This is a genomic window from Peribacillus sp. NPDC096540, assembly GCF_050278525.1.
Classification (GTDB): Bacteria; Bacillota; Bacilli; order Bacillales; family DSM-1321; genus Peribacillus.
Genome location: NZ_JBNNTG010000003.1, coordinates 115,220 through 172,651, shown reverse-complemented (window position 1 = coordinate 172,651; position 57,432 = coordinate 115,220). Strand labels below are relative to the sequence as shown.

The following is a 57,432-nucleotide window of genomic DNA, read 5'->3' as shown; positions in this document are numbered from 1 at the left end:
GACAAGCTTACGTGGTGCCCCATTTTCCTTTTGTTCAGCTAGAACGGCTTTCCCGAAAAAGTCGGCTTCCTTATCCACTTTAACCGCAAAACCAATCCCGGCTTCAATTGGGGTAATATCCGGTGAAAGCTCCTGTCCATAAAGCGGAAGTTTAGCTTCAAAGCGGAGTGTGTCACGTGCCCCTAAACCTATCGGCTGTATCCCTTCTTCTTTTCCTGCATCAAGAATAGCTCTCCAAAGGGCCGGGCCATTTTCACTGCGGCTATATATTTCAAAACCATCTTCACCCGTATATCCTGTACGTGAAACGATCGTGGAAAGCCCATTTATCAGGACATTTTCCTTGAATTTAAAAAAGCCAATTTCACTCAAAAGTGTATCATTAGATAGTTTTTGTAATATTTTCTCTGCAAGAGGTCCCTGCAATGCCAACTGTGTATAATCGCTTGATACATTCGAAAGTTGGACATCCTCTGAACAATTAGCTTGAAGCCAGTTAAAATCTTTTTCTGTATTGGCGGCATTGACCACGAGCAGATAGTCATCTTCTGCTCTTTTATAAATGATAAGATCGTCAACCGTACCGCCGTTTTCATAACACATAGCCGTATAAATTGCACCACCCTGTTTTAGCTTTGATACATCATTGGTCATCATTTTTTGTAAAAAGGAAAGACTCCCTGGTCCCTTTACATCAACCTCACCCATATGGGAGACATCAAATAAGCCAGCTTTTGTACGAACTGCTTCATGTTCGTCCTTGATACCCGAAAATTGAACAGGAAGTTCCCAGCCGCCAAAATCGATTGTTTTTCCTCCGCATTCACGATAAACCTCAAATAGTGGCGTTCTTTTTAAATTGGTCAAAAAATGACCCCCCTTATATTTTTTAAATGTACTTTGCTTTCTTTTCTAAAATCTTCTTTCCATTCAATCAGATCTTCTTATACTTCTCATCCTGTTCATAATGAGGAAAAAAGGGCACAAAAAAGGACAGAGAAAGCCCTATAGAGCTTTTTCTCTGTCCTGAAACCTGAAAGTTTACCTATATAATAGGTTTTCCCCTTTGGTGGCCGTCCTGCAACGAGCGGCGCTCTCCAGAGTTGCGTCCAATAAGAGTTCTTTTGCCTGAGAGATTCACTGCTAAGTTTGCTCCTTCGGCGCTACATTCGTAGTCTCTCCCCTTATCTTCACCCGCATATAAATGTGTCTCCACCAATTAGGAAAGTAAATAATTCCTACTGATAGTTAGTAAAACCTCTGTGCATTTACAAAATGCGTTCTCTACCAACTCTCCTTAAAACTTCGGGGAACTTAATGAATGATCTCTAGTCTGTTAATCTGGGATAAAGTAGGAGCCGGTTGCCCATACTATTAAAAACGCTACATTCAGAAAAATGGACGCTTCTTTTAAGCGTTTGGGAAATTGGAATTTTCTAAATATACTTACATCCTACCTTAAGAAACTTTTCTCTGCAATATCTTTTTACAGAGAAATATTTTTCTTACTACACATATAAAATGTTCGGGTTTCAACCCTAAATAAGAAAATTATGATTTTAGAAGGAGTAGTTTCAATGAAAATTAATATATCCTTCAGTTCTGATTGGAATGACGGGTTTCTACAAAAGATGGAAAATGACGGTCCATGGGGAAATTGGGAGCTTTATAAATTGGCTGTTCAAATGGAAGAAAACCTCATTATTCCTGATTTTGAAGGTTTACAGGCACCCAAGCATCTTCCACAGCTCACCCCGCTTCCCCACCAATTGGAAGCAGCAAAGCAGGTAGTTGAAAAGATGAATGGAAAAGCCATTTTAGCTGATGAAGTAGGTCTCGGTAAAACAATCGAAGCTGGCTTGATTCTAAAAGAATACATGATCCGAGGTCTTGTTAAAAAAGTATTAATCCTTGTACCCGCTTCACTTGTAAGTCAATGGTCTTTTGAATTGAATACCAAGTTTCATATTCCGGCTGTTGTTCAAAGAAAAAGTTATGTGTGGGAATCATGCGATGTTGTTATATCATCCATTGATACAGCGAAACGCGCTCCGCATCGAGATATCATTTTTAATCAGGAATATGACTTTATCATTATTGATGAAGCTCATAAACTTAAAAATAATAAAACGAAGAACTATGAATTTGTCCAAAATCTGAAAAAGAAATTTTGTTTACTGCTGACAGCTACGCCAATTCAAAATAAAGTCGAAGAAATTTTCCATCTAGTTTCGTTATTAAAACCGGGGCACCTGGGAAATGCAACACTCTTTTCTGAGAAATATAAAGGCAAAGGCCGTAATATTATTGAGGATGAGCATCTAAAGGAACTCGTCAATACTGTAATGATTCGGAACCGACGGGCTGATACTGGAATTGAATGGACCAAAAGGCAGGTGGAAACAATCATCATTGAATTTTCTCCAACTGAACAAGCCTTGTACGACGCTGTTTCCAAATTTAAGCCTGTTTCAGATAGGGCGAAGGGAAGTTCTTTTTCAGCACTCACGCTCCAAAGAGAAGCATGCAGCAGCAGAGAAGCCGTTTTTTATACATTGAAAAACATGAAAGCCAAATATGAACAGCCTTCCCCTGACTTCTTAGCAAAGCTGGATGAGCTGTTTGAGAAGGTAAATGAAACGGTACAAAACTCCAAGGCTGAAAAAGCTTTAGAACTCATCAAGAAAATTGATGACAAAGTGATTATTTTTACGGAATACAGAGCTACTCAGCTATATTTACAGTGGTATTTACAACAGAATGGAATTTCCTCGGTTCCTTTCCGCGGCGGATTTAAGCGTGGAAAAAAAGACTGGATGAGAGAATTATTCCAAAAGCAGATTCAGGTTTTAATTGCTACCGAAGCTGGTGGGGAAGGAATAAACCTTCAATTTTGCCACCACTTGATTAATTTTGACCTGCCATGGAATCCAATGAGACTTGAACAAAGAATTGGACGGATTCACCGACTTGGTCAGGAAGAAGATGTCATGATTTATAACTTTGCAACGAAAAATACAGTTGAAGAACATATTTTGAAATTATTATATGAAAAAATCCATTTGTTTGAAAAAGTAATTGGTGAATTGGATGATATTTTAACGAAGCTGGATATTAGCAACATCGAAGAATATTTAATTGACGTGGTCGGTGAGTCAAGAACAGAGGGTGAAATGAAAATTAAGATGGATAATTTTTCATCCATGATTCAATTCGCTCAAGCTATGAAGGAAGGTGAGATTCATGCAGCAACAGGAAATTCATAATTTTTTAATAACTTTCTTTGAAGCTAATGATTGTGAAGTACTAGAAAATACCCCATCCCATATTACTGTTCAACTGACGATTGAAATGGATAAAGAGTTAATGAACCGTCCCTTTTATTGGCATTATCTCGAAAAAACGGGCGGGATTCCAAACCCAGCACAGATTACTTTCATTACCGATCCTGAACAGGCTCCACCCAATATGAAAGGAGAACGAATTCACTTTGGTTCGCCCCGTCTCCGTCAAATTATCGAATCAACAAAAAGGCTGGCTGGATATACTAGACTTTTCGAGGATACACTTCCATCAAATGGCGGGCATAATCCATTGTTTCCCTGGCTAACACTAAATGTGAAAATATCTTATCAATGTGATCGAAAAAAAGATATCTTTATGTCTGTCGGATTGAATTTAATCTCCGGAGAGATCATGGAAGGATTTCACAATCGTGTTTTACCGGTTAAGGTCACACCGAAGATACCGGATTACTCCTTCACCCTCTCACCGTTAATCATGCCAAAAAGTGGGTTAGCAAGACTTGATACATATATCCGAACCAGTTTCGAGAACGATGACCATTCTTGGGCGGAAGAAGCCATAGAGCGCTGGCAGAATGACTTAAATTTATTGGAGCATTTTTATAAGGATATGGATGAAAAAAGCGAAAGTTATTTCACTGAAAAACAGGCATTACAGGCCCAATATGAACCAAATATTCTAATATCAATCATCAATGGCGGTTTATTTTACTTATCAGATAGAGCGTTAGGATAAATGGATTTTTTTCAAAAATGACTTCTCTACTACAAATGCCTAGCTATATTTGCCTGACTAAACAAAAAAACAGATGTCCCAAAGCTTAGGACATCTGTTTTATTTTTTGATTTTTTTTCTTACAAACATCGACAAAGCGAAAGGGACAATACCAAACCAGTGGGACACACCATGACTTTTATCCTCTTTCCGATGACGGCGTTTTTCTTTCCGTTCTTTCTTGGTCAAATTAAAATATTCGACAAGCTGCTGTGTAAGATATTTGATATAAGCATTTGTAGACATACAATATCACCCTTTAATAAAGCATGCCCCGTTTATGCTTCTTTTATTCTTTCAAGTTTACCCGAGATGGTTACTATTTGGATCTGCTTGTTGTATCATGGTAAGCTCTGACTTTTCATATAGGCAACCCTATCATTGAAAAAATCATTCCGTTCGATATCCTCATACTCAGTTAGCCAAAAACGGTTTTCATCCTTCCTGAATCCCTTCTCCACTTGTTACTGACATAGTTATCACAATGGAGTATTTTCAATCTACTAATTCCATATCACTGAATCCGCACCTCAGGTTGACTTCATCCGTGTTACACTGACTGTTTTTCTATCCATTCTATAACTCTACCTAATTCTTTGTCATATTGAATAATGATTCTACCAACTCGGTTATTTTTAGTCGAGGAAGCAAATTCGATAAAGGCATAACGTGCATCTTGTTTCGTTAATATATAATGGACATCACCATTGGGATATGAGATATCCCCCTGAAGGTTCTTCGGTATCTCTTCACCCCACTCAGCTGTCACCTCATTAACGGCTAGATGCACTAGATGATCGGCTACAAGCGTTTCTTCCACTTCTTTATAAAATTTTTTATCGATGATAAATTGATCGATCATTAATATCGTGAACATGATAAAAACACTCGCTACAATCATGACCATCGGGAAAACGACCCCTTTTTGATTATTCATCATCTTTCGACTCACTTTTAAAGAAAGGATGAAACCTACGAATAACAGTATTTCCCGCGTTATCCGTTATATTTAACACAATGACGTTACCATCCTTCTCAACCTGGAATTTTGAAATGTTCTGCAGGATGACCTCATGACCTTTTCCATTCACTCGCCTGCGGAGCTTATCCTCATATTGTTCAATAAAAGATAACTGGTCACCTGAAAGTAAATATAATTTATTATCTATTACATCCTGACTTTTAGCACCCCTGACCTCCTGTTGCATTTGCATCGTAAAGATTTCCCACTCTTTAGGATGCAATTTGTCTTTTGATTCTAACTGGGTGTGAATAATTGAAAAAAGTTGTAAGATGAAAATAGATGTGGTCATTAATATCATTAAAGAAAAAAGCATTTCAATTATTGTAAAGCCATCATTTTTTCGCAGCATCACAAATGGATTCTGATTTACCGACTGCATTTTCATATCGTACACATCCTTCAATCATACCTGGAAAATCCCTCTGGTCCTTCCATGTTAGTTCATACAATCTTTTCTGGAAATGGATTTCCTGGTCGACAGCATTTACCTCCCCATCCATGAAAGCGGTCAATCTTTCATATAACAAATAGTGGGCTTCTGTTCTTAAGACAACATTTTTCCGATTGGTCATTATCTCCTCCAGTATCGGCAGAATCGAAATGACCAAGAATATACATAAAGAAAAAGCGGCTATCATTTCTAAGTAGACATAACCTCTACTGTTTCTCAATCCTAAACCTCCCTTTACCGATATTAAGGACTAACTTGTACTTCCCTTTTGTCGTATCAATCATCATCGTCCCTGCTTTTGAAGCATTTCCATACTGATTAAAATGAAACGAAAGTCCTAATGTTCCACTTAAGAACTGTATATCCTTTGGTATGCTCCTCTCAAGCACAACCCCCTCCTTATAGGATGTTACCGTGTAAATCCTATTCGTATTATCCATATGAAGGTAAATCAGACTTTCATGGCTGATGGCATACTGCTGCGCATAGAAAATGTCCTCTTTCAGTTGAGAAATGAATATCCTATTTTCCATTCCTTTAATGAAGCTTGGATATAAATTTAGACCGATGCCACTTAGCAGTACAAAAATAACGAGGACGACGAGGGTTTCTGACAGTGTATAACCTCCACAGGAAGGCCGCACAATCAATTTGCTGCTACTCAATTACCGTAACCTTTCCCTTGTTATCCAGACTAATACCATCCCCATTCGGGCATGATTTTTGTTTAAGGTACCCTTGACTTTCCAATTCATCAATATTCGCAGGAAGTTTGCCATTATCTATTTCATAGGCTTGAACCTGTGCTTGAGCCATCTTAACAAACGCTTCACATCCTTTAGAGTGAATCGTCGATTGATGCTTTGTTATATTTGGGATTGTAATAATTAAAAGAATGGATATTACGAGCAAAACAATAAGCATTTCAATTAATGTAAAACCTCTTTCATTCAACATTTTCTTCATATCATTCTGCTGCCAAAAACATGAAAATAGATGAGGAATTTCATACACTTATTCTATTCCCAAAATTATTCCAGCGCAGATTCACCTCCAGAATTTATTAAGAATATTCTATATCCCTTCGAGCAGAGAAAACATTGGCAGTAAGACTGCTAAATAAATGGAAACAATCAACAGGCCGATCAATGAAAACATAAGAGGCTGAATGATTTTCAAAATTGAATTCATTCTTTCTTCAATTTTCTCTAGCAAAAAACGACTGTAATGAAGTAACTCTGAATCAAGCCTGCCGTACTTTTGACCATTTGCGGCTATTAATGATAAATTTCTATCAAAGTAAGGCAGTTCCTGAAAAATCATTTCTAGCGATCTGCCTTCAATTAAATCATCTTTGATAATTGAGCAAAGCTTCTGGTAAAAAGGCTGTTGCTGATTTATGGAGAATAATTTGATGCTCTCGTTAATGGAAAGCCCTCCAGAGAGTAAGCCACTGAATTGGCTTGTAAAAAAATACGTTTCATATAACTTAATGAATGTACCTACGAGCGGAATGTTTATTAATATTCTTCGCTGCCTTAAGGGACATAACTTGTTAAACCAAAATTGTTTGAGTAAAAAAAAGAAAAGAAGCAATGCGAGTAAGATAAAGGGGACGACAGGAAGAATAACTGAAGAGGCTACCAGTAATTTCAGGATGATATTCTGTTCAACATTCATCGTAAAAAAGATTGTCTGGAATTTTGGAAGGAGGACACTCTGCAGGATATAAAACACGATGTTCACAAAAAAGAATAAGAAAATTGGATACACCATCAACTTTTTCACCTTATCCAAATCTTCTGTTCTTTTCTTCCAGTATCTACCTCCTTCTATCAACGCCCGATTGAGGTCACCGCATTGTTCTCCATAAAATATATAGCTTACAAGCTGTGGATGAAAATTAAGATGGGTTAACACTTGATGCAGCGGATGTCCGTTCCTTAAATCCTGAATAGCTCTAGTAAAATCCTCAGCTTTCTTCTTTGATTCCTGAAACTCCAGAAAATGTATCGCCTCGGCTAAGGGATAGCCATGACTTAATAATTCCCCCAGCTTCGAGATAAAGACAGCTTGTTCTTTTATCCTCCATTTACTTTTTGCCTTCATCGTATACCAGCCGTTCAAATTCATGTGAATCCACATAGCCCATTGCCACCGCTTTTCCTATCTCATCCTTTAATTGGCGGTAGGAGACCGTCCCCTTCCCTTTTTCCTCTCTCGTCAGCTTCAATACTTCTGCCAAGCTTTTTCCATAAAGTAGTTCATACACACTTGCCCTTTTATTACGAGCAATCATTTGGCAACCAGATGTACAAACCTCTTTACATTGCAGACATGTTAGTTCAACCAGCCGTTGAGCCGTCACACCAATCAAACTCTGTTCTATCTCAAGCAAGCTGATTCCAAATTCGAGCAACCTAGAGATAGCTCCTTGTGCATCCCTTGTATGCATGGTTGTGAGAATTAAATGACCCGTTAATGCAGCGCGAACTGCAATTTTTGCTGTTTCGGAATCCCTGATTTCACCGACCATAATCACGTCGGGATCATGCCTAAGCACAGCTTTTAGACCAACAGAATACGTAATTCCTGCCTTTTCAATTAATTTGAACTTGTAGAACCTTTTCTGACACATTTTCAATGGGATCTTCAAGTGTAATGATGTTCCGGTTAATCATTTCTTTTGAATGATGAAGCAGGGAGTATAATGTCGTGGTTTTCCCACTACCAGTCGGACCGGTAAATATGAGCATGCCATGGGAATGTTTCAGAAGAGCAACCAGTTTTTGAACGGTGTTTGGAAATAGGGATAACTGTTCTAGAGGAAGGATATTCTGCTGGGGAATCAGGCGGATGACCAAACTTTCGAGATGTGCAGTTGGTAATGTGGAAAGGCGAAGTCCAACCACTTTTTTTGCTAAATTGACGGTAATTGAACCACTCTGAGGTCTTCTTTTCTCACCTATATCCATTGCGGCAAGGAACTTTAAATGGGAGATCAGTCGTTCCGTTTCAAAGAATGACAATGTTTCCTGAGGAACGAGCTTATTGTCAATCCTAAATTGAATGAGAGGGCCCTCTCTGCGTGGTAAAACGTGAATATCCGATGCCGATAATTGAATGGCACGGGAAAGGATTTTTTCTGCTTTCTTTTCAATCGATATCAAATCTTTCATCACCTCCTATGTTTCTTGTAGTAGTGTTTCGACATTGCACGACAAATTCCTCCTTTAAAATAAAAAAATCCTCGAAAGATTATTCGAGAATAAACTCATTTTCAAATCATACTTTTATGAAACAAAATTTCTTAGCGCATCTTCATTATGTCCAACCACAAGCTTTTCTCCATCAATGAGGATGGGTCTTCTTAATAATTCAGGTTCTTTTGTTAATAATTGGATGATATCAGAAAGCAGCATTTCGTCAATATTAACATGTAAGCCTTTATAGGCTTCACTTCTTGTTGCTAAGACCTCATCAAGTCCTTCCGTTGTCAATTCAAGGATTCTTTTTAACTCTCCTTCTGTAGGAGTTTCTTTGCATAAATGACGTTCATCGAATGATACTTGATTGGTTTTTTACCATTTTTTTGTTTTTCGGCAAGATGTATAGCTTGGGTACGAAAAGAAAGTTAACCGTTTTAACCGTCCCATTCTTATCACTCTCCGTTCACATTTTGTTCTAAAAAAACTCTATAAAATAATTGTATAATATTCGTTTAAGTTTTGTATATTCATTTGCACTATATATCAGTTTGAAATGTGAACTTTTTTTAAACTTAAAGGAGATTGCTGTTTCTGTTATTCCATTTTTTTCTGCCTGTATTATAATGGAACAATGGTTAAACTATGGAACAGCAGGAGGATATAATGGAACAAACGCTAAAAATTACAAACGTGTTAGCAGATCCCACCCGATATTATATATATCAATATATCGTTAACAACCATCAAGATGTATCTGTACAGCAAATCGCCGATTCTTTTAAAATTCATCCAAATGTAGCACGTTTGCATTTATCAAAACTTGAAGATGTGGACATGCTTACCTCGGATGCACGTAAGACAGGGAAAGGCGGACGCCCTAGCAGGCTTTATCGATTATCCGATAAAGTCATTCAACTTCATTTTCCATATAGGGACTATCAGCTTCTTTCAAGAATTGCCATTAAGACGATGATGACATTAGGAGAACAAGGAAAAAAGGCTCTTTATGAAACAGGGAAGGTATTTGGGGAGGAATTAATTAATCAGCAACTAACCCTAAGCTCAACGTCGATTGACGATCTGACTTTTGATGAAAAAGTCAGCATGCTTAAAAATGCGGCTACCATTGCAGGGTTCTCACCTGAAATACAGGCAAGCGAGGAAGAAAACAACATTCTCTTTAGAATCTTCAATTGTCCTTTTAAAGAAGTTACCAATGTCGAGCCTAGTACAATCTGTGCAATGCACAACTCATTCTTAAAAGGTATGTTTGAAGCATTGTTTGACAATGTTAAGATTGTGGAATTAGAAAATATGATGGAAAATTGCGTAACATGTTATTATCAGGCGTCGGTTCTCACATAGAAACAAAAGGCATCCTTTACATTACCTTACAATTTCATTTATAATTATTTTGAATGCACACGACTAGACAAAAGGAGGGATTCGGATGGAACGCATGTTCAGAGTTTGTGGTTTTTGGACAGGAATTATGGCAATATTCTTTTATCTTGGCCATATGCATCAAACTTCTTTACTTTTCTTTGCACAAACCGGCTTTTTTGTACTCTTAAGTTATTTGAAATTATCTGAGCGCATGTATATTTATGTTTTCGGCGCCTATCTTACCGTTTTCTTTGCAGGATTTTCCTACTGGAGCGTATTTATGATGACGCCAGGAACTGCACATTAAGGAACAGAGCAATATACATAACCCATGAATCTTGATTCATGGGTTTCTACATGTCCTTATTCAGGAAATAGTCTTACTTCCTCGGCTAAATGCTTCGATTGCAGCAGCACTCTAAAATACTCACTATGCCCACCGGGAACAATTAATCCCCGTATTGCTCGATTCCGCTTAGCTGTTTTTGAGAAAGGATCCGTCTCTTGGTGGTCTTTCAGTTCCTCAAGAATCCCTGTTTTGAGTAAAAATTCATTTTGCTGAAATAGTCCTTCCATAGAAAAATTCACATTTTTTCCGCTTTCGATTAATGTGTCAAAATGAATATGGGATGTCAAATCCATCTCACCAGGATACTCAAGTACTTGTTTCATCATTTTATGCTGATAATACCCTCTTAAGCTTCCCTGAAGATGCGCTGGTTCCTTCCACTCCTGTTCCGTATAGCCATAATCAATTGTAAGGAGAACACCTGATTTAATATGTGAAACGATTTTCTCATATTCGTGTATCATTTTAAGTGGTACTTCATAGCGCTGTTTTTCATTTAATATGATATTCTGTTTTGTTAAGTATGTAAGAATATCATGATTTTTCAAAGGCTTCTTTATTTCTACTAAGTGTCCATCCTCTACAGTGATAAATACCTCTACTAGAGCTCCCTTATACATTTCAATGACATGTACAGGCAACGCATCAAAAAGTTCATTAGAGAAGACGATTCCATTTACATTCTGCAAATTTTCTAAACTATCCATAATAACAACCTGTTTAAACACCCCTACACGCTCTTGCTGAACCTTTCTGTGGTAGGGGCTATTGTCTACCAGGATATAAGTTAATGTGCTCCACAACACAGGCTCTGTTACTTTTATAAAGGCGAGGATATCATAGGCAAGCTTCCCATCCCCTGCACCGATTTCGATTATTCTCGGAGGCAATCCGCATTCTTTTATCAAATAGATAAACCACCTGGCTAGTGCCCTCCCAAATGCATCCCCTACATTACCAGAAGTATAAAAATCTCCATTTGTACCGATTTTCTTCTTTTCACGCACATAATAACCTATATTAGGTGTATATAAGACAGCTTCCATAAAATCATGATAGGAAATTCTATTTTGGGGACTGTTTCCAATCATTTCTTTCAGGAGATTTTTCATTTTAACACCTCTTCTTTCATCCCCTACCACAATATTGCAAAATACATCCTGTGCCAACTTCATAGTTTTGCACATTTTTTAACTGTAACTTTTTCTGAAGGTATGTAAAAAACTATTCTTTACTCATGCACAAAATATTTTTTGTTTAAATTACTTCTTTGTGCAATAAACGTGTAGTTTGATCTGCTCCAAAAAAAAGCAAACTCAGAACATATCTTTTGATACGATTGCTATAAAAGCCTTCCCCGTATCTATTAGTGCGATTTCGTCAAAATCAAATCGAGGATGGTGATGAGGAAAATGGGTGTTGTCATTCTCATTTCTTGCACCGATTTTAAAATATGTACCTGGTTTCTCTAGTAAGAAATAAGAAAAGTCCTCTGCTCCCATGGAAGGGGAAAACTCAACTACAGCTTCTTCAGAAAAGGTATTCACAAAATGTTTCGAACCATCTCTGTTTCCTCCCTATGGTTGTATAAAGCAGGATAACCATTCAGATAGTCAATTTTATAGGCTGCATGATTTGCCTCGGTAATCCCTTTCACTATCGAGCGAATTTCTTCTTCGATTTGGAATCTTACTTCTTGATTGAATGTACGTACGGTCCCTTGGAGTTTGGCCGTATTCGCGATGATATTAAAGGCCGAGCCTGCATGAAAAACTCCTATAGTTACAACCGCAGATTGTAAAGGGCTTATTCTTCTGCTCACGATTTTTTGCAATGCTTGGACAATCTCACTTCCAATCACGATCGAATCAATGGCTTCCTGAGGTCTAGCCCCGTGACCACCCTTTCCTTCAATGGTGATTTCAAATGCGTCCACTGCAGCCATTTTGTACCCGCTGCCCACCGCTATTTTCCCTACAGGTATATCTGTGGCTAAATGCGCCCCATAAACGGCATCCACGCCCTCTAAAGCCCCATCTCCCAGCATATCCTTCGAACGGAAACCTCGCAATTTATTGCAGAGAAACTAATTAGTTTTGGATTAGAAGTTAGGAAAAATGTTGGTGGTAATGGTGTGATATGCATATTATCCGGAGAGAAACCAGGTAAAACCATTGCATTGCGAGCGGATTTTGATGCATTGCCGATTCAGGATGAAAAAGAGACGCCCTATAAGTCTTCTTGAAAAGATAATTCAGGATACTGATGCAAATGCCTTCGCCAATTTACAATGTCAGTAAAACCACTTTCTAAATCTAACAAGGCCTTCTCCAATATACCTCTGTCATCACTCTCCATAATCCCAGCCTCCTTTCATGTTTTTAAAACCTAGAAAAGCAACGCGATTTATTTTAATATTCAGTATAATTGCGAAAGTAATATTTTTCAATAAATTTACATTTTTAAATTGAACAATAAATAAAGGTGCCAAACCTGGCACCTACAAAAGTTTTCATCTCAAAAAGGGGTTTGTATTCTTTTCATCTAAGATCGTCGTAACTGGCCCATGACCCGGAAAAACAATCGTATCATCAGAAAGAGTTAGCAGTTTTGTATCAATGCTTTTTAAAAGCACTGATTCGCTTCCGCCTATTAAATCGGTTCTGCCAACACTTCCCTGGAACAATACATCCCCGGAAAAGAGCAACCGCTCTTCCTTCGCATAATAAGACACGCTGCCAGGTGAGTGCCCAGGGGTTTCGAATACTTCAAAAGTGAACCCACCAATAGTAAGTTCCTGCTCATTTACGAGAATATGGTCGGCTGGCTTCATCCGCATTGGGTTTTCCGGGAACCACTTCTGTGAGCCATTTAATGCAGGATCAAGCAGCCACTTTGCTTCCTTTTCATGAATATACGCAGGTATCTCATAATAGTCGCGGATTGCATCAAGTGCTCCGATATGGTCAAAATGAGCATGTGTTAATAAAATTGCTAGCGGCTTTAACTTTTTAGTCTGTATGTACTGAATAATTTTCTGCGGCTCCTCACCCGGATCGAAAATAATGCAGTTCTGTCCATCGGAAACTACATAGCAATTCGTTTGCAGCGGGCCTAAAGGAATTTGAGTCCATTTCATTTTCATCAACTCCATTATGATTTTCTACCCTTATCTTACACCAATTTAAGCTACTATTGTTAATCCAGTTTACTCACGCCATAGAAGTGTCACCTTTTAAACCTCGACAAACAATTGAAAAAATATTAAAATATTAACAAATGCAATCTTTTCTACATATTTTTGGTAGTTACTTTATTCTCTGGGTATATTATTAGAGATTAGGTTTTCATTACTTAAAAGGGGGTTTTGATATGATATTAATGGTTGTTTTCGGACTTGTGGCTATCCTAGGTGCAGCAGCTGTGGTTACCTCATTAAAACACAGAAACTTCTTAGGATTCATTTTTGCAGCGGGCAGTGCAGTCGTGTTTGGCTGGTTCACTGTTATGACTGTCATCAACAGCGGTTTTCCTGTTGCACATTAAAGAAAAAAGCTCGCCATGCGGCGGGCTTTTGTTTTAGGTCATTAACTTTCTTTAAATAATCTTTGTATTTGATGGGTTTTCATATCAATGATTTTCTCAAATTGATATCCATATAAGCAGAGACTGCCATCAAGCGAACAGCTTAATGGTTCATTTTCCATGTCCTTCATCAATTCTTCTTGTGTGCCTTTTTCCCAATTTAATTTTGTTAAGGTAAACCTGCCTTCATATTGGTCAACATCTTTTGATTCATTAGGAATAAAAGTTATAAATTCCTTATTTTTTTCGATGAAATCATAGGATGGAATCACCCAATCTGAAAAGCTTTTCAATAGCGGTACGGAAAAAGAGTGGATCGGTTTGTTTGTCTGATCATAAAAAGCATATGTACCACGATCTCGTTTTTCTGTCTCCACTTGAATCGTCATTAGCGCCTGTTTCATTTTTTTAAAGTGAATAACATCGAGCATTAGGCTTTCTTCTCCATCATCATTCAGCGCTTTTCTTTCTAAAGGAGCCGTCAAAGCGGGTTCTTCCCTATTCCAATCAAGAAACATCAGTTCTTTTTCACTTGACCACTGAGCAAAGGGCTGCGGAAAGTCGAGCGTTTCCATTGTTTGCTCTTCTGGATTTAACACATAGCTGCTGTATGTCCAGTCTTCATAAAAACTAGATAAAAACAACATGCCATCTTGATATGAATTCCACTCATAAGCTAATTCATAAGCTGGTATTGCTACAGAATACAGTGGATTTCCTGTTTGATCCAGTATTGCTATTGATGCTTTACCTGAAGACGTGAAAGAAGATACCAAAATATGCGTACCAGCCGGACTGATTGATACTTCAGAAAGCGCAAAAGACGGCTGATAAAAAATGGAAGTATCATTCGTTTCCAAATTCCATACCATCAACTGTGATAAATCATTACCATCCTGCTTCACAGAATATAAAATGGATTTAGAATCAAGCCATCCATAAATAGCTTCGATCTTTTCTGTTTCTGAAGCTGGGATCTTTAATGTGCTTAATGAAGTTTCCTGGTTAGATTGGGAGTGTTCTTTTTCCGTATCATTTACGGGTTTACTAAGGTCCTTGGAAGGCTCACAAGCCGAGATAAGAAGGATAGTGGAGATAAATAATGGGACGAGACACAACATCTTACAGATAGACAGCTGCTTACATAGAGCTGCTTTGAATACTTTAATCTCCACACACCTCCCACTTCAAAACTAAAACGCCTGGCATATGTGAGCGAGACATTAGAAAGAGTAAAGATTTCCAATCGAAACCCTTACGACTTTCATTATAAAGTAAAAAAGAGAAAATGTGGCGAATAATTATCTTATATTTTCGTGGAAGTATATTCCTTCGAAAATCGTCATCACATATACAGTCCTGCCATTAAAATCTTAACTGAATCTTCATATATGGAAGGCATATGTGATAGTGGAAGTGGATTAATTCCCTTACCCAACTCAATTGTGAATCCTACCCGCTTGAACTCCTGAATAAACCAATCCTTATACCCTGCATGGCTGTCAACATATTGGACAGCACGATATCCGCTCCTCTCCTCAAACTCTTTTGCTATATTTGCTGCCTGCTCTGGTTCATGTCCTTCATATCCCCAATAAAACTCTTTACCCTGTGTGTGAAGCGCTATAACTCTTTCAAAATTTCGTCTTTCAGCCAACTCCTTCATGGCGACTGCTTCTGGTTCAGATAAACAGGTCTCTCCTGGAAAATCCCTTGGTGCAGGTGCTTTGGGACCCTTCCTCTGCTTTTCAATCTCCCAATTAGCTGGATATTGATTATTCAGGTCTACTCCACGGATATTAGCTTTCCAGGCATAAAATGCAGGGTTATCATTATTTATTTTCAGTACGTCAACCTTTTCCTCTGCAGCTATAGCCCCCTTAAGGACAAGATCAACCCCATCCGGGTTTACCATTGGAACCATCGAAATAGTCACATCTCGATAGAAGGGCAAGCATTCCATTTCGCAAAGAGAACTATTATTCGTAACTGAAAGCAGCAAATCATTCAACCATTTCATCAAGACCGCCGAAGTAATCCATTCATTTGCATGAAAAGAACCGTTGTAATGAATAACCTTATCACCTTTACCTATCCTTACTTCAAGAAGCTCTTTCCCTAACACACTCACACCAATCGATTCAACTTTTATAAAAGGGTAATGAAATGATAAAATTTCTAGGTCATCAAGAAGTGATTGATAATCATAGAACTTTTCCGTGACAAGGAGAGGCTCCATGATTCGAACTGGTACAGAAAATGGTCTTTGTTCAACTTGATTCACCATTAATAACGCATCAATAGGCAGGTGATATTGTAAGGCAATAGCTGCTAAATCGATATCTTGCCGGGTTTCCTTCTGAAGAATAAAACCCGGAATTTTCACATCTAGGCCTTCTGGCAAAATTCCTCCATGAATATTGGGATTGGCATCCTCAATTAATTCTTTTGGAATTTGAAACAAATCACTGTAATACGTCAACCTATCACCGCTTCTGCTCACAACTCTCATAGCCTTCGCCCCTTTCATTGTTTAATCTTTATGAAACGAATGGCCGAAAGATGTTCAGGAAGACCCAGTGATTTATAAAAGGATGCAGTTATCCTGAAATCGAGTTGAATTACTTTTAGAAAAGCAAAAAAACCTGGTTTTCACCAGGTTCTATACTGTAGACAAACTCGATTAATAATTGAGTTTGTCTACAGTTTTTTTGAGGATTTGTAAAATTCGAACGTTGATTGGAACGTAGGGCACTCGCTTTCCGCGGGCGGTCCGGGAGCCTCCTCGGCGCCCTTTGCGCCTGTGGGGTCTCCCTTGGACTCGCTTTTCCCGCAGGAGTCTCGCACCTTTCGTTCCAATCAACTTTGTTTTAACATTTAGATAGAACCCCTTTTGCCAACTTTTTGTTTTAAAATAGAAGTATAAAAACTTGAGGTGATAAGGATGCTTTCTAAACATGATTCTATTCAGCGAGTTCAACTTGAACTGATTACTTTAGTTCAACTGGTGCCAGCGAACCATTTGGTTCGTAAAATTGAGGCCGCCATTGACTTCTCTTTCATTTATGACTTGGTGAAAGATATGTATTCAGAGGTAGGACGCCCAAGTATTGATCCAGTTATTTTAGTTAACCTGACATTCATTCACTATACCTTCGGTATTCGCTCGATGCGTAAGACCATTGAAGAGATAGATACGAACATGGCCTATCGTTGGTTCTTAGGTTACGACTTTCATGATAAAGTACCTCACTTCTCTACCTTTAGAAAAAACTACGAGCGTCGCTTTAAAGATACAGACCTGTTTGAACAGATTTTCTACCGTATATTAAGGCTGCTACGGAGAAAAAGTTAATCAGTGCAGAACACGTTTTCGTTGACCACACATGTGAAGGTGAATGCGAATAAGCGCAAATTTGAAAAGAAAATCGTTAGGAAAGAAACACGTGGTTATCGAGAACGTCTTCAAAGTGAGATTAACCAAGACCGCGAAGACCAAGAAAAAAGCCAATCCCTCCAGAAAAGTTTGATAAGGAGAAGAGAAAGAAATTAAAGAAAGTACAACCGATCCAGAGAGAGGATACCACATCAAAGACGAACGTACAAAACAGTTTGCCTATTCATTCCATGCTACCTCAGATCGAAACGGTTTTGTAGTCGGCACGATTGTAACACCAGGTAACACACATGATAGTAATATCCTAGAGCCACTAGTGGAAAACGTGATTAGAAGAGTTGGAAAACCCGAAGCTGTTGCCGCAGATGCAGCTTATAAAACACCTGCGATTACGAGATACTTATTTGTACAGGAGATTACACCTGCCTTACCATATACACGACCACGCACAAAAGAAGGATTCTTTCGTAAACATGAATATGTTTACGATGAATTCTCTGACTGTTACCTTTGCCCGGCAGGTGAATCCTTGAAGTATTCTACAACCACTCACCGAAACACATTTGTGCAACATGTCCTTTCTTAGCACAATGTACCGAAAGTAAAGATCATCAAAAAGTAGTGACACGTCACATTTGGCAAGAATACGTGGAAGACGCAGATCATCTTCGCCATCACGAAGATATAAAACCAATTTATGCGAAACGCAAAGAAACAATTGAGCGTATTCGCAGATGCCAAAGAAAAGCATGGCATGCGTTGGATAACGTTAAGAGGACTTAAAAAATTGTCGATGCAGGCGATGCTTACTTTCGCTGCCATGAATTTAAAGAAGATGGCCAACTGGACTTGGCGAGGGCCAGAAATGGCCTAAATAATGACCTCGGAGAGGTCAACTATTCTATAACTGCTTCAAATCCAATAAAAAATCAAAAAGGTTTCGGTATAAGACCATTCCGAAACCCTTTTGTCTACAATCTGAAACCTGGTTTTCACCAGGTTCCTTAATCAATGCTCATAAAATCTAAGCAAATCTCCGTATATGATTCTGTCGGAGTATTCAAGCTCTTGCTTTGCCTTTTCCAAATACCTTTCACATGATTCCTTTTCCGTCGGTTCTCCGGTTTTTTTATCATAGCAGGTATCCATAGTATAAAGATAATTCTTCATGATAAAGCTGCTATCACGTAGAACGGTAAAATCCATTTTCTCCTTAGAAAATAAGTCTTTTCCGAATTCGATATAATCGTCATTTTCAATACCCAGTAAATGCAGGAGAGTAGGCCTTACATCAATCTGCCCAGAAACGGTGGAAATGGTTTGTCCCTTCTCCCCAGGAATATGAACGATCAATGGGACACGCTGAAGTTGAATGGATTCGAACGGCGTGATCTCCTTCCCAAGGAACTGGCTCATCGCAGAGTTGTGGTTTTCCGAAATTCCATAATGGTCGCCATATAACACAATAATAGAATCTTCATATAAACCGTCCCGTTTCAAATCCGTGATAAATTGTTCTAACGCTTCGTCAGTATAGCGAACAGTCGGAAAATATTGATTCAATGTTTTGGAACTAGAATTGAATTCTTCGAGTGTCCTGTCTTCTTCATTCAAAGTAAATGGGAAATGATTGGTTAAAGTTATGAACTTTGCGTAAAAGGGCTCCGGCATTCCCTTTAAGTGAGCAATTGATTGCTGGAAAAATGACTTATCATTCAAACCCCAATTGACCGAATTTTTTTCTGAGACCTCATAGTCATCACTATTATAAAAACGCTGGTACCCAAGAGATTCATACATCAAATCACGATTCCAAAAGCTTTTATTATTGGCATGCAAGGAAGCTGTATAGTAGCCATTTTCCGTTAAAATTTCAGGAGTAGCTTTATATTCATTTTGGGCATGTGTAAAAAATACCGCGCCTCGCCCTAATGGATAGAGGGAATTTTCAATAATGAACTCGGAATCGGATGTTTTTCCTTGGCCAGTTTGGTGATAAAAGTTATCAAAGTAATAGCTCTCTTTAATAAAATCATTCAAAAACGGGGTGATTTCTTCACCATTCACGGTTTTATTGATGACGAAGCTCTGGGTGGATTCCAATGAAACAAGAATCACATTTTTTCCTTTGGCAAGCCCATAGAAGTCATCATTCTCTGCTTTTTGATTAGCGCGAACATAATTTTCAATCTCGGACAATTCACTGCCATCTGCTAAAGCACGCTGAGCCGATGATTTTGTCTGTAATATTGCGTCATACAGGTGGTAATGATACGTACCGATGTTTTTTACGAGGATTTCACGGTCAAAAGTACGAGTAAGGAGTTCCGGACGTTCCGCTTCTGCTAACGCTAGGTTAAAAAAGGTAATTCCTATCGTCATAAGTAAAAAGAATTTACGATCTTGCAGATTGTACGCTCGATTAAAGAATAATTTCGGCTGGTATTTTAAAAGTATTATCAAGAAAAGAAGATCAACAAAATACAAAAGGTCACTAGCATTGATCAGTTCATGAACACTGCTTCCAAGGTCGCTCATATTGCTCGTTTGAAAAAGCACTGGAATAGTTAAAAAATCATTAAAAAAGCGAAAAAAAACAAGGTTGGCAAACAGTACTAGAGTGATTAAAAAACTCATGGCCAATAAATAGGCTGTTCGTCTGGTTTCTTTCAAAAAAATATTTACGCCAAGAGCAAGTAAAAGGAAACTGACCGGATTGATGAATAATATGATTTCCTGAATCCAATTTTCAATATCTATCTCAAAACTTGTTTTATAAGCGATGTATGTTTTAAGCCAAAGTGATATAAACACAACCCAAAATATCGAATATTTCTGATTTTTGAAGTCCCTTTTCAATCTGGTCCCTCCTAATAAAAAAGCGTTGGATCTATAATCTTTTACTTTCAAACAACAAAACAATTTCCGTCACGATTCTATGTTCACTTACTACTGAATGTTAGTAGAAAAATTGAACTTTTTACCCACCTCTTACACCATAATAGAGATGAAGTCATACAACTTGTTATATGTACATGTTTTTTGAAAATTGCATTAATTAACCTTATAACCCTGGTTGTAAAGGGTTATAAGGACAGCATCATGGATTTAATTGATTTTTAATAAGCCAAGCTGCTCCAATTACCCCTGCATCATTGCCTAGTGTTGCAAGACTAATTTTCGTTGATTTACAAACCCGCTTAAATGAATATTTTTCAAATGACGAACGGACATTGGCGAGCAGAATGTCTCCCGCTTGTGAAACGCCTCCACCAATGACGATTTTATCTGGATTCATGACATTTCCAACATGTGATAACGCTAACCCTAAGTAATTGCATACCTTATCTACCACAGCTTTAGATAGAGGATCACCTGCTTTTGCACATTGGAATAACAATTTAGAAGAGAGCCTATTTCCCTCGTTGATTTTCTGATGAAGAAGCGACATTTGCTCGGAATTGTGTAAAGCCTCTAAAGCCAGTCGGACGATTCCTGTTGCTGAAGCAACCGTTTCCAAACAACCCGTTTTCCCGCAATTGCATGGAGCTCCACCATCTGATACAACGGTTATATGTCCGACTTCACCTGCCGCCCCACTTGTACCATGGACGATTTGCCCATTATGGATGATTCCGCCACCTACACCTGTTCCAAGAGTTACACATACAAGGTCCTTGGCTCCATTACCCGCGCCTTTCCACATTTCCCCCAATGCTGCCATGTTGGCATCATTATCGATTACAGCTGGAAGAGATGTCTCCACTTCCAATAGATCTTTTAAAGGATAGTCTTTCCATCCTATATTGATGGCTTCATAAATGGAACCGTTAACAAATTTCACAGGACCAGGGGCACCCATTCCTATACCTAACACTTTACTCTTCGGTTCATTGAGTTCTTCTAGCTTTGCATCAATCGCTTTGGCTATGTTCATCGTAATGAATTTGCCATTTTCGGAGATGTCAGTGCTGATTTCCCATTTATGAATAATCTCTCCGTATAAATTGATTAGGGCAAGCTTGGTAGTTGTACCGCCTAAATCGACACCCATCAGCCACTTTTCCATCATTCTCACCTTTTTATCATTTTTTTTTCTGCTTTTCTCTTTCAAGAGACAATTGCTGCCTTATTAAAAGTATCGCCATTTGATAATCTTTCGTGTCCATCATCTGCATTTGATGAATTTCTCTGATTTCTGCTTCCATCAGTTCAAGCTCGGCTAAACGATCACCAATATAAATAAACGTCCCGAATCTTTTCAAAAATTGTTGAAGATCATAATATGTTTTCATAATAAACCTCTTTACTCTATTCTAAAGGAAAGTATAACGAATCAGCCGCTATGTAACAAGCGCAGATTTTCCCTTATGATAATTTTTTCCATCCCCTCATACATGTCCAACTCTATTCATATGATGAAACATTAGGAAATTGAACGTTCATTGATGGTCTTTTGAAATTTCCATATTTCATAATTTGAACCAACCTAGTATTTTAGAGCAGTCATCATACGTTAAAACGGAGGGGAAAAATGAAACTACAATTGAAGTATACTGTTTTTTTAGTACTAACTACCATTTTTGTCATCCTTTATTTTTCAAATAAAAATCAGGTAGAGGAAACCATTATTTATTTTCCTATCGATACCTCTCTCCATTTTGAACATGCTGCCACTCATTTGACGCCGAAAAAAATAGGAGATTCAACATACTCTATAACTTGGAAGGTCAATTCTTCGTTGGACCGGTCTGCCTACCTACGCCAAGACGTCTCACTCCTTTACAAAAATGGGAAATTGACTGGATCTTTAAAAAATTGGAGACAAAATAAACAAGAACTCTCCCAAAAAGCTAAATCCAAAGAAAGAGAAAGTGGGCGTTATGAAGCGGTAACTTTTCACTATGCCGAGGTACACCCAACTGAAACCATTTTTACCAGTGCTCAGCAACTAAGTAAAGATAAACTTTATGCCGTAACTACACCAACTTTTCAATTTTTCCATAGACCTCTTTCCGAAGAACAGAACGATTGGAAAAAAACATTGGACAACTTGACCGATGAAATCACTCAAAACAGTTTGGAGCAAGCTAGTAAAACATTTCAAATTAATAAAGATCAGTACAAAATTATCGCATTAACCGAGTTGCCTTCAAAAAAAAACCAATGGCTTTCTTCCTTTCCCAAATTCCAACGTGAGGAAATTATCGGAAAACTTTGGGAAGGACTTTATAAAAATTATGTGATAGGCGTAAAAAAGGAGGACGGCTCTACTGTGAGTTCACAAGGTAGCACCATCCCCCAATTGCTTGTAGCAAAGAATCAAAGTGAAATACTTGTCTTGTTTACACTGAAAGACGGTACCCCTATTATGCTACGTCAGAAGCTATAATTGATTTTCAATTTCTTTCAACAATTTAGTATATGATTTTTTCTCTGGAGCAAGCTCAATTGCCTTTTGAGCTTGCTCTTTAGCTTGCTTATAAGATCCTAGATTCATGTATACTAAGGCCAGATTATAATGGGCTTCTGTGAATTCAGGATTTTGTTCAATCGCTTTTTCATAATAATCACGAGCCTGATATATATCCTTTTTGCCAAAAGATAAATTTCCTAGTATAAAAAGTGAAAGCGGTGCGTCGTCAGAATTTTCATCCACATATTTGTTTAACATCTCCACCGCTTTATCTTTTTCTCCATCGTCAATGTAATCCTGTGCCAACATAGCCATGGTTTTATCATCTATAGCTGCACTGTTCTGATGATTAAAACCGAATTGCAGTAAGATAAATGTCAGTATTGCCGTTCCAATTAAAAAGGCCAGCTGACGCAAAAGATTCTTAGCTTTTGGAAGATGGACCACTCCAGCAGCCAAGAAACCGCCAATCAATCCGCCAATATGCCCTGCATTGTCAATGCCGGAAACAGTAAAACCATAAACTAAATTAATAATAATTAACACGATGACCGATGAGCCCATAGATCGCATAAATAATTTTGGATATACAATACCAAAATACAGAAGTGCCCCAAAACAGCCGAAAATAGCTCCGCTGGCTCCTGCTGAAAGATTTGGGGTCATAATAAAGCTACCTAAAGTCCCGGCAAACCCAGCAAAAATATAAATAAATAAAAACCTAGCGTTTCCATAAATCCTTTCCACTTCAGCACCGATTAAATACAACGAAAATGTATTCATAAGTAAATGGATAAAGCCAATATGGACGATCATCGGGCTAAAGAATCTCCACCATTCCCCTTGTATGATGTAGGGAGAATATTTAGCTCCAAACTCAATCAGTGTCTTGGAATTGGTGCTTCCTCCATTGAACTCCATCAAGATAAACACAGCTATTTGTATCGCAATGAATATATATGTAAAGAATGGCTTAGAATTTTGAAATACTTTTTGCTCAGCCTTAGTTTTTTTAACGGATTCCGAGATGGCCTCCTGCTTTAACGTAAGAACTTTGTCTTCATCTAAATCTTCAGCTTTTAGAACTTGTATTGTCAGTGGTTTATTAAGGACATGCTCAAGATTTTGCAACGAATCGGGAATCGATTCACAAGCTAAAATAAACGTGTTGACCTTCGTTTTTTGATATAACGCAGGCTGCAAACTAAATTCATAATCATCAACCGGAGCAAATTTACTCACGTAGATACTTAATATCGTTATAGGTTTTTTGTATAATTTCCTTCTGATTTTTTCCCCATTCTGCAAGGTTCTGTCTATATCGCGTTTTAGCCAGTTTGCCCAATCTAAATCATGACGAATAAGCCTGATGACCGGGAACTCCTTGTTTTTATCGCTTTCGAGCCAAATCTCCTTATGATTTTCCGTGACAGTAATCATTCGATAATCATATTGGGTTGACAACTGCTTTACGGTCTCCCAAAACAAATAATCCTCTTTAAATCCCAATACCTTCCCCACTTTCCAATGAATCTTATCCTTCTAAAATTCCTGTTTCATTTAATTAAAACTATAGACGAAATTATGGAAAAAGTAAAAAAAGAGACTGTTTAATATCCTATCTTTATCTTCTTTTAAATTGGCTATGTTAAACATAATTGTTGATTAACTATGTTGATTGGAGCGGAAGGCACGAGACTCCTGCGGGAGTAGCAGTTCAGGGGAGACCCCACAGGCGCTCTGCGCCGAGGAGGCTACCCGACTGCCCGCGGAAAGCGAAGTGCCTGGAGTGGAACTCAACAGGCAAGTTTAACACAGCCTTTAAATAAAAAAGGAACCCCTATTCAGGTTCCTTTTTAAGATGCTGACATCATGATTTGGTCTGACTGAACATGCTTTGCATCATTTTATCCCTGAAAATTGGCATATTCAAGGATTTGGTCACTAGAAACCTTCTTATTAAGCCGTTAGATAGCGCAACATTTATCAAGCGATACCGGTTTTGATAGCCTGCATAAACCACTAATCCAACCAAGAAAATCTGAACAATTATTCGAAGCATAACAATCCCTCCTACCATTAGTGTGATACAGGACAGGATTTTTATGAGTTAAAAATGATAATTAATAATCTTCATCTCCTAATGGGCATATGTCCGTATAACCTTTGTTGGGGTAATAAGTTTACCCACTGCGATATCATGCACCTCTATTGGCAGATCATCTATTAATTGAACTTCGTATGTAAGGGCTAATGTAGCTCCTCGGTAGTAAGAGAGAAAACGGTCATAATAGCCGCCCCCAAACCCCAGACGATACCCTTCTTTTGTAAAAGCAAGGCCTGGTACAACTAATACATCTAATTCCTCAATCGTAGCTTTATTTGTTTCCGCTACAGGTTCAAGCAGACCATAATAAACAGATTCCAGCTGATTAAAGGACATAATCTTTTTGAACTCCATCGTCTTCTTTTCAGGGTCACATTTTGGAACGGCTACCTCTTTTCCCTCACTCCATGCTTGCTCAATAATCCGGACCGTTGGAACTTCCGGAGGAATTGAAATAGTAATCCCAATGGTTTTAGCTTTTTTCCATTCATCTAGGGAAAATAAGTTTTCAGCAATTTTATTCGATAATTCTTCATGTTCGTCTTTGGTCAGCTCCATTAAACGAGATCTAATTTCATGCCGAAGCTTTTTCTTATGTTCTCTCATCTTTTCCGACTCCTTTAGTCTACTTCTATTATTATCTCATAATATTTATTCATTTACTAAATACGAAGTAGAAAATTGTCGAATTATTCCGTGCATATTAGAAAAAGGTTCACTAAAAGGGGCTCGATTCTTTCTAAAATCGAATATTAAGAAGGGGACATTCAAAAAAGCATAAAAAAAACAACAGGAAAAATCCTGTTGCTTACTTTGTTTCACGGTGAGTGGTGCTGCGTTTTTCTCTTGAGCAGTATTTTTTAAGCTCAAGACGGTCTGGATTGTTACGTTTATTTTTTTTAGAAATATAGTTACGGTCTCCACATTCAGTGCAAGCTAACGTAATATTCACGCGCATGTGTATTTCCCTCCAAACATATTGACTTTTTTACATAGGACTTATCTATAATAGCATTATTTATCGTGAATTGCTAGTATGTTTTTTGGGAAATACAACATAAACTTTTTTTATAGTTTATTACCCACGTTTTGCATCGTCAGAAGAAGCTGATTATTTATGACTTTCGCTTCTTCTCTCGTTTCAGCATGAATGGCCCAAGCCACCGCTTCCACACATTCTTTTGGCAAGATCTCCGTCTCTAAGGTAAACATGCTCGTGACGTCACCCTTTGCAAGCGGTGAATAGGCAAGTAGTCCTTCTTTCAGTGATTTAAAACACCCCTCTTGATAAAGGCTTCCTTTACCTTGAATGCAATATTGCGAGATACTCTTCCCCTTTACTAATCCCCCTAATAAGGCAATGGATTGAGGAGCAACGTGTAAAATTGCCCTTTCATTTGGACTGTAAAAAGCCACTGCCTGCCTTTCGAAAGCGTTTTCATAGTGAAAAAATACCTTAGGATATTTAGGTTCAAATGAAGTATTCCTTATCGTAAACTTTGAAAAGGTTACCTGTCCCTGAGTATAAGTTTGTAAAAGCGTCCGTATCTCCCCATGAGGATGACTCATTATATCCTCTTCAGGATACCAATCAAAACTCTCGTCCATCCATAGCCCGGCCTTTAACCCCTTTCGGTATAATTCCTGGTTATCCTGCGGCATATACGCGGATAGTGTACTCATACAATCATCCCTTTCTCTAAATTAATTTATATTTAACTTATCGTTAGGCGCTTAAGGGTAAACTATCCTTTATAGATTCTGCACACCATTTTCACTTTAGTTTTCACTCATGATTAACTATTCAAAATATTTCGTCTTTTATTTTTATTCTATCTTCATGTTAGCATTGAATTGGCTGATGGACAATAAACACATTTTGTCGAATTTTATTTAAGCTGGCTAGCAAAGGGTTTTTCCCCGTTTTAAAATAAAAAATTTTCCATCTCTTTAATTGGCATCATGCTTTTCGACAAAAATTGGATATAAATAAGACATAATTATGAAGTTAAATGTTATTTTAGATGATATAAAAATATGAAAATCACCAATTATTTTAAAATATGTGTAAAATATAAGTAAATGTCGAAAATTCTCTTCTGAGGTGAAAGCATGGAAGCCCTTATTATCCTATTATTCTCATTAGCCATCGTCATACTTATGATTTCTTTTTTCAAACAAGATAAGATTACCAAGTTAGAAGAAGATCTAGAGCAAATGACCTTAACCTATATGCAGGATATCTACCAATTAAAGAAGAAAGTGAAGATTCTTGAGGAGGAATTTGTTATTCAAGATGAACCAGTTATTCCTGAAGAATCCCAATTCAAACAAGCTGTTTCTTCCAATGAATTGGAGCCTATTCATAAAATTTTAAAAAGCCAGGTTCTTTCTTTATACAGCCAAGGTCTTTCTTTGAACCAAATCGCTAAGCAATCCTCTTTAACAAAGGAACAAACCATCTCTGTCATCGAACAACATAGATTGCGGGGAAACGAAAATGAATAAAGCAACACTGCAGGGTCTTTCTGCCGGTATCATTTTTTCCACAGCAATCTTTGCTGGCTTTTATTATGGCACAGGGGCGAATGCCGGCCCCGCTCTGACTACGGAGAAAGCTAAGAAATTGCTCGAAGAAAAAGGATTTGTCGTATCACTTCCGAAGGATGAAGACGAACTAGCTGGCAACCCATCGAAGAATGCGGACAAAGAAATACAGAAAAATCAAGATCTGAGTCCGATTCAAGAAGCGAAAGGGAAAGAGGTTTCCACAAAAAAAGGCTACATCGTCTCCTATACTTTAAAAGTGAAATTAAATATGACTACTACAGAAATTACCCAGATACTAGCTAAAGAGAAAATCATCGATGATGCTGCTGGTTTTGAAGCTTATATGAATGAACATGATTTCTCTAAAAATGTTCAAATTGGCGACTTTGTCGTTACAAATAATATGACTTACAGACAGTTGGCCAACACTTTAACTCATTAATAAAAAAGAGAGACTTTTTAATTGGACTTTGTCCGAAAAAAAGCCACTCTTTTTCCATTTAGGAATGTATTCATTCATTCCTGCCAATATATCTCCCTCTTACCAGAAAGTAAATATTTTCAGCTATATTCGTTGTATGATCAGCCGTTCTTTCTAAATATCGGGCAATTAAAGAAAGCTGTGTGATCTGCTGAAGGTTTTTTTCATCTGAAAGCCGAAGAAGACTTCTAATCATCTCTCCATAAAAGCTATCGACTTCATCATCCATTTCAATAATTTCTCTTGAAAGAACAACATCTTCTTTCTCAAATGCTTCTATCGAGAGTTCAATCATCTTTAATGTAATATCATGCATTTGCTTTAAAGGTGTTAAGGGCAGAATAAATGGCTGGTCACCGATTCGGATGGCCGATTTAGCGATATTGACGCCAAAGTCCGCCATCCTTTCAATATCTGAAGCGATTTTTATGGCAGCAATGATTCTCCGCAAATCAATCGCAACCGGCTGTTGCTTAGCAATCAGTAAAATCGCAAAGTCATTAATTTCCTCTTCTAGTAAATCAGCTATTGTATCATCATCAATAACTTCAAGAGCCTCTTCAACATTCTTGTTTTCCAGTGCGGTAAATGATTTTGATATCGCACCTGAAGCTAAATTAGCCAACTTCACTATTTTCTCTTGCAATTCTTTTAATTGAAGCTCAAAATTTTCACGAACAACCATTGTCGCATCTCCTTTTCATTAGCCAAAACGTCCGGTAATATAATCTTCTGTTCTCTTATCATTCGGGTTCGAAAAGATAGTGTTAGTGTCGGAATACTCGATGACTTCCCCATTTAAGAAGAAGGCCGTTTTATCAGAGATACGAGCTGCCTGCTGCATATTGTGAGTAACGATGATGATACTGAAATCTTTTTTTAGCTCTTGGACTAATTCTTCTATTTTCAAAGTGGAAATAGGATCGAGAGCAGAAGTCGGTTCATCCATTAAAATGACATCTGGTTCAATCGCCAGACAGCGAGCAATACAAAGGCGCTGTTGTTGTCCACCAGAAAGGCCATACGCATTTTCATGCAGACGGTCTTTCACTTCATCCCAAATGGCTGCCCCTTTTAAACTCTTTTCCACAATTTGGTCCAGAATCTTTTTATTTTTGATACCATGGATTTTTGGTCCGTATATGACATTTTCGTAAATTGATTTAGGGAAGGGATTAGGCTTTTGGAAAACCATACCAACCTGGGTCCTTAAATCTTCTACCTTGTAAGACTGATCTAGAATATTGCGGTTCCTATATTTAATCTGCCCTGTCGTTTTAACTTCTGGAACAAGTTCAATCATCCGGTTTAACGTTTTGATGTAGGTAGATTTCCCACATCCTGATGGCCCGATAATGGCTGTTACTTCATTTTGATACATATCTAGATTAATATTTTTTAGTGCATGGTTTTCGCCGTACCATAAATTGAGATTTGACGTTTCATACACCGTTTCCTTTAAAAAAACAGAATCTGCATTTTCTATTTCACCTGCTGGAGCCTTTTTGGGTCCCGTTAATGTCATATTCATTCTTTCCTTCCTCCAATCAGTATCTTTTCTGGAATTTGTTACGGATTAGGACAGCTACCGAATTCATTAAAATTAACAGTGCAAGTAAAACGATGATACCTGCAGCTGCAACCTGCTGAAATTCCTCCTGTGGCCGGGATGTCCAGTTATAGATTTGCATCGGTAGCACCGTAAATGTATCCATGACCGATTGCGGTAAAAAGGCAATGAACAACGGGATACCAACTACCACTAATGGTGCCGTTTCCCCAATAGCCCGGGATAAAGCTAGTATTCCACCTGTCAAAATACCAGGTATCGCAGCTGGAAGAACCACTTTCAAAATCGTCTGCCATTTTGTTGCACCCATTCCATAAGAAGCTTCCCTTAATTCACGCGGTACAGAACGTATGGCCTCCTGAGCTGCAACAATAATGACTGGCAAGACGAGTAGGCTCATCGTCAAACCTGCTGCCAACACGGAGCGATCCAAAGCTAGAGCCCTAACGAAAACCGTTAAACCGAGCAATCCAAATACAATAGACGGAACACCTGCCAGGTTGGATATATTCAACTTTATAAAAGTAGTGACCCAATTCTTTCGTGCATATTCCTCTAAATAAATCGCCGTTCCCACACCAAGAAGAAGGGAAACTGGGGTAACGACGGCCATTAACCATATAGAACCGATAAGAGCTGCCTTTACACCAGCCTCTTCCGGTTTCCTTGAAGCGAAATTCTGGAAGAAATCCAAATTCAAATGACCAATTCCTTGAGTCAATATCCGATAAAATAAGATGGCCAATACGAGAAGGCCAAATAAGGTTGCTAAGAAGAATAAGCCTTTACATATCGAGTTAACCGCCAGCCGAGTGGGCATTTTTTTTACAACATGATTTTTGTTTATCAGTTTCATGTTTTAATATTCCTCCCTGAACTTGCGGGAGATGAACTGCGCCAGTAAATTCATAATAAGCGTAAAGACGAACAGTGTCATTCCAACCGCATATATGCTGTAGTAAATCGTTGTCCCATACCCTGCGTCTCCAGTACTTACCTGTACGATATAGGCAGTCATCGTTTGAATAGAATTTGTGATGTCCATACTCATACTTGGAGTCGATCCACCTGCGACACTTACGATCATGGTCTCTCCAATTGCTCTGGATAAAGCCAGGACAATTGATGCAACGATACCAGACATGGCCGCGGGCAATACCACTTTAATCGTCGTTTCCAGCTTCGTAGCACCTAGAGCATACGCACCTTCACGAATCGATTTCGGTACTGATACAAGTGCATCTTCTGATAAAGAGGCAATCATGGGCATGATCATGATTCCTACCACAATCCCAGGACTTAGGGCATTGAACATGTCAAGAGAAGGAAATATATCCCGCAATACCGGCGTTACAAAGGTTAAGGCAAAGAAGCCGTAAACGATAGTAGGGATTCCAGCTAAAACTTCTAAGATCGGCTTAATGATTCTCCGTGTTTTCTCTGATGCATATTCACTCAAGAAAATGGCGGTTGCAAGACCTACCGGAACTGCAACTAACGCCGCTATTACCGTTACCTTCAACGTTCCAACAACAAGTGGCATTACCCCAAAGGAAGGCGTAGCTGCAAAAGGTAGCCATTTTTGTCCTGTTAAAAACTCCACGATGGACACTTTCTCAAAAAATATAAAAGTTTCAAAAATTAACGTAAGGATTATCCCAATGGTTACAAATACAGAGATCACCGCTGTAAGGAACAACAGTTTAGGAATGATTTTCTCTATATTCCATCTTTTTTTGCTTTTCTTTTCTAGAATCAATCGCTGTACAGAATAGGTATCTGTTTGTTTCGGTTCCAACATGTATCCTCCATTCAGACACGCAATATTATATCAAGGCTACCCAATCCCTTTATTTATACTAAGAGATTGGGCAGCCTGTTAAACAGATTATTTTTTTAGTTCGTTCAATTTATCAAGATCCTTTTTGTACTCTTCTTCCGGTAAGCTAATGTAGCCTACTTCTTCAGAAAGCTCTCCAGCATTTTCAATGACGAATTGAGTATAATCGGCCACTTGTTCCTTTTCAGCTACACTTTTATTTGATACATATGTGTATAGAGGACGAGACAGTGGTGCATACTCTCCGCTTTTAATCGTTTCATGTGTAGGCTCAACAGCACCCTTGCCATTATCGATGGATACAATTTTTAATTTATCCTTATTTTCTGCATAGTAAGCAAATCCGAAGAAACCGATCGCATTTTTGTCACCTTCTACCCCTTGTACAAGAACGTTATCATCTTCAGAAAGAGTCGCATTTTCGACCATTGGTTTTTCATCTAAAATAACTTCGTTGAAATAATCATATGTGCCAGAATCAGTTCCCGGAGAGTAAAATTTAATTTCTTCCTTCGGCCATTCCGGGCGTATATCAGACCATTTCTTCACTGATCCATTGTCAACCCAAAGATTTTTTAGTTCTTCTGTTGTCATTTTATCGATGAACTCATTATCTTTATTGACAACGACAGAAATACCATCAAACGCAAGCTTCATTTCTGTATACTCAATTCCCTTTTCATCAAGTAACGCACTTTCTTCGTCTTTGACTGGTCGGGACGCATTACTTAGATCCGTTTCTCCAGCGATGAATTTTTTAAATCCTCCACCTGTTCCTGATGATCCTACAGATACTTTAACATTAGGTTGTTCTGCCATATATTCTTCAGCAACTGCCTCCATGATTGGAAATACAGTCGATGAACCATCCATAATCACTTCGCCCTTGAGTTTATCTGAAGCCGTTTCATTTCCTTTACCGCTGTTTGAAGTATCATTAGATCCACATCCAGCTGCCACTGCTATTACTCCACCCATTACTGCAGTCATTGCCATAAATTTGAAACGTCTCATTTGTAAATCCCCCTAAGAATTTTATATGAATATTTTGTCCTACAAACACATCATACGTTTAGACTGTAAATACCGTTTAAAGCAATTGTAAACATTCAGTAAATAATTGTTTATATATTGTAAAGGTAGTCAGAAAGTAATATGGTACTAATTAACAACAGTATCTTTTACATTAATCACTCTCTTATTTTGTGCCCAGTGCCTGTTTACATGAGGGGAAATCTCCAACTCCAACTTAAGTGATTATAAGTCTTTTTAATAAGCGGAAAGTGCCAAGCTCGAGGCATACGATAGCATGACACCACAATGAGCAATTTTACTTTATGACAAAAAAAACACGCTTTCGGTTTTACCCAAAAACGTGTTTTATGACTTTTTATTCATTTTCCTGACTATTTCTTATTTCAGCCTGCTCTTTTTGAACGTCTTTACCATTCTCTACCTTCAACTCAGTCGTTTCTTCAGTATTCCCTTTCTTAGCCCGTTCTTTTTTCAGTTTGAAATAAGTATCCATGATTTCTACACCTATATCTTTACTCATGCTATGGCCCGTATGTCCTTGATATGCCCACGGGACAACTACCGCAAAAGCAACTTCCGGGTTTTTAGCGGGTGCATAGCCAACAAGCGTGATATTCATTGTATCTTGAGGTTCGCTATAATCCGTTCGGTTCGGACCATCATAGAACGCTTGCGCCGTTCCGGTTTTACCAGCTACCGTATATGGTTTCTTACCAAAATACGTATATGCTGTTCCGCCTGGTTCCATCGTTACTTTCTCGAAACCGCTCTGCACACGCTCTATCCACTCTTCCTTCATATCCAGACGATTTATGACTGTCGGTGAAATGTCTTCAGCAACAGGACCCAATTCCTCGTTATTATCAACAGGATCACGGATTTCCTTAACAAGATGCGGCTTCATGCGATTTCCACCATTCGCAATGGCTGAAACATACTGCACAAGCTGCATTGGTGTATACGTATCGTACTGTCCGATTGCGAGGTCAAGAAGCTTACCTGGTGACGTTTCCGAACCTTTGAATCCGCTCATTTCATTCGGCAAATCAATCCCCGTGCGAACCCCCAAGCCAAACTGGGCAAATGAATTACGCATGGTTGAAAAGGCGCTTGAATTAATATTTAATGGTTCGTTCGGAACATATTTCGCACCTGCAATATTAATCGCTGTCCTAAACATATAAACGTTCGAGGATACTTTTAAGGCGGTTAAATCATTAATATTCCCGAAGTTACTATATGAGCCTTTTTCCTTTGTACCCTTGATCTTAAGTTTTGTATCATAAAAGTAGGTACCCGGCTGGATGGCACCCTGTTGATAACCGGTCAAAACAGTTGCACCTTTTACGGAAGAACCCATCGTATAGGAAGTCGTAATATTCCCTAATGCAAAGTCCTCTATGGAAGATTTCCCTGTTTTCGGATCCTTTTCATATTTCTTACCAGCCATCGTTAAAATTTCCCCTGTATTAGGATCCATCATAACGACAAAAGCTCTATCCAAGAACTTAGTGTTGCCCATTTTTTTCTTGGCAATCAATTGCTTTTCAATGATTTCCTCTGTTGCAAGTTGTAAATCCATATCAATTGTCAATATAAGATCTTTTCCTCGCGAACCTTCTGTAATCACTTCGGAATCCACAATGTTCCCTGATTTATCGGTCACATTCCTTACCTTAGCTTTCTGTCCTTGAAGAATATCCTCATATTGCGCCTCAATATAACTCTTACCTACTCGGTCATTCCGGCTATAATCGCGTGCTAGATAATAGTTCAGGCTTTCACTAGGTAATCCTTCTTCAGAAGAAGAAACTTTCCCTAACACAGATTTGAGCGTTTTATTATACGTATAGAAACGATCCCAATCCGTTGATACATCAACCCCAGGGAGCGAATCAAGGTTTTCACTCACCCTTGCAAATTCTTCCTTCGTTACTTTCTTGTTTTTCACAATTTGCGGAGTCAGAGCATATCCACTTGCGAATTCTCTATAGATGGCGAGAGTTTCCATTTCTTCTTTAGGAATCTCCATTTCTTTCTCAGTAATTCGATCAAGCTGAAGCTTATACAAATCACCTTTTTCAAGCTCGCCCTCTTCTACTTGTTTTCTCTCTTTATCCGTAATCTTTTTCTCTGCAAGCTCTGGATTATTTAAAATCCAAAAATCCTTTTTATCACGATCCGTCACTTTATCCGTTTCTTTATCAATCAACTTCGCAAGTTTCTCAGCCGTTTCGACCATTTCTTTTTGTTTCGTACCTTGCTTTCTTGTATATGTAATTGCATCCAGTGGTTGGTTGTCGACCATCAATTTTAAATTACGGTCATACATTTTCCCACGGGGCACCGAATTATTCACGGTCACTTCCTCTGTTCTTTCAATCTCGCGCCGGTAATCATCACCATACACAATCTGTACAACACCCAAACGCAAAATTAAAGCAGAAAACAAAACAAATACTAAAAAGAAAAGAATATTTAATCTGAAAGGCACATGCGTCTTTTTCTTTTTCTTTTTATTCACACTAAGCCACACATCCTTTTTACATAGTCATAATAGTCCTATACCATTCTATAGAACATTTATATTTTTTTCTACCTTAGTGTTCTAGAAATATTAAACATCTAATGAACTTTGCATAAAAAGTGACTTACGGCTCATAATTTCAAAAATCGTAAGTCATAGAATTGAAAAGAGGCCTCTAAGGCCTCTTTTCAATGTTGATCATTGATGTCGATTTTCCGCACAAACCAATAAATCATAGTATGCCCCGCCCCGACGATCAACAGATATATTGGCAGAATCTGTTTTAGATCAAAAAACATGACTGACAGAATAAAGCCTAATATAGAAACGATTCTTCCAAAATGAACGAACAGATCACGAACTACGATATATTCAATTCTCATTTCTGCGGCATTCCAGGCACGGCCTATAATATCATAAGTCAATGATATATACGGTACGAGTAGAATTGGGTAGGCTATTGCAACGATTGCCCCATAAATGAGTAGCTTTCCGAATGTGATGTCAAAAGCAATTAGCAAGATCCCTGCATACAACAGGATTCCCCCAACAAGAATTGCTTTTTTTCGCATCGGCTGTTTTATATATCGAGAAGCAACAAAATAAGCAATAAAAGATATAGCTGAATTTAAGAGCCCATAACTGCCCAAAGCAAGTTCACTATCCGTCTGAATAAAAACAATAATCGAAATGATAAACATGAATGTTCCTTCTCGTATCCCTTGAAAAAAGTGAGCACGAGTTATTAAAAGCCAATTTCGATTATTCTTTCGTTCCTTAATTATCCGTATGAAAAAGTATTTCCCATGAGCCGGACGCCTTTTTAATGAAAAGCTGAGAAACACTGCTATAGAAAACAACAGTAACGATAATCCGAAAACAATAGAATAACCTGTGAATTTCTCGAGCCTCGAAATGATAAACCCTGAAAGAATGGGACCAACCATCCCACCAAATGAAGATAAAATCCCTAAAAAGCCATTGAAGAAGTCTCTTGTTTCTGGTTCCGTAATCTCAAAAGTCAACACATTATAAGCAAGCCAATAGAACCCATACCCAATCCCTAACAATGCACCAAGTAGCCAAATAAAATCCGTGGCCCGTGTGCCAACCAAAAGAACTGATAAATAAAATAGGGCCAAAAAGATAACACCTAAACGCAGGACAATGATCCGGTCTACTTTTTTCGCTAATCTGCCAGCGAATACAAAGGTTAGCGGTTGAAAAAGCACCACGGTTAGATTATATACGGCAATATCAATAATTTGACCGGATTGTTTCCACAGATACACATTAACAAATGTATTGGATAAAGCGATACTGAGGCTGTACAGGCCGCCAATCAGCAAGAGGAGGTGCAAATCCTTCTTCGCTCCCGCTTCACCCATCCATCTCTCTAAAATACCCATTGTTTTAACTCTCCTTTAAATTCCACTCTAGTGTTTGAAAAAACAAGGGTATTTATGTGAAAAAGTAAAGAAAACTCTTCGATTGGCTAGCCTGTAAGGCGTAGACAGAGATGTAGTTGCCGCCCTTACACTTTTTACCTTAATAGTCACTACCTTGAATTTTCTCCTCCGCAACGGGTAATAAAAGTGTAAAGAAAACTCTTCGATTGGCTAGCCTGTAAGGCGTAGACAGAGATATAGTTGCCCTTACACTTTTTACCTTAACCCGTTACTACCTCGAATCTTCTCCTCCGCGACGGGTCATGAACAGTGTAAAGAAAACTCTTCGATTGGCTAGCCTGTAAAGCGTAGACAGAATAAACAAAAGACGGGAATCCAATAAAAGGGATTCCCGTCTACAGTTTTTTTATTGCTTGTACAATTTGAACGTTGATTGGAACGTAGGGCACTCGCTTTCCGCGGACGGTCCGGGAGCCTCCTCGGCTTGCGCCTGCGGGGTCTCCCCTAGACGCGCTTTTCCCGCAGGAGTATCGCACCTTCCGCTCCAATCAACTTTGATATAAAATTTAGATAGAACCTCTTTTGCCTACAGTCTTTTTTGTTTTAAATTGGAAGTATTACTTTAAGGGGACTTAAAAAATTGTCGTTGCAGGCGATGCTCACTTTCGCTGCCATGAATTTAAAGAAGATGGCCAATTGGACATGGCAAGGTCCAAAAAAGGCCTAACATAGTGGGCTCGTAGCGACCCAATTCCTTAATATTGGGCAAAATTCAAAGGGAATTTCAAAAGGGGTTCGGAATGTTTTAATTCCGAACCCCTTTTGTCTACAAACTGAGACGGGAATCCCCGTAAAAGGGATTCCCGTCTCTTAATTCTTACTAATTATTTAGCTGCGCTGTAACGTTTTGCAACTTCATCCCAGTTAACAACATTCCAGAAAGAATTGATGTATTCAGGACGACGGTTTTGGTAGTTTAGGTAGTAAGCATGCTCCCAAACATCCAATCCAAGAAGTGGAGTTTTACCTTCTGATAATGGATTGTCTTGGTTCGGTGTGCTTGTTACTTCTAACTCACCGTTGTTTACAGCAAGCCATGCCCAGCCAGATCCGAAACGAGTAGTAGCCGCTTTTGCGAACTCTTCTTTAAAGCTGTCAAAACTGCCAAATTTAGAAGTGATAGCATCTGCTAATTCACCAGTTGGTTGTCCGCCACCGTTTGGTGAAAGGATTTCCCAGAATAATGAGTGGTTAGCATGTCCACCGCCATTGTTACGAACAGCAGTACGAACAGCTTCAGGCACTGCATCAAGATTAGCAACAATTTCTTCAACGCTTTTGCTTAGAAGTTCTTGGTTGCCTTCTAGAGCATTGTTCAAGTTTGTCACATACGTGTTGTGATGCTTAGTGTGGTGAATGTTCATTGTTTCTTTGTCGATGTGTGGTTCTAATGCGTCATATGCATACGGTAATTGTGGAAGTTCGAAAGCCATAATAAAATTCCTCCCTATGTAAGCTGTTTTTTTGAGGGCTCTAGTTCTCGAAAGATACCTAAAGCTCGCTAGCAATAGAGTATCAAATTTTTGAAACGGTTTCAAACCTTATGCCTCATTTTTTCAATTCAATTCTATTTCCTATGAGAATACCACGAATAAAAAATACGCAATCATCAAAAGTTGGATGATACCTTTTGTAATCACACTGCTTATAAAGCCGATAACGGAACCAAGACCGATTTTAGATGCAGTAATAGGGTCTTTTTTATGGACTAGGATTTCTGCCAGGAATGCACCTATAAAAGGCCCTATTAATATCCCGACAAATGGTATTACAAATGGTCCGACAAGAAGCCCAATTGTACTGCCCCATATCCCTGCTTTAGTCCCGCCATATTTTTTGACCCCGATCATGTTTGCGATATAATCTGCTGCGAATAAGAGAATAACAAATAATATTTGGACCGTCCAAAAGAACCACCCAAATGGTTCGAAGGAATAAAATAGCCCATATAACAAAATCCCCCCAAATATAAATAATACGCTTGGAATAACTGGGAAAATTAATCCGACAAAGCCCACTATGAACATCAGGACAATAATTATCCAAAATATTGTATCCACAATTAAAAACGCCCTTTCACATTTCATTAATAATATGCCTCTATCTCTTCATAATTACCTGTTTACAGATATGTGAAACCATTGAAGTAGAATACAGGTTGTTTTATTTTTACCATGTAGTTAAAATTGGGTAGGTGTATATTACATTAGATAGGTGCTGAAAACATTGAACATATTCAAACAACTATGGGTAAGCTTATATTCTCCTAAAGATATCGCTTCCTTTCAAAACCAAGGAATTGGAAAAACGATTTTATTTGTATTTTTATTAAGCCTTGTTGCCTTTCTCCCTTCAGCTTTCTACTTCGGTACAATGGTTGTAGATGGGATTGATGCGATGCACGAAACAGTAGCTGAAGATTTGCCGGAATTTGAAATTAAAAATGGCACATTAACTTCTGAAAGTAGCGAGCCATTTATCTTGAATAAAAACGGGTACCAAATTTTTGTTGACGGTACAGGGACATTGACCCCAGAAGATGTGGGCTCTAAAGCTGATGAGGCAGTCGCCCTTTTAAAGTCCGAGCTGGTTTTCGTATCTGGTGGTAACGTTCAAACTTCTCCTTACTCCCTTTTAGAAGGAAATAATCAGGACATATCCATTTGGCTTGATTCAGTCGATTCTGTACTGCCAATTATCCTTCCGCTACTGCTTCTCATATTATACCTGTTTACTGCTTGTGGAACATTCATTAAAGTGACAATCCTAGCTGCTTTTGGTCTTCTTTTCAAAAGCACCCATGGTCGTTCTCTTGCTTATAGGCATCTATGGAGAATTAGCGCATACAGTATTACACTTTCCACTATTTTCTTTACCATTATGGACATCTTTAAGGCAAATGTTCCATTTGCTTCGCTCCTTAGCTGGTTTGTGACATTAATTATGATGTACTTATCGATTAAAGAAACATCCGATGTTAAGGAATAATGAATTATAGTGCTAATGAATTGCAAAAACCCGCGCCGATTAGGCCCGGGTTTTTACTTTGGAAATATCACTGCTACTCTTTTATATACAATCACTCAGTTGTCATTTAGTTTATTAAATGATTGGTCTGATGCCAAAGGAAATCACTACTTCCTTAACACCAACTTATATAAAAAGTATTTTACACAACAAAAATAAACAAAGTCGTACATAAACTACTAATATTCATTTGAAAAATCTGCCCAATTTTAGGCATAATCTTTAAACATTCCAAGTATATATGTATTAAAGAAAAGCTTGGGAGGATGGAAAAATGAAGCGGCTACTGCTTTTTATCTCATTCTGTTTCATTATATTTATTATTTATTTTGATTTAACCACAGGTACACTGCCGGCATCCCATCCATCAACCTCTTCAGTCGAGCCATCTGTTCCGGCAAGTAAGCCTGCATCTGTCCCTACAGTGGCTTACAAAGAAATCACTACCAAACCTGGTGATACATTACTCTCCATCGTTGAAAAAGAAATCGGCGCATCAAACCAGCCGATTGAAACAATTATATCTGACTTTCAAGGCCTGAACGAAGGGTTGAAGCCCGAACAAATGCAAATTGGTAAAACATATAAAATTCCTGTTTATAAATAGCTATAAAGGGTCAAGGGCTTCCAAAAGCTCCTTAGACTTGTCGTAAAGTATCCAAATACACCTAGAAAAACGGCATACTTTCTTGATACAAAAAAAGATAATGCATCCTATTCCTTGTAAAGCGGTATGTACATTGATACAATATTTTAGAGAAATAAATTAAAAATCAAAACTGATTTTTTCCTAAAGGAGAGAATTCCACTTGAGTGAAATCATACATCGCACTAAGACGCGGCCAATTAAAGTCGGAAACTTAACAATTGGCGGCAATAATGAAGTTATTGTACAAAGCATGACCACAACAAAAACACATGATGTTGAAGCAACAGTTGCAGAAATTCTTCGTCTTGAAGAAGCTGGTTGCCAAATCGTACGTGTCGCCTGTCCAGATGAAAGAGCGGCTGATGCCATTCCTGAAATAAAAAAACGGATAAACATCCCACTTGTAGTTGATATTCATTTTGATTATAAGCTGGCACTTAAAGCAATAGAAGGCGGAGCAGATAAAATCAGGATTAATCCTGGTAACATCGGACGACGTGAAAAAGTTGAAGCAGTTGTTAAAGCTGCGAAAGCAAAAGGAATTCCGATTCGTATTGGAGTCAATGCTGGTTCTCTCGAGAAGAAGATCCTCGATAAATATGGATACCCAACTGCCGATGGCATGGTTGAAAGTGCCTTACACCATATCAAGATCCTTGAAGATCACGATTTCCATGACATCATCGTTTCCATGAAGGCTTCTGATGTGAATTTAGCCATCGAAGCATATGAAAAAGCTTCAAAAGCATTCGATTATCCTCTACACCTGGGGATTACGGAATCAGGTACACTGTTCTCTGGAACTGTAAAAAGTGCTGCCGGACTAGGTGCCATCCTAAGCCAAGGTATCGGAAGCACAATGCGTGTTTCCTTAAGTGCTGATCCTGTCGAAGAAGTGAAAGTAGCCAGGGAGCTTCTAAAAGTATTTGGACTTGCTTCTAACATGGCTACTTTAATTTCTTGTCCTACATGCGGACGTATCGAAATTGATTTAATCTCAATCGCTAATGAAGTCGAAGAGTACATCCAGACGATTAAAGCACCTATTAAGGTATCTGTTCTTGGTTGTGCGGTAAACGGTCCTGGTGAAGCTCGTGAGGCTGATATCGGCATTGCCGGAGCACGTGGTGAAGGTTTACTGTTTAGAAAAGGTCAAATAGTACGTAAAGTGCCTGAAGAAACGATGGTCGAGGAACTGAAAAAGGAAATTGACAAAATCGCTGAAGAGTACTATGAAAAACAAAGAGCTGAAGCTGCTGCTGCAGCATTAACTAAATAAAAAGAAAGAAAAAAGTCTCGAATTTTATTTTCGGGACTTTTTTCTTTCTAATAATGCACTAACTAATTGCAACCGCCTTTAGAAAAGTCTTATGCATAAAATTTGTGTTGATTTCAAAAAAAAAGCGCCTTCAATGCCATGAAAACGACATCGAAGGCTAGCTTATGCTCCTTTAAAAGAACGGCAAAATAAATATGCCGACAATGATGGAGACTGCACCTATAACTATGGCCCATGTACCCATTTTCGATCCTCGACTGCGAGCAAAAATACCAACAATAATCCCCACAGCCCCTAAGATGAAGGGCATCATAAATAACGATATAATGGAGATGATTAAGGATATAACCCCAACAACGTTTCCACTTGAAGTTCTATCTTCAGAATCAACTGACTCGTCATTATATCCTCTTCGCTGAGGCGGTGTTGATATTTCAGCAGAAGTTTCTTCACGATAGCGGTTATCCGCCTTTACAGTAGACTCCCGATTTTCATATCGCCTGTCATCTGCAGCTGTATCCTCATTATAATAACGTTCATGATGTTGATCATCTACAACGGCAGGTACACTTTCCTCTTTCGATTGCATCTCATCGCCAATACTGGAGTATTGATCTTTTTCCATTCGTGCATCCCTCACTTTCATTTGTAGGAGCATTTATAGTGTATGTAAAATCTATAGAAACCACCGTGAAAAAGGTTTCATGTCTTGGAAATAAATATGGTTTTTTTCCATTGCTAAGTTGGTATATGATACACTATTACAAGTATTGAAAATGAGGAGAGATTCATCATGAAAAAACGTTTTGGTATTGATATAGACGGGACTGTTACAAGACCTGATACCATGGTCCCCTATTTAAATAAAGCTTTTCAGCTGAATTTAGCTTATGAAGATATCACCGAGTATGACTTATTCCCTTTTGTGAATGTACCAAAGGAAGACTTCACCAAATGGTTCATAGAAACCGAGCCTCTCATTTATTCCGAATCTATATTGGCTGAGGGAGCAAAAGATGTATTGGAAAAGTGGACAGACCAAGCTGACTTATTTTTTATCAGTGCCAGAAGCACGCGTCTGCTGGATGTAACAAAGAATTGGTTTTTAACGAATAAGGTCATTTATAACCACCTAGAATTGGTAGGTTCACATGATAAAGTTGCTACAGCCAAAAAATTTGCCGTCGATCTCTTTTTGGAGGACAAGCATGATAATGCGGTAGCTATTTCTGAAGAATGTAAAATACCCGTAATTTTATTTAATACCCCTTATAACCAAGATCCTGTGCCAGATAGTGTGATTCGAGTCAACAATTGGCAAGAAGCCTCTCACTGGGTGACTAATTGGATGGCAGAAAAGCCCGTTACTATTAAATAAAAAGAAAAACCATTGACTGAAGTCAATGGTTTTTACGCTTCAACAGAAACACTACATGCAGGACAGCGTCCATAAATTTCAAATTTATGGCCTGAAACATCATAGTCCTTCAAACTTTCCTGAAGTTCTTGCATCGGGCACAATTCAATTTCTTTCGTTTTACCGCAATTCAAACAGATGAAGTGGTGATGGTGTGAAGAATGTCCGCATGTATAGCGAAAATGCTTTTCTCCTTCCAACTCTGTCGCCTCAAAGATGCCGAGTTCGACAAACAAGGACAGATTACGGTAAATCGTATCAAAGCTTAAGCCTGGATAGTCCTGCTTCATATTCTCCAACACATCTTTAGCGGTTAAATATTTATCACTGGAAGAGAAAAGCTGAAGCATTTCTTCTCTCTTTCCTGTATGTTTAAAGCCTTTATCTTTTAGTAATTGCATGGCAGTTGTTACGTTCAAAACATCACCCCATCTATCGATTTTTCCACTTATCAAACAAAATTGATAAGATGAGAATTAGCACAGCGATTATAACAATTGTACCACCTGGAGCGAGATTAAGGTTGTATGATAAAAATAATCCGCCGATGACGGAAATTTCACCGAATAATACGGAATAAACAATCATCTGCTTAAAACCCTTCGCAAAGCGGAGGCTAGCTGCTACCGGCAGAGTCATGAGTGAGGATACTAGCAATATTCCAACAATCTTCATTGAAGCTGCAATGACCAATGCTACCATGACAATAAAAATAAAATGAATCGCTTTATAAGGTATACCAGATGCTTTCGCATGTTCTTCATCAAATGATAACAGAAATAATTCTTTATACAATAGGGTAAGCATCAAGGCAACTACTATCCCCACTGCCAAAATGACATACAAATCTGAACGGCTGACTGCACTGACACTTCCGAATAAATATCCATATAAATCCGTATTGAAACCATTAGCAATTGAAATAAAAATTACACTAAGACCCATGCCTCCGGACATAATGATTGGGATGGCAAGTTCTTGGTAATGCTTGTACACTCCTCTTAATTTTTCAATAAATAAAGAACCTCCAACCGAAAAAGCCATCCCTATATATAGCGGATTCAATCCAGCAAGTGATAGAAAGCTCTTCTGAAGCAATAAACTACATGCTATTCCAGCAAGTGCTACATGACTGAGTGCATCGGAAATCATTGACATCCGTCTTACCACGACAAAAACGCCTACCAATGGCGCAATCGCTCCGATGATGATTCCAGTCAAAAAAGCGTTCTGCAAAAATTCAAATTGCAATATCCCCGATATCATTGGGCTATCCTCCAAAACATTTTAATGATTATGATTTAACAATTGGACGCCGTGCCCATAAATTGACGACAGTTCTCCCTCATCCAAATCATTATATTCACAGGCATCCCCATGAAAATGAAGCTTTTTATTCAAGCAGGCGACATGTGTGACTTTATCGGTCACCGTACCAACATCATGAGTGACTAAAATTAGGGTAATTCCTAATTTTTCATTTAACATTTCCAGCATTTCGTAAAATTGGTGAACGTTCTTTGAATCCACTCCGACCGTAGGTTCATCCAGAATCATCAATTCGGGCTCACTGACTAGTGAACGGGCAATGAACACCCTCTGCTGCTGGCCTCCGGATAATTCACCAATATTGCGATTCTGATAATCGAACATGTCCACAGATTCCAAAGCTTTCTTTACCTTGAGCTTGTCATCTTTGCTTGCAAATTTAAATAAACCGATTTTTTTAGTCAAACCGCTTTGAACCACTTCAAACACCGTAGCAGGAAATCCTGAGTTAAAGGAGTTCGCCTTTTGAGAAACAAACCCGACCTTTTGCCAATCTTTAAAGCGTCGTATATCTTCCCCAAATATTTCAATTTTTCCTTTTTGGAGCTTCAACAAACCAAGTAGTAACTTCAAAAGTGTGGACTTACCGGATCCATTTGGTCCGACAATTGCTAAAAAAGCCCCTTTAGGAATTTCAAGAGAAACATGCTCCAACACTAGATCTTTTGTATATTTGTAAGATATATCTTCTAATTTAACAATTGGGTTTACTACATTATCCAAAGAGATCACCTTTTTTTTAAGAATCATTACGATTAACAATCGTTAGTATAAATCAAAGAAGTTCAGATGTAAAGAATCCAGCCCTCTAATCAAGAGCTTTTTCGCCCTGAAAGACCAAAATTCATTATTTACATCAATTTCTCGAGCATCAAACAAAGTTTCAAGTTCAAATACAGCTTCCTTCTTCATATGTTTTAAAAAAGGAGGAGATCGTTTGAAATTATTTGAAATGATGGTCAATCATAAAATTAACCATATACGACCCGATGAACTACTTTCCCTTGCGAGGCAGCACAATGTTTCACTAACTCAAAAACAAGCACAAGATATCAGCGCACTTCTAGCAGGTAAAAACATTAACATTTTTGATATACGTCAAAGACAGAACGTTCTTGGTCAAATTACTAATGTAGCCGGAGCCAGCACAGCAAGGGAAATTGAAACCCTCTTCAACAATCTTACTTCCAATTTCTAAATACTCTGCTGACTGTCTGTCTTAGTTATCTAGGCGTTTGTTCACATTGAAAGTAAAATGAAAGGACGATTCATCGTTATTTCGATGAATCGCCCTTTCATACATTATTATTTTTGCAACTTGATTTTTTCCAATAAATCTTCTTCGAATTGATTGTTCTTAAACATATCAATTTCAAATTTATAAGGTGCCTTTTTGTCTTTCTTGTCTTCTCCTACATAAGGTGTTTCCAGTATTTTCGAAACATCGTTTAATTGCGGATGGTGGACAATATAATTCAACGCATTAAAACCAATATGGCCAAAACCAATATTTTCATGGCGGTCTTTACGCATACCGCGTTCGTTTTTGCTGTCATTGATATGAAGGACCTTGATGCGGTTAATACCGACTAGTTTATCAAATTCATTTAGTACACCATCGAAATCCTCGACGATATTATATCCAGCATCATGAGTATGGCATGTATCGAAGCATATCGATAACTTATCATTATGGGTTACACCATCGATGATCATCGCTAACTCTTCGAAAGAACGGCCACATTCAGTTCCTTTACCTGCCATCGTTTCAAGGGCAATTTGAACTTTATCATCAGCAGAGAGCACTTCGTTTAAGCCTTCGATGATTCTCTTGATTCCGAGTTCACTGCCTGCACCAACATGTGCACCTGGATGAAGAACAATCTGTCTTGCACCTAACGCTTCTGTCCGGTCGATTTCACTACGTAAAAAGTTGACTCCCAGCTCATATGTGGCTGGATTCGTCGTATTTCCGATGTTGATGATATAGGGGGCATGGACCACGATATCACTCATTCCATTTTCCTCCATATGCAATCTACCGGCTTCGATATTTAAATCCTCGATTTTTTTACGTCTTGTATTTTGAGGGGCTCCCGTATAAATCATGAATGTGTTGGAGCCGTATAAAACCGCTTCTTGACTCGCAGCAAGAAGCATATTTTTCCCGCTCATTGAAACATGCGATCCAATCTTCAGCATTTGATTACTCCCTTATTTCTTTCTCTGTATACGACGTTCACGTTTTTTAAAGTTTTCCACATCACGTTGAATTTTCTTCTTGTAACCAGGCTTAACTTTAGTTGGCTTCTTAACATGCCTACTTGCTTTAACATCAATATCAGATTTTTGTTTCTTACGGTTTTTCCGTTTATTACGCTCTTCTATATCAACCCAATCGCCGTTTTGGATATCGGCATCACGAAATTCGATTCCCATCTTTTCAAGACGGTTCAATGAATCTTCATCAGATGTATCATAGATTGTTGCGGCGATACCTGAATATCCTGCGCGAGCTGTTCTACCTGTTCTATGGATATAAAAGTCCAGATCTGATGGCAATTCATAGTTAATGATATGACTGACACCTTCAATATCGATTCCACGCGAAGCTAAATCTGTCGCAACAATAAATTGATATTCCAAATCTTTGATCTGCTTCATCATTTTTTTACGCTCACGAGGTGTTAAATCTCCGTGAATACGACCGACATTCAACCCTTTTTCAATCAAGGAATTAGCCACATGATCCGCCATTTTTTTGGTGTTTGTGAAAACAATCGCCAAATAAGGATTATAACGAACAATGATATCATGCAGTAACTGCTCTCTGTTACGATGGCGGAGCGGGACTAAGACATGTTCAATTTTTGCAGCAGTCGCCTGTTTAGGGTTCACTTGAACATATTTCGGATTCTCCATATATTTATTCAAAAATGGCTTTAATTTTTCTGGTATAGTTGCCGAGAAAACAAGCATTTGAATTTTTTCAGCCATACGGGATGCAAATAAATCGACATCTTCAAGGAATCCCATGTCAAGCATAAGGTCAGCTTCATCCACTACCAGCATTTTTGCTGTATACACTTGTAAGGCCTGAGCTTCTACCAAATCCTTAATCCTACCAGGAGTCCCAATAACCAGTTGTGGCTGTGTCTTTAATTTATCAATCATACGCTGTTTATCAGTACCACCAATAAAGCAACGGACTTGAATCTGCTCATCCTCAGGGAAATGGTCCGCAATTTTCAAAGCTTCTTTGTAGATTTGGTTCGCTAACTCACGGGTTGGTGCGGAAATAATCGCTTGAACTTCATTTTTACCAGCATCAAGCCTGTTCATAATTGGCAGCAAATAGGAATGTGTCTTTCCTGTACCTGTCTGCGACTGTCCTATTAAGCTACTTCCCTTTAAAAGCGACGGAAGCACGCGTTCTTGAATTTCCGTTGGCTTATCGAACCCTAAAGTACGAACCGCATCTAGAATGTAGCTTTTCAAATTAAATCGTTCAAATTGGTTTTGTTTCATCAAAAAACTCCTTTATCCTTGTCAGTCAATAGACATGTCCTGTTATTATAATAAATTTTATACAAAAAGCGCAAGCGCCTTGGTTAGCTCGTGAAGAAAATAGGGATTGATCTATAAGGCGCTTTTTGCCTTATCAGGTCCATCATCTTTTTCACAACGAGCTAGGCGCTGAAGCCAGATTATACAAAAAGCGCAAGCGCCTTGGTTAGTTCTCTTTAATTGGACTCTTGCAAACGAAAAGCCCCTGTCCTGGCCATAGCGTATCCCCCGCAGACATGGAGCTAAAAGACTACCGTTACCATCTTACCTTCTTTCCGGTTACTTCACAACAGCCCATTCATTCTTTCCTCAAACCTTTTTTGTTGAACTGCATAATTTATATAGAAGAAAACACCAGCATATAAACTTAGAGGAGGTGAAACCTATGTTCCCAGGTAGAAATCAACCACCCAGACCCGGTTTTCAGCCACCCAGACCCGGTTTTCAACCACCTAATGCCCGGAGAATGCCGCAGCCACCCGGACCATTTAGAGGACCCCAGCAGCAAATTCCAAACTCTTTTCAACAGATGCGGCGGCCTGTTGCACAAAATAGACCTCAAGTACCTCAAGGTTTCCGAGGCCCATTCAATAAGCCACAGAGGCAGGAGCAGCCTCCTGCGAAGAAAGAAGGATTGCTATCAAGAATTCTGGGTAAGTCCAAACAGGGTGCAGCTTCCCCAAACTTATTTGCGCCAGCTGCTGCTTCTAAAAGCAACCAAAACTCTTCAAGAAGTAGTGGAGGTGGGATTTTAGAGACTTTAAAAAACCCTGATTCCCTGAACAATATGCTCAACAACACGCAAAAAGTGCTGCAGGCAGCTGAACAATTCACCCCAATGGTAGAGCAATATGGCCCAGTTATTAAAAACTTGCCGTCCATGTGGAAGGTTTTCCGAAGCATAACATCCAGTGATGATACAGTGAAATCAGAAGGTAAAAGCGAAGTTGAAACAAAAGCAAAGGATGAGTCACCAAAAACCAATGAGGTAAAGGCGGATACAACTAAACAAGAAACTGTTATACCTGAAAAACCAGTCCCTAAAGTTCGTCCTGAAACAACAAGGGTAAAGTCTTCTGGCCCTAAGCTTTATATTTAAAGTTCGAAAAGCTAATTTTAGGCAAATAGGATGTTTTGTAAAATCATCTATGGTCTTATATAATAGAAAGGTATAAATAGTGAGAGTTTCTTGCCTTTGAAGGAGGACACATAGATGAAAGTGATTAAAATTTCCCCGCGCGGCTATTGTTATGGCGTTGTCGACGCCATGGTCATCGCCCGAAATGCGGCTTTAGATAAAACCTTGCCACGCCCTATTTATATTTTAGGTATGATCGTTCATAACAAACATGTAACTGATGCTTTTGAAGAAGAAGGAATCATCACGTTAGATGGCAGTAACCGTAACGAAATCATCGAACAAGTGGATAGCGGAACCGTTATCTTTACTGCTCACGGTGTTTCTCCTGAAATTCGGAAGATTGCTGAGAAAAAAGGGCTAGTTACCCTTGATGCTACTTGCCCTGATGTTACCGCGACACATGACTTAATACGGGAAAAAGAAGCTGAAGGGTATCAAATTATCTATATCGGCAAAAAAGGCCACCCGGAACCAGAGGGCGCAGTTGGAGTTGCCCCCGATATCGTTCACCTGGTTCAAAAGGATGAAGATGTTGATGCCTTAACTTTGAATAGTGAAAAGATAATTGTGACCAATCAAACCACCATGAGCCAATGGGACGTATTGGATATCATGGATAAGGTTAAAGAAAAGTTTCCACACGCTGAAGTCCATAAGGAAATCTGTTTAGCGACACAGGTACGTCAAGAAGCAGTTGCCCAGCAAGCTGGAGAAGCCGATGTTTTAATCGTTGTCGGTGATCCGAAAAGTAACAACTCTAACCGTCTTGCACAAGTGTCCCAAGAAATTGCCAGTACACCCGCTTATCGCATCGCTGACATTTCCGAGCTAAACCTCGAGTGGCTAAAAGATGCAGAAACGGTTGCTGTTACTTCCGGTGCATCTACACCAACACCGATTACAAAAGAAGTTATTGCATTTTTAGAGCAATATGAACCAAATAATGAATTAACCTGGAATACGGAAAAGAAAACACCATTGCATAAAATTTTACCTAAAATCAAAGTAAAAAAATAATTTTCAAAAAAAGGCAGCCGTAGTGGTTGCCTTTTTTCGTTTGTTTAAATAAATTGAAAAGGGTCAGTATCTAACTCGGATGGAATGAACTCTACATCGAAGTTTCTTTCGCGACACATTTCTTTAAGGATCCGCGCAACGCCTTTTTTCATCACTTTTTCAACATTGTGGCCAGGGTCCACAATATTCAAACCAATCATCATCGCGTCATGGGCCGTATGATAATACATATCACCTGTAACATACACATCAGCGCCCTTAAATTTTGCGGTCGTAAAGTATTTATTTCCGTCTCCACCCAGCACTGCTACTTTTTTTATCGGACTATGCAAATCTCCAACGACACGTACCTTATCAACTTCTAGTGTTTGTTTCACATGTTCGGAAAATTGCTCAAGTGACATTTCTTCTGCAAGTACACCAATTTTACCTAATCCAAGTGATTCTCCTTTGTTCTCCAGCTTATAAATATCGTAAGCTACTTCTTCATATGGATGGGCTTTTATCATCGCAGAAAGTACTTTCTTCTCGATATTAGCAGGAAATATCGTTTCAACCCGCACTTCAGCAACCGATTCAAGCTTTCCTTGTGAGCCAATTGCAGGTTCACTGCCTTCGCCTGGTAAAAATCGTCCAGTTCCTTCCCCCGAAAACGAACAATAGCTGTAATTTCCGATTGCTCCTGCTCCCGCCTTACCTAAGGCTTCTCTTATCTTTTGTTCATCAGCCTTAGGTACATACACGACCAGTTTCTTTAGAGCTGTTTCATGAGTAGGAATAAGTACCTCTGTATTCTGTAATTGAAGAGCATCGGCTAGTAAATCATTTACCCCGCCCTTAGCAACATCCAAATTAGTATGTGCAGCATAAACAGCAATATCATGTTTGATCAGCTTTTCTATAATACGTCCGCCAGCAACCGCTGTATCTATTTTCTTCAATGGACGGTAAATAAGGGGATGATGGGCAATGATTAGTTCCACGCCACATTCTATTGCTTCGTCCACAACCTCTTCTAGCACATCTAGGGCAATCATCACTTTTGTAACCGGCTTATTCAATTGTCCTACATGTAATCCGATTGGATCTCCCTCCATCGCATATTGCTTTGGGGAGAACTGTTCAAACATCTCAATGATTTGAAAACCATTTGCTGTCTTCACCCTTTAAGCACCTCCTCAATTACAGAAATTTGAGCTTCTAATTCATTACGCTTCGATTCTAAACCGCTTCGACCGCTTTCATCCAATTGTTCGATGATTCTTTCCAAATGTCTTTTCTCAAGCTGCCATTTCTTTTTGAAAGTGTCACTGAATTGCTTTGTCAAGAACGGCCCAAACATGAGGCCAATTTGCTTATTTACAGGATAAGGTTCAAGCGGGTCCCCCTTTTCAGCAATCAGGATTTCGTAGATTTTTCCATCTTCCTCGAGAATTTCTTCTCCAGTTAATGCCCAGCCGTTATCGATTAGCCAGTTACGAACATTTGCTGCACCAACATTTGGCTGAAGGATAAGCCTTTCTGCCCTACCCAGTTTTTCTTTTCCACTTTCCAAGATACTTGAGATTAATGTCCCGCCCATGCCTGCAATCGTAATGCATGTAGCTTCATCAGGATTCAACACCTCAAGTCCATCTCCTTTACGGACCACAATCTTGTCCTGAAGCCCTGTTATAGCCACTTGCTTGCGAGCTGACTGATATGGTCCCTCTACAACCTCCCCGGCTATAGCCTGGTCACACAGTCCATTACTCACTGCATAGCAAGGCAAGTAAGCATGGTCTGACCCAATATCTGCAAGAATGCTTCCTTTTGGTATATGTATGGCAATACGTTCTAATCTCATCGATAGTTTTTCATGATTCATATTATCAACTCTCTTAACTCAAATAATGTCTTACATAGTTTAGTTTCCCATTCGATTATAACAAGTTCTATGGAAAAATTACAGAACGAGAGAAATATGGCTCTCTCTCAATCACTAGACAAAGGAAGACTTCCTTCGTTGGAGTCTTTATTTTGCGGAATAAAAGAAAAACTGACTCGAAAATCTCGCTTTCCAACGATTTTTTGAGTCAGTTTTCATAAATTATTTCAGCCCATGAATATACTCGGCCATGGCATCAATGTTTTGCTCTTCGACTAAACCTGGTGGCATGGCACCTCGTCCATTAGTAATTACATCTTTAACTTCGTCTACTGATAGACGATCGCCAACTCCTTTTAGAGCTGGACCGACACCACCTTGATAGGCATCACCATGACAAGAGATACAGTTCTGCTTATAGATGTCTTCAGGTGATGCTGAGGCACTTTCTGTTTCTTCTGTCTTTGCGCCGCCCTCTTTTTCCTTAGCAAGATCTTTGGCATCACCCAAACCTTTAAACGAAAGTAAAAACATAAGTCCAATACCAAAAACCATGATAATAATAAAAGGCATTACTGGATTGCGATTCATAGTATTTCCTCCCCTATGTAGAACCTAAAACTACCATATTTAATATTATATACAAACAACTATATATTATTTTACTTGAAAAGAGTTTCAAGTAAAAGCCCAAAAATAGAAGATATTATATAATTTCTTAAAATTGTCAAAAACTTATGTATATTTCCAGACAGTTTCATCTTTTATATATATATATTCCATAATACCCTAAAATTTCTATTAAAACACTTTATTGTCCATTTTAATTATATTAATAAAAAGTAAAGAGTGATAATAACTCCTAGGCACCCCGATATGGAGAAATAGAGCAGCTTTAGTTTTTTTCCTATTAAAATCCAGAGCCCGCAGTGGATAAACAAACTAGTATAAAGAATACTTTCTCTGCCAGGAGCAACTAATTCAATCAATTTTACTGTATGTAAAAGCATTAATAATGCCATTTCTATTAACGTCAATTGAAAAACGAACTTTTTAATAATACAGCGGCTAACTAAAAACCCAAAGATGATGATAGAAATAGTTGTCACAGCAATTTGCATTCTTATGGGTATTTCAGTAAAATAATTCAAAAATACAATAAATACAAAAAAGGCTCCCATTATCAGCCCGGAAAGAATGTCTTTTTTATCGGTTCCGGTTTTATTCGAATAAGCAGGTGGTAATTCGCCTTGACAGTATAATGCAAGTAAGTAATTACAATATTGCTCCGGAATCATTCTACTTTCTTTCCAGGAGTTAATTTCTTGAATGATAATTCTCTTTCTCGTCTCATCCATGAATACACATCCTCATGTCGGTTTGTTCTTTATATCGGCTAATAAAGCCATTCATTTAAGATTGATTTTAACATTGTGATCGGTACAACGGAGAACGCTCGTATATGCTGTGATACACCATCAGTGGCTACCTATGTTCCTATTAACAGATGATTTAATATTATTAGATGCACTGAATCTCGTCTCCACTATATAGATAAATACATAAATATTGTTCTTATATGTATATTTTTACATTTAATTGCATAAAAAAAAGCCACTCCTGAACGCTGGGCATTCAAAGAGTGACTCAAAGGGCATATTTATTTTTATTCTAAAAAGTCTTTCAAGCGTTTGCTGCGACTTGGGTGTCTCAGCTTACGTAATGCTTTCGCTTCAATTTGACGGATACGCTCGCGGGTAACTCCAAACACTTTACCTACCTCTTCAAGCGTCCGTGTACGGCCGTCATCAAGTCCAAAGCGAAGTCTCAAGACATTTTCTTCACGGTCTGTCAGGGTGTCTAAAACGTCTTCAAGCTGTTCTTTCAATAGTTCATATGCAGCATGTTCAGACGGAGAAGTCGCGTCCTGATCTTCAATGAAGTCACCTAAGTGGGAATCATCTTCTTCACCGATTGGTGTTTCCAAGGAAACAGGCTCCTGAGCTATTTTCAAGATTTCACGAACTTTTTCCGGAGTTAAATCCATATCCTCTGCAATTTCTTCTGGTGATGGTTCACGTCCTAGATCCTGAAGAAGCTGCCTTTGAACACGGATTAATTTATTGATGGTCTCAACCATATGGACCGGGATTCGAATCGTTCTTGCTTGGTCAGCAATTGCACGAGTAATGGCCTGGCGAATCCACCATGTTGCATACGTACTAAATTTGTATCCCTTGCGGTAATCAAATTTTTCTACCGCTTTGATAAGTCCCATATTACCTTCTTGAATAAGGTCAAGGAAGAGCATGCCGCGTCCAACATAGCGCTTAGCAATACTGACAACTAGACGCAGGTTGGCTTCAGCTAAACGACGCTTGGCTTCTTCATCCCCTTCTTCAATTCGCTTCGCTAAAGAGATTTCCTCTTCGGCTGATAAAAGGTCAACGCGACCAATTTCCTTTAAATACATACGGACTGGGTCATTAATCTTTACGCCAGGAGGAACACTTAAATCATTTAAGTCAAACTCTTCTTCTTTTGCAAGTTTCTTCTCATCGGGATCATCTTCATCTTCGTCTTCCTCACCATCAGTGAGTATTTCGACTCCGTTTTCAGTTAACACCTCATAGAACTCATCCATTTGATCGGAATCTAACTCAAAACCGCCAATTTTTTCTGCGATTTTTTCTAAAGTTAAAGAGCCCCGTTTTTTACCTAGCTCTATTAATTTTTCTTTCACCTGCTCAAGGCTAAATTCATTATCAACTTGTTTGGAACGTGCTGGTTTTTCAGCCATTAGTTCCCCTCCTTCCAGACTTACACCTAAACAACTTACTACAACAATTTACGCAATTTAATGATTTCCATGGCAATTTGTGCAGCAGTTACATAATCACTGCGTCTCACTGCATCTTTTTCTTCAACTTGTTTTTCTTTTATCTTTAACAACTTTTCATATTTCAACACTTGATTTATACAATCGGTCAGTTCTTTTTCGGTAACTTCCTCATTCACTGACATCATTTCTATTTCCGAAACGATCCTTCTCAAGTTTGGATCCGGTAAATAAGTAAGGAAAAAGCTTGTATCCGGCTCGTGTCCATCTTCATAGAACGCATATAAATAGGTGATGATTGCCTGATGTTCATCTACATGAAAGACTGTTTGCCCAAGCAACTGCTGAATTTTGAAAGTCATATCCCTGCTTTTCAGCATATGGGCAATTAACTTAGTTTCAGCATTATGGTGAGCTGGCTTTAACTTATGCTCATATTGCAGGGTCATTTTCTTTTGTATTGCAGGCGGCGGCAGTGTCCCCTTCTTTCGTTCTGCAAAAAACACCTGTCGCTGCTGCTGTTCCAACGCATCCAATGATAGAGAAAATTCAGAGGATAACTGCCGGAGATAATGATCCCGCTCCACAGCATTGGGCAATCGCGAAATTTCTCTAAGAACTTCTTCGATATATTGAATTCGATCTCCTTCATTATTTACGTTTTTTCCTCGTCGTAAATAATGCATTTTGAATGCCATGTAGGTTAAACTGGCCCCTATTACTTCAGAAACAAAGCTTTTTTCACCGAATTCCTTTATGTAGTCATCGGGGTCCAAGTTATCAGGCATCAGCGCGACCTTAACTGTAAAATCGTTGTCCTGCAACATATTAACTGCACGGTTTGCCGCATTCAATCCCGCAGAGTCCGAATCATAGCAGATTAGTATCTGATCAGTATTTCTCTTTAACAGCTGGATATGCTGATCGGTTAGGGCGGTCCCCATAGTAGCGACCGAATTCTCTACACCAGCACGGACAGCTGAAATACAATCGGCAAAGCCTTCAAAAATAACTGCTTGTTCTTTCTTTCTTATGTGAGGTCTTGCATGATGAAAATTATATAAAGTTTTACTTTTATTGAAGATTGGTGTTTCGGGACTATTCAAATATTTGGGCTCATCGTCCCCCATTGCTCTTCCCGAAAACGCAATCGTATTTCCTTGGTGATCCATAATTGGAAACATGACTCTATTTCTGAAACGGTCAAAATATGACTCGTCTTTTTCCCTGAAAATAATTAGCCCTGCTTGCTCCATAAATTCCGCTGGAAACCCACGTTTTAAAAGAAACTTGGAGACAAAATCCCATGAATCCAATGAGTAACCAATTTGGAACTTTTCTATTGTTTCTTCTGTAAATCCACGTTCAAGAAGATATTCAAGAGCTTCTTGACCCTCCTTCGTATTTACGAGAAGGTGGTGGTAAAACTTTCGCAACAATTCATGCGCTTCATACATTTGCTGCGAGCCAGCAGGCATGTTAGAACGCTGGGAGTCCTTATTTATTTCAACATCTAAAGGAACATTTCCTTTTTCAGCTAAAACTTTCGCAGATTCCACAAAATTGTAGCCTTCTATATCCATTAAGAAAGTGAAAATATTCCCGCCTGCCCCACAACCGAAACAGTGAAAGATTTGCTTTTCCGCTGAAACGGAAAACGACGGCGAGTTTTCACCATGAAAAGGACAAAGGCCAAAATAATTTCGCCCTTGCTTCTTCAGCTGGACATATTCTCCAATTAAATCAACAATGTCAACAGCTTCACGAATTTGGTTTATTTTCTCGTCTTCTATACGGCCATTTGTCATTTTTCCACCTTGCAATTTTGGTGATAGTTTCTAATTCGATACAGATTTCTAATTCCCTGCAAAATTCGACAAAGTTTTCAAAAATTTATTTGTAAAACATGTTCGATCTTCCTTTGTGAATGCTTTCGGCCCTTTCGTATGTTTACCTTGCCTGCGGAGTTTCGCTGACTGATAACGCATATCTAGGAGCATAGAAATATTCTCGTCTGTGTATTCTTTTCCCCTCGGTGAAAGAACATAAACGCTTTTTGGAAGCAGGGTTCCAGCCAATCCAATATCTGAAGTTACAACGATATCACCCTTTTTTACTGAATTTACTATATAAAGATCGGCCGCTTCTTTGTCCGCATCGACATATACCCATTTACCTTCAGGGTTGTTCATCATATTTTTATATGACGCAACAAAACAGACTTCGACATCGTGCAATCGTGCACAATGAAGAATCTCGTCTTTTACCGGACATGCATCGGCATCGACGTGTATAGTTGGTTTATTATTCATACCTTTTAATTCTACATCTTTCTGCATAATCCTTTTTCTCCCCTAAACTTTATCGAGATATAGTGTAACTTTCAGCACAGGTCAGAGAATATTCTCTAAAAGACCAACCTTTTACTTCAAGTAATCCCTTCTTAGTAAAGTTACAATGCTGCTTTTACCTTGGTTCAGAGTCAGCCAATTTAAAATTATACGGAACATGTCGAATTATTTTATGATAAAAACCTTGACTTCTCATTAACCTTTAGTTTATTCCTTATTAATTAAGTCTAAACCTTAAGATTACTTTTTTCTCACAATTTTTTATTATAGTCTATTTGATTAGAAGATGCCAACATTTAAATTCGGATTCTTATTTTATACAAATCGATGGGTTTTCAGTTGTAAAAATAAGGTAATTTATGTAATCATTCACTATTTTGTTTACGATCCCCTAAAATTCTCTCAGCATTAAAATGTGAGCTGACACTTAAAGTGTCTAGCTCACATTTTGGTTTACCTTAATTTAAGAATTA

62 protein-coding genes, 3 pseudogenes and 2 riboswitches (1 of these 67 running past the window's edge) are annotated in these 57,432 nt (G+C 38.5%); of the genes and pseudogenes, 17 read left to right on the top strand and 48 right to left on the bottom strand.

Annotated elements, in window-relative coordinates:
- A protein-coding gene (gene gcvT / locus ACQKMR_RS04745) for a glycine cleavage system aminomethyltransferase GcvT (protein WP_427696246.1) crosses the window boundary here: on the bottom strand, positions 1–867 show its 5' portion. It extends 240 nt beyond the left edge of the window; 867 of the gene's 1,107 nt are visible here — the first part of the coding sequence; the start codon lies at positions 865–867; its stop codon lies off the left edge, out of view.
- 152 nt (positions 868–1,019) lie between these two features.
- A riboswitch (glycine riboswitch) is annotated at positions 1,020–1,103 on the bottom strand.
- A gap of 3 nt (positions 1,104–1,106) precedes the next feature.
- Positions 1,107–1,194, bottom strand: a riboswitch (glycine riboswitch).
- A gap of 383 nt (positions 1,195–1,577) precedes the next feature.
- On the opposite strand from gcvT, the gene ACQKMR_RS04740 reads away from it, so the two are divergent.
- Positions 1,578–3,266, top strand: a complete 1,689-nt coding sequence (locus ACQKMR_RS04740; RefSeq protein ID WP_427696245.1) for a DEAD/DEAH box helicase — start codon at positions 1,578–1,580, stop codon at positions 3,264–3,266.
- Positions 3,244–4,041, top strand: a complete 798-nt coding sequence (locus ACQKMR_RS04735) for a YqhG family protein (protein WP_427696244.1) — start codon at positions 3,244–3,246, stop codon at positions 4,039–4,041. The genes ACQKMR_RS04740 and ACQKMR_RS04735 overlap by 23 nt, the downstream gene beginning before the upstream one ends.
- A gap of 99 nt (positions 4,042–4,140) precedes the next feature.
- Here ACQKMR_RS04735 and ACQKMR_RS04730 read toward each other — a convergent pair whose 3' ends face one another.
- From ACQKMR_RS04730 to ACQKMR_RS04685, 10 genes and pseudogenes are all read right to left on the bottom strand, one after another.
- Positions 4,141–4,326 carry a YqzE family protein gene (locus ACQKMR_RS04730; protein WP_427696243.1) on the bottom strand — a complete coding sequence of 62 codons (186 nt, stop codon included), beginning with the start codon at positions 4,324–4,326 and terminating at the stop codon, positions 4,141–4,143.
- Between the two features lie 304 nt (positions 4,327–4,630).
- Positions 4,631–5,017, bottom strand: coding sequence for a competence type IV pilus minor pilin ComGG (gene comGG / locus ACQKMR_RS04725; protein ID WP_427696242.1), 387 nt, complete (start codon positions 5,015–5,017; stop codon positions 4,631–4,633).
- Complete coding sequence (gene comGF / locus ACQKMR_RS04720) at positions 5,010–5,489, bottom strand: competence type IV pilus minor pilin ComGF (protein WP_427696241.1); 480 nt, start codon at positions 5,487–5,489, stop codon at positions 5,010–5,012. The genes comGG and comGF overlap by 8 nt, the downstream gene beginning before the upstream one ends.
- Complete coding sequence (locus tag ACQKMR_RS04715; protein WP_427696240.1) at positions 5,437–5,775, bottom strand: hypothetical protein; 339 nt, start codon at positions 5,773–5,775, stop codon at positions 5,437–5,439. Before ACQKMR_RS04715 ends, comGF begins: the two co-directional genes overlap by 53 nt.
- Positions 5,762–6,220, bottom strand: a complete 459-nt coding sequence (comGD, locus tag ACQKMR_RS04710; protein ID WP_427696239.1) for a competence type IV pilus minor pilin ComGD — start codon at positions 6,218–6,220, stop codon at positions 5,762–5,764. Before comGD ends, ACQKMR_RS04715 begins: the two co-directional genes overlap by 14 nt.
- Positions 6,213–6,521 carry a competence type IV pilus major pilin ComGC gene (gene comGC, locus ACQKMR_RS04705; RefSeq protein ID WP_427696238.1) on the bottom strand — a complete coding sequence of 103 codons (309 nt, stop codon included), beginning with the start codon at positions 6,519–6,521 and terminating at the stop codon, positions 6,213–6,215. The genes comGD and comGC overlap by 8 nt, the downstream gene beginning before the upstream one ends.
- Positions 6,522–6,629: 108 nt before the next feature.
- Positions 6,630–7,700 (bottom strand): competence type IV pilus assembly protein ComGB, encoded by a 1,071-nt coding sequence (gene comGB / locus ACQKMR_RS04700; protein ID WP_427696237.1) that lies wholly within the window; start codon positions 7,698–7,700, stop codon positions 6,630–6,632.
- Positions 7,648–8,193, bottom strand: coding sequence for an ATPase, T2SS/T4P/T4SS family (locus tag ACQKMR_RS04695; protein ID WP_427696236.1), 546 nt, complete (start codon positions 8,191–8,193; stop codon positions 7,648–7,650). The genes comGB and ACQKMR_RS04695 overlap by 53 nt, the downstream gene beginning before the upstream one ends.
- Positions 8,156–8,734, bottom strand: a complete 579-nt coding sequence (locus ACQKMR_RS04690; protein ID WP_427696235.1) for an ATPase, T2SS/T4P/T4SS family — start codon at positions 8,732–8,734, stop codon at positions 8,156–8,158. Before ACQKMR_RS04690 ends, ACQKMR_RS04695 begins: the two co-directional genes overlap by 38 nt.
- A 114-nt stretch (positions 8,735–8,848) precedes the next feature.
- Positions 8,849–9,211, bottom strand: a pseudogene (locus ACQKMR_RS04685) (Spx/MgsR family RNA polymerase-binding regulatory protein).
- 216 nt (positions 9,212–9,427) lie between these two features.
- Between ACQKMR_RS04685 and ACQKMR_RS04680 the strand changes: the two are divergent.
- Both ACQKMR_RS04680 and ACQKMR_RS04675 read left to right on the top strand, forming a co-directional pair.
- Positions 9,428–10,129, top strand: coding sequence for a helix-turn-helix transcriptional regulator (locus ACQKMR_RS04680; RefSeq protein WP_427696234.1), 702 nt, complete (start codon positions 9,428–9,430; stop codon positions 10,127–10,129).
- 85 nt (positions 10,130–10,214) lie between these two features.
- Positions 10,215–10,457, top strand: coding sequence for a DUF2626 domain-containing protein (locus ACQKMR_RS04675; RefSeq protein WP_053346950.1), 243 nt, complete (start codon positions 10,215–10,217; stop codon positions 10,455–10,457).
- A 56-nt stretch (positions 10,458–10,513) separates the two neighbouring features.
- On the opposite strand, the gene ACQKMR_RS04670 is transcribed toward ACQKMR_RS04675, so the two are convergent.
- The 3 genes from ACQKMR_RS04670 to ACQKMR_RS04660 all read right to left on the bottom strand — a co-directional run bounded on the left by ACQKMR_RS04670 (position 10,514) and on the right by ACQKMR_RS04660 (position 12,546).
- The gene (locus ACQKMR_RS04670) at positions 10,514–11,611 is read right to left on the bottom strand and encodes a class I SAM-dependent methyltransferase (RefSeq protein ID WP_427696233.1); all 1,098 of its coding nucleotides are present in this window, start codon (positions 11,609–11,611) and stop codon (positions 10,514–10,516) included.
- Positions 11,612–11,815: 204 nt separating this feature from the next.
- Complete coding sequence (locus tag ACQKMR_RS04665; RefSeq protein WP_427696232.1) at positions 11,816–12,046, bottom strand: M20/M25/M40 family metallo-hydrolase; 231 nt, start codon at positions 12,044–12,046, stop codon at positions 11,816–11,818.
- Positions 12,043–12,546 (bottom strand): amidohydrolase, encoded by a 504-nt coding sequence (locus ACQKMR_RS04660; protein ID WP_427696231.1) that lies wholly within the window; start codon positions 12,544–12,546, stop codon positions 12,043–12,045. The genes ACQKMR_RS04665 and ACQKMR_RS04660 overlap by 4 nt, the downstream gene beginning before the upstream one ends.
- Positions 12,547–12,558: 12 nt before the next feature.
- Here ACQKMR_RS04660 and ACQKMR_RS04655 point away from each other — a divergent pair.
- Positions 12,559–12,738: pseudogene (locus ACQKMR_RS04655) on the top strand (amidohydrolase); the annotation flags it as partial.
- On the opposite strand, the gene ACQKMR_RS04650 reads toward ACQKMR_RS04655, so the two are convergent.
- Positions 12,729–12,857 (bottom strand): hypothetical protein, encoded by a 129-nt coding sequence (locus tag ACQKMR_RS04650; protein ID WP_427696230.1) that lies wholly within the window; start codon positions 12,855–12,857, stop codon positions 12,729–12,731. The pseudogene ACQKMR_RS04655 and the gene ACQKMR_RS04650 overlap by 10 nt on opposite strands.
- Positions 12,858–13,011: 154 nt before the next feature.
- On the bottom strand, positions 13,012–13,638 hold the full coding sequence (locus tag ACQKMR_RS04645; protein ID WP_053346952.1) for an MBL fold metallo-hydrolase: 627 nt from the start codon (positions 13,636–13,638) through the stop codon (positions 13,012–13,014).
- A 233-nt stretch (positions 13,639–13,871) separates the two neighbouring features.
- Here ACQKMR_RS04645 and ACQKMR_RS04640 point away from each other — a divergent pair, with 233 nt between their 5' ends.
- Positions 13,872–14,045 carry a DUF2759 domain-containing protein gene (locus tag ACQKMR_RS04640; protein ID WP_082527590.1) on the top strand — a complete coding sequence of 58 codons (174 nt, stop codon included), beginning with the start codon at positions 13,872–13,874 and terminating at the stop codon, positions 14,043–14,045.
- 41 nt (positions 14,046–14,086) lie between these two features.
- Here the strand turns inward: ACQKMR_RS04640 and ACQKMR_RS04635 are convergent, their stop codons facing one another.
- Both ACQKMR_RS04635 and ACQKMR_RS04630 read right to left on the bottom strand, forming a co-directional pair.
- Positions 14,087–15,259 carry a hypothetical protein gene (locus ACQKMR_RS04635; protein ID WP_427696229.1) on the bottom strand — a complete coding sequence of 391 codons (1,173 nt, stop codon included), beginning with the start codon at positions 15,257–15,259 and terminating at the stop codon, positions 14,087–14,089.
- Between the two features lie 170 nt (positions 15,260–15,429).
- On the bottom strand, positions 15,430–16,596 hold the full coding sequence (locus ACQKMR_RS04630; protein ID WP_427696228.1) for a M14 family metallopeptidase: 1,167 nt from the start codon (positions 16,594–16,596) through the stop codon (positions 15,430–15,432).
- A 432-nt stretch (positions 16,597–17,028) separates the two neighbouring features.
- Between ACQKMR_RS04630 and ACQKMR_RS04625 the strand changes: the two are divergent.
- Positions 17,029–18,355, top strand: a pseudogene (locus tag ACQKMR_RS04625) (IS1182 family transposase).
- Positions 18,356–18,489: 134 nt separating this feature from the next.
- Here ACQKMR_RS04625 and ACQKMR_RS04620 read toward each other — a convergent pair.
- The 3 genes from ACQKMR_RS04620 to ACQKMR_RS04610 form a co-directional block, all read right to left on the bottom strand.
- Positions 18,490–20,340, bottom strand: a complete 1,851-nt coding sequence (locus tag ACQKMR_RS04620) for an LTA synthase family protein (protein WP_427696227.1) — start codon at positions 20,338–20,340, stop codon at positions 18,490–18,492.
- A 241-nt stretch (positions 20,341–20,581) separates the two neighbouring features.
- Entirely contained in the window at positions 20,582–21,553 is a 972-nt protein-coding gene (locus tag ACQKMR_RS04615) for an ROK family glucokinase (RefSeq protein WP_427696226.1), read from the bottom strand.
- A gap of 13 nt (positions 21,554–21,566) precedes the next feature.
- Positions 21,567–21,776, bottom strand: coding sequence for a YqgQ family protein (locus tag ACQKMR_RS04610; protein WP_427696225.1), 210 nt, complete (start codon positions 21,774–21,776; stop codon positions 21,567–21,569).
- Between the two features lie 239 nt (positions 21,777–22,015).
- On the opposite strand from ACQKMR_RS04610, the gene ACQKMR_RS04605 reads away from it, so the two are divergent.
- Positions 22,016–22,873, top strand: coding sequence for a hypothetical protein (locus ACQKMR_RS04605; protein WP_427696224.1), 858 nt, complete (start codon positions 22,016–22,018; stop codon positions 22,871–22,873).
- Here the strand turns inward: ACQKMR_RS04605 and ACQKMR_RS04600 are convergent.
- From ACQKMR_RS04600 to ACQKMR_RS04580, 5 genes are all read right to left on the bottom strand, one after another.
- On the bottom strand, positions 22,868–24,406 hold the full coding sequence (locus tag ACQKMR_RS04600) for a rhomboid family intramembrane serine protease (protein WP_427696223.1): 1,539 nt from the start codon (positions 24,404–24,406) through the stop codon (positions 22,868–22,870). The two genes, ACQKMR_RS04605 and ACQKMR_RS04600, sit on opposite strands and share 6 nt — an antisense overlap.
- A 361-nt stretch (positions 24,407–24,767) precedes the next feature.
- The gene (locus ACQKMR_RS04595; protein ID WP_427696222.1) at positions 24,768–24,959 is read right to left on the bottom strand and encodes a hypothetical protein; all 192 of its coding nucleotides are present in this window, start codon (positions 24,957–24,959) and stop codon (positions 24,768–24,770) included.
- Between the two features lie 78 nt (positions 24,960–25,037).
- The gene (locus tag ACQKMR_RS04590) at positions 25,038–25,610 is read right to left on the bottom strand and encodes a 5-formyltetrahydrofolate cyclo-ligase (protein ID WP_427696221.1); all 573 of its coding nucleotides are present in this window, start codon (positions 25,608–25,610) and stop codon (positions 25,038–25,040) included.
- A gap of 202 nt (positions 25,611–25,812) precedes the next feature.
- The gene (gene rpmG / locus ACQKMR_RS04585; RefSeq protein ID WP_028391797.1) at positions 25,813–25,962 is read right to left on the bottom strand and encodes a 50S ribosomal protein L33; all 150 of its coding nucleotides are present in this window, start codon (positions 25,960–25,962) and stop codon (positions 25,813–25,815) included.
- Positions 25,963–26,072: 110 nt separating this feature from the next.
- Positions 26,073–26,687: a hypothetical protein gene (locus ACQKMR_RS04580; protein ID WP_427696220.1), complete on the bottom strand. Its 615-nt coding sequence runs from the start codon at positions 26,685–26,687 to the stop codon at positions 26,073–26,075.
- 429 nt (positions 26,688–27,116) lie between these two features.
- On the opposite strand from ACQKMR_RS04580, the gene ACQKMR_RS04575 reads away from it, so the two are divergent.
- Positions 27,117–27,512, top strand: coding sequence for a hypothetical protein (locus ACQKMR_RS04575; RefSeq protein ID WP_427696219.1), 396 nt, complete (start codon positions 27,117–27,119; stop codon positions 27,510–27,512).
- Positions 27,505–27,996, top strand: a complete 492-nt coding sequence (locus ACQKMR_RS04570) for a hypothetical protein (RefSeq protein WP_427696218.1) — start codon at positions 27,505–27,507, stop codon at positions 27,994–27,996. Before ACQKMR_RS04575 ends, ACQKMR_RS04570 begins: the two co-directional genes overlap by 8 nt.
- Positions 27,997–28,066: 70 nt before the next feature.
- Here the strand turns inward: ACQKMR_RS04570 and phoU are convergent, their stop codons facing one another.
- The 9 genes from phoU to ACQKMR_RS04525 form a co-directional block, all read right to left on the bottom strand.
- Positions 28,067–28,720, bottom strand: coding sequence for a phosphate signaling complex protein PhoU (phoU, locus tag ACQKMR_RS04565; RefSeq protein WP_427696217.1), 654 nt, complete (start codon positions 28,718–28,720; stop codon positions 28,067–28,069).
- An 18-nt stretch (positions 28,721–28,738) separates the two neighbouring features.
- A complete protein-coding gene (gene pstB / locus ACQKMR_RS04560; RefSeq protein ID WP_427696216.1) occupies positions 28,739–29,566 on the bottom strand; it encodes a phosphate ABC transporter ATP-binding protein PstB in 828 nt (275 codons plus the stop codon).
- A 16-nt stretch (positions 29,567–29,582) separates the two neighbouring features.
- Entirely contained in the window at positions 29,583–30,461 is an 879-nt protein-coding gene (pstA, locus tag ACQKMR_RS04555) for a phosphate ABC transporter permease PstA (RefSeq protein ID WP_427696215.1), read from the bottom strand.
- Between the two features lie 3 nt (positions 30,462–30,464).
- The gene (pstC, locus tag ACQKMR_RS04550) at positions 30,465–31,403 is read right to left on the bottom strand and encodes a phosphate ABC transporter permease subunit PstC (protein ID WP_427696214.1); all 939 of its coding nucleotides are present in this window, start codon (positions 31,401–31,403) and stop codon (positions 30,465–30,467) included.
- 90 nt (positions 31,404–31,493) lie between these two features.
- The gene (locus tag ACQKMR_RS04545; RefSeq protein ID WP_427696213.1) at positions 31,494–32,459 is read right to left on the bottom strand and encodes a phosphate ABC transporter substrate-binding protein PstS family protein; all 966 of its coding nucleotides are present in this window, start codon (positions 32,457–32,459) and stop codon (positions 31,494–31,496) included.
- A gap of 376 nt (positions 32,460–32,835) precedes the next feature.
- Entirely contained in the window at positions 32,836–35,004 is a 2,169-nt protein-coding gene (locus ACQKMR_RS04540; RefSeq protein WP_427696212.1) for a peptidoglycan D,D-transpeptidase FtsI family protein, read from the bottom strand.
- A 191-nt stretch (positions 35,005–35,195) separates the two neighbouring features.
- A complete protein-coding gene (locus ACQKMR_RS04535) occupies positions 35,196–36,416 on the bottom strand; it encodes an MFS transporter (protein WP_427696211.1) in 1,221 nt (406 codons plus the stop codon).
- Between the two features lie 884 nt (positions 36,417–37,300).
- Positions 37,301–37,909, bottom strand: coding sequence for a superoxide dismutase SodA (gene sodA, locus ACQKMR_RS04530; RefSeq protein WP_053346971.1), 609 nt, complete (start codon positions 37,907–37,909; stop codon positions 37,301–37,303).
- A 141-nt stretch (positions 37,910–38,050) separates the two neighbouring features.
- On the bottom strand, positions 38,051–38,536 hold the full coding sequence (locus ACQKMR_RS04525; protein ID WP_427696210.1) for a DUF456 domain-containing protein: 486 nt from the start codon (positions 38,534–38,536) through the stop codon (positions 38,051–38,053).
- Between the two features lie 166 nt (positions 38,537–38,702).
- Between ACQKMR_RS04525 and ACQKMR_RS04520 the strand changes: the two genes are divergently transcribed.
- The 3 genes from ACQKMR_RS04520 (at position 38,703) to ispG (ending at position 41,431) form a co-directional block, all read left to right on the top strand.
- Positions 38,703–39,464: a DUF1189 domain-containing protein gene (locus ACQKMR_RS04520; protein ID WP_427696209.1), complete on the top strand. Its 762-nt coding sequence runs from the start codon at positions 38,703–38,705 to the stop codon at positions 39,462–39,464.
- A gap of 313 nt (positions 39,465–39,777) precedes the next feature.
- Positions 39,778–40,110, top strand: a complete 333-nt coding sequence (locus ACQKMR_RS04515) for a hypothetical protein (protein WP_427696208.1) — start codon at positions 39,778–39,780, stop codon at positions 40,108–40,110.
- A gap of 211 nt (positions 40,111–40,321) precedes the next feature.
- Positions 40,322–41,431, top strand: a complete 1,110-nt coding sequence (ispG, locus tag ACQKMR_RS04510) for a flavodoxin-dependent (E)-4-hydroxy-3-methylbut-2-enyl-diphosphate synthase (protein WP_180320478.1) — start codon at positions 40,322–40,324, stop codon at positions 41,429–41,431.
- Between the two features lie 172 nt (positions 41,432–41,603).
- Here the strand turns inward: ispG and ACQKMR_RS04505 are convergent, their stop codons facing one another.
- Entirely contained in the window at positions 41,604–42,056 is a 453-nt protein-coding gene (locus ACQKMR_RS04505; RefSeq protein ID WP_427696207.1) for a DUF4190 domain-containing protein, read from the bottom strand.
- 168 nt (positions 42,057–42,224) lie between these two features.
- On the opposite strand from ACQKMR_RS04505, the gene ACQKMR_RS04500 reads away from it, so the two are divergent.
- Positions 42,225–42,809: a 5' nucleotidase, NT5C type gene (locus ACQKMR_RS04500; RefSeq protein WP_427696206.1), complete on the top strand. Its 585-nt coding sequence runs from the start codon at positions 42,225–42,227 to the stop codon at positions 42,807–42,809.
- Positions 42,810–42,841: 32 nt separating this feature from the next.
- On the opposite strand, the gene ACQKMR_RS04495 is transcribed toward ACQKMR_RS04500, so the two are convergent.
- From ACQKMR_RS04495 to ACQKMR_RS04485, 3 genes are read right to left on the bottom strand one after another with little or no spacing between them, the layout of a single operon-like run.
- On the bottom strand, positions 42,842–43,267 hold the full coding sequence (locus ACQKMR_RS04495) for a Fur family transcriptional regulator (protein ID WP_427696205.1): 426 nt from the start codon (positions 43,265–43,267) through the stop codon (positions 42,842–42,844).
- Between the two features lie 13 nt (positions 43,268–43,280).
- The gene (locus ACQKMR_RS04490) at positions 43,281–44,114 is read right to left on the bottom strand and encodes a metal ABC transporter permease (RefSeq protein WP_427696204.1); all 834 of its coding nucleotides are present in this window, start codon (positions 44,112–44,114) and stop codon (positions 43,281–43,283) included.
- 21 nt (positions 44,115–44,135) lie between these two features.
- Complete coding sequence (locus ACQKMR_RS04485) at positions 44,136–44,900, bottom strand: metal ABC transporter ATP-binding protein (protein ID WP_427696203.1); 765 nt, start codon at positions 44,898–44,900, stop codon at positions 44,136–44,138.
- Between the two features lie 214 nt (positions 44,901–45,114).
- Between ACQKMR_RS04485 and ACQKMR_RS04480 the strand changes: the two genes are divergently transcribed.
- Complete coding sequence (locus tag ACQKMR_RS04480; RefSeq protein WP_427696202.1) at positions 45,115–45,375, top strand: DUF2624 family protein; 261 nt, start codon at positions 45,115–45,117, stop codon at positions 45,373–45,375.
- Between the two features lie 107 nt (positions 45,376–45,482).
- On the opposite strand, the gene ACQKMR_RS04475 is transcribed toward ACQKMR_RS04480, so the two are convergent.
- A complete protein-coding gene (locus tag ACQKMR_RS04475) occupies positions 45,483–46,379 on the bottom strand; it encodes a deoxyribonuclease IV (RefSeq protein ID WP_427696201.1) in 897 nt (298 codons plus the stop codon).
- Positions 46,380–46,391: 12 nt separating this feature from the next.
- Positions 46,392–47,705, bottom strand: a complete 1,314-nt coding sequence (locus ACQKMR_RS04470) for a DEAD/DEAH box helicase (RefSeq protein WP_427696200.1) — start codon at positions 47,703–47,705, stop codon at positions 46,392–46,394.
- A gap of 424 nt (positions 47,706–48,129) precedes the next feature.
- On the opposite strand from ACQKMR_RS04470, the gene vrrA reads away from it, so the two are divergent.
- Both vrrA and ACQKMR_RS04460 read left to right on the top strand, forming a co-directional pair.
- Complete coding sequence (gene vrrA / locus ACQKMR_RS04465) at positions 48,130–48,843, top strand: VrrA/YqfQ family protein (protein WP_427696199.1); 714 nt, start codon at positions 48,130–48,132, stop codon at positions 48,841–48,843.
- A 114-nt stretch (positions 48,844–48,957) separates the two neighbouring features.
- Positions 48,958–49,902 (top strand): 4-hydroxy-3-methylbut-2-enyl diphosphate reductase, encoded by a 945-nt coding sequence (locus ACQKMR_RS04460; RefSeq protein ID WP_427696198.1) that lies wholly within the window; start codon positions 48,958–48,960, stop codon positions 49,900–49,902.
- 44 nt (positions 49,903–49,946) lie between these two features.
- On the opposite strand, the gene ACQKMR_RS04455 is transcribed toward ACQKMR_RS04460, so the two are convergent.
- The 7 genes from ACQKMR_RS04455 to ACQKMR_RS04425 all read right to left on the bottom strand — a co-directional run bounded on the left by ACQKMR_RS04455 (position 49,947) and on the right by ACQKMR_RS04425 (position 56,920).
- Positions 49,947–51,065, bottom strand: coding sequence for a Nif3-like dinuclear metal center hexameric protein (locus tag ACQKMR_RS04455; RefSeq protein ID WP_427696197.1), 1,119 nt, complete (start codon positions 51,063–51,065; stop codon positions 49,947–49,949).
- Positions 51,062–51,769, bottom strand: coding sequence for a tRNA (adenine(22)-N(1))-methyltransferase (locus ACQKMR_RS04450; RefSeq protein WP_427696196.1), 708 nt, complete (start codon positions 51,767–51,769; stop codon positions 51,062–51,064). Before ACQKMR_RS04450 ends, ACQKMR_RS04455 begins: the two co-directional genes overlap by 4 nt.
- Positions 51,770–51,991: 222 nt before the next feature.
- A complete protein-coding gene (gene cccA / locus ACQKMR_RS04445; protein ID WP_427696195.1) occupies positions 51,992–52,360 on the bottom strand; it encodes a cytochrome c550 in 369 nt (122 codons plus the stop codon).
- A 236-nt stretch (positions 52,361–52,596) separates the two neighbouring features.
- Positions 52,597–53,127 carry a hypothetical protein gene (locus ACQKMR_RS04440; protein WP_427696194.1) on the bottom strand — a complete coding sequence of 177 codons (531 nt, stop codon included), beginning with the start codon at positions 53,125–53,127 and terminating at the stop codon, positions 52,597–52,599.
- Positions 53,128–53,435: 308 nt separating this feature from the next.
- On the bottom strand, positions 53,436–54,569 hold the full coding sequence (rpoD, locus tag ACQKMR_RS04435; protein ID WP_427696193.1) for an RNA polymerase sigma factor RpoD: 1,134 nt from the start codon (positions 54,567–54,569) through the stop codon (positions 53,436–53,438).
- Between the two features lie 38 nt (positions 54,570–54,607).
- Positions 54,608–56,416, bottom strand: coding sequence for a DNA primase (dnaG, locus tag ACQKMR_RS04430; RefSeq protein ID WP_427696192.1), 1,809 nt, complete (start codon positions 56,414–56,416; stop codon positions 54,608–54,610).
- Positions 56,417–56,464: 48 nt separating this feature from the next.
- Positions 56,465–56,920: a YaiI/YqxD family protein gene (locus ACQKMR_RS04425; protein WP_427696349.1), complete on the bottom strand. Its 456-nt coding sequence runs from the start codon at positions 56,918–56,920 to the stop codon at positions 56,465–56,467.
- Positions 56,921–57,432 lie beyond the last annotated feature (512 nt).

Bases quoted from the DNA above. Each gene is read 5' to 3' on its own strand.
- ACQKMR_RS04740 (WP_427696245.1), top strand. From the start codon at position 1,578: ATGAAAATTAATATATCCTTCAGTTCTGATTGGAATGACGGGTTTCTA.
- ACQKMR_RS04735 (WP_427696244.1), top strand. From the start codon at position 3,244: ATGCAGCAACAGGAAATTCATAATTTTTTAATAACTTTCTTTGAAGCT.
- ACQKMR_RS04730 (WP_427696243.1), bottom strand. From the start codon at position 4,326: ATGTCTACAAATGCTTATATCAAATATCTTACACAGCAGCTTGTCGAA.
- comGG (WP_427696242.1), bottom strand. From the start codon at position 5,017: ATGAATAATCAAAAAGGGGTCGTTTTCCCGATGGTCATGATTGTAGCG.
- comGF (WP_427696241.1), bottom strand. From the start codon at position 5,489: ATGAAAATGCAGTCGGTAAATCAGAATCCATTTGTGATGCTGCGAAAA.
- comGC (WP_427696238.1), bottom strand. From the start codon at position 6,521: ATGAAGAAAATGTTGAATGAAAGAGGTTTTACATTAATTGAAATGCTT.
- comGB (WP_427696237.1), bottom strand. From the start codon at position 7,700: ATGTGGATTCACATGAATTTGAACGGCTGGTATACGATGAAGGCAAAA.
- ACQKMR_RS04695 (WP_427696236.1), bottom strand. From the start codon at position 8,193: ATGTGTCAGAAAAGGTTCTACAAGTTCAAATTAATTGAAAAGGCAGGA.
- ACQKMR_RS04690 (WP_427696235.1), bottom strand. From the start codon at position 8,734: ATGAAAGATTTGATATCGATTGAAAAGAAAGCAGAAAAAATCCTTTCC.
- ACQKMR_RS04680 (WP_427696234.1), top strand. From the start codon at position 9,428: ATGGAACAAACGCTAAAAATTACAAACGTGTTAGCAGATCCCACCCGA.
- ACQKMR_RS04675 (WP_053346950.1), top strand. From the start codon at position 10,215: ATGGAACGCATGTTCAGAGTTTGTGGTTTTTGGACAGGAATTATGGCA.
- ACQKMR_RS04670 (WP_427696233.1), bottom strand. From the start codon at position 11,611: ATGAAAAATCTCCTGAAAGAAATGATTGGAAACAGTCCCCAAAATAGA.
- ACQKMR_RS04660 (WP_427696231.1), bottom strand. From the start codon at position 12,546: ATGCTGGGAGATGGGGCTTTAGAGGGCGTGGATGCCGTTTATGGGGCG.
- ACQKMR_RS04650 (WP_427696230.1), bottom strand. From the start codon at position 12,857: ATGGAGAGTGATGACAGAGGTATATTGGAGAAGGCCTTGTTAGATTTA.
- ACQKMR_RS04645 (WP_053346952.1), bottom strand. From the start codon at position 13,638: ATGAAATGGACTCAAATTCCTTTAGGCCCGCTGCAAACGAATTGCTAT.
- ACQKMR_RS04640 (WP_082527590.1), top strand. From the start codon at position 13,872: ATGATATTAATGGTTGTTTTCGGACTTGTGGCTATCCTAGGTGCAGCA.
- ACQKMR_RS04630 (WP_427696228.1), bottom strand. From the start codon at position 16,596: ATGAGAGTTGTGAGCAGAAGCGGTGATAGGTTGACGTATTACAGTGAT.
- ACQKMR_RS04615 (WP_427696226.1), bottom strand. From the start codon at position 21,553: ATGATGGAAAAGTGGCTGATGGGTGTCGATTTAGGCGGTACAACTACC.
- ACQKMR_RS04610 (WP_427696225.1), bottom strand. From the start codon at position 21,776: ATGAAAACATATTATGATCTTCAACAATTTTTGAAAAGATTCGGGACG.
- ACQKMR_RS04605 (WP_427696224.1), top strand. From the start codon at position 22,016: ATGAAACTACAATTGAAGTATACTGTTTTTTTAGTACTAACTACCATT.
- ACQKMR_RS04595 (WP_427696222.1), bottom strand. From the start codon at position 24,959: ATGCTTCGAATAATTGTTCAGATTTTCTTGGTTGGATTAGTGGTTTAT.
- ACQKMR_RS04590 (WP_427696221.1), bottom strand. From the start codon at position 25,610: ATGAGAGAACATAAGAAAAAGCTTCGGCATGAAATTAGATCTCGTTTA.
- rpmG (WP_028391797.1), bottom strand. From the start codon at position 25,962: ATGCGCGTGAATATTACGTTAGCTTGCACTGAATGTGGAGACCGTAAC.
- ACQKMR_RS04580 (WP_427696220.1), bottom strand. From the start codon at position 26,687: ATGAGTACACTATCCGCGTATATGCCGCAGGATAACCAGGAATTATAC.
- ACQKMR_RS04575 (WP_427696219.1), top strand. From the start codon at position 27,117: ATGGAAGCCCTTATTATCCTATTATTCTCATTAGCCATCGTCATACTT.
- ACQKMR_RS04570 (WP_427696218.1), top strand. From the start codon at position 27,505: ATGAATAAAGCAACACTGCAGGGTCTTTCTGCCGGTATCATTTTTTCC.
- phoU (WP_427696217.1), bottom strand. From the start codon at position 28,720: ATGGTTGTTCGTGAAAATTTTGAGCTTCAATTAAAAGAATTGCAAGAG.
- pstB (WP_427696216.1), bottom strand. From the start codon at position 29,566: ATGAATATGACATTAACGGGACCCAAAAAGGCTCCAGCAGGTGAAATA.
- pstA (WP_427696215.1), bottom strand. From the start codon at position 30,461: ATGAAACTGATAAACAAAAATCATGTTGTAAAAAAAATGCCCACTCGG.
- ACQKMR_RS04545 (WP_427696213.1), bottom strand. From the start codon at position 32,459: ATGAGACGTTTCAAATTTATGGCAATGACTGCAGTAATGGGTGGAGTA.
- ACQKMR_RS04535 (WP_427696211.1), bottom strand. From the start codon at position 36,416: ATGGGTATTTTAGAGAGATGGATGGGTGAAGCGGGAGCGAAGAAGGAT.
- sodA (WP_053346971.1), bottom strand. From the start codon at position 37,909: ATGGCTTTCGAACTTCCACAATTACCGTATGCATATGACGCATTAGAA.
- ACQKMR_RS04515 (WP_427696208.1), top strand. From the start codon at position 39,778: ATGAAGCGGCTACTGCTTTTTATCTCATTCTGTTTCATTATATTTATT.
- ACQKMR_RS04505 (WP_427696207.1), bottom strand. From the start codon at position 42,056: ATGGAAAAAGATCAATACTCCAGTATTGGCGATGAGATGCAATCGAAA.
- ACQKMR_RS04500 (WP_427696206.1), top strand. From the start codon at position 42,225: ATGAAAAAACGTTTTGGTATTGATATAGACGGGACTGTTACAAGACCT.
- ACQKMR_RS04490 (WP_427696204.1), bottom strand. From the start codon at position 44,114: ATGATATCGGGGATATTGCAATTTGAATTTTTGCAGAACGCTTTTTTG.
- ACQKMR_RS04475 (WP_427696201.1), bottom strand. From the start codon at position 46,379: ATGCTGAAGATTGGATCGCATGTTTCAATGAGCGGGAAAAATATGCTT.
- ACQKMR_RS04470 (WP_427696200.1), bottom strand. From the start codon at position 47,705: ATGAAACAAAACCAATTTGAACGATTTAATTTGAAAAGCTACATTCTA.
- vrrA (WP_427696199.1), top strand. From the start codon at position 48,130: ATGTTCCCAGGTAGAAATCAACCACCCAGACCCGGTTTTCAGCCACCC.
- ACQKMR_RS04460 (WP_427696198.1), top strand. From the start codon at position 48,958: ATGAAAGTGATTAAAATTTCCCCGCGCGGCTATTGTTATGGCGTTGTC.
- ACQKMR_RS04450 (WP_427696196.1), bottom strand. From the start codon at position 51,769: ATGAATCATGAAAAACTATCGATGAGATTAGAACGTATTGCCATACAT.
- cccA (WP_427696195.1), bottom strand. From the start codon at position 52,360: ATGAATCGCAATCCAGTAATGCCTTTTATTATTATCATGGTTTTTGGT.
- ACQKMR_RS04440 (WP_427696194.1), bottom strand. From the start codon at position 53,127: ATGGATGAGACGAGAAAGAGAATTATCATTCAAGAAATTAACTCCTGG.
- rpoD (WP_427696193.1), bottom strand. From the start codon at position 54,569: ATGGCTGAAAAACCAGCACGTTCCAAACAAGTTGATAATGAATTTAGC.
- dnaG (WP_427696192.1), bottom strand. From the start codon at position 56,416: ATGACAAATGGCCGTATAGAAGACGAGAAAATAAACCAAATTCGTGAA.
- ACQKMR_RS04425 (WP_427696349.1), bottom strand. From the start codon at position 56,920: ATGAATAATAAACCAACTATACACGTCGATGCCGATGCATGTCCGGTA.